Origin of the sequence: Streptomyces sp. NPDC127038 (assembly GCF_042725875.1) — a bacterium.
GTDB lineage: Bacteria > Actinomycetota > Actinomycetes > Streptomycetales > Streptomycetaceae > Streptomyces.
In genome coordinates, this window is sequence record NZ_JBHXDQ010000006.1 from 145549 (window position 1) to 200301 (window position 54753).

At 68.2% G+C, this 54753-nt stretch carries 57 protein-coding genes and 8 pseudogenes (1 of these 65 only partly in view); 32 read left to right on the forward strand and 33 right to left on the reverse strand.

Annotated features, from left to right (window positions below):
• On the forward strand, positions 1–83 hold the 3' end of the coding sequence (locus tag ACFWI4_RS06940) for an MBL fold metallo-hydrolase (protein WP_387191768.1). Its footprint begins 742 nt before the window's first position; the window shows 83 of its 825 coding nt (coding positions 743–825); its start codon lies off the left edge, out of view; it ends in the stop codon at positions 81–83.
• Between the two features lie 29 nt (positions 84–112).
• Here ACFWI4_RS06940 and ACFWI4_RS06945 read toward each other — a convergent pair whose 3' ends face one another.
• A complete protein-coding gene (locus tag ACFWI4_RS06945) occupies positions 113–955 on the reverse strand; it encodes an enoyl-CoA hydratase/isomerase family protein (RefSeq protein ID WP_387191770.1) in 843 nt (280 codons plus the stop codon).
• Between the two features lie 462 nt (positions 956–1417).
• Here ACFWI4_RS06945 and ACFWI4_RS06950 point away from each other — a divergent pair, with 462 nt between their 5' ends.
• Positions 1418–1564: a hypothetical protein gene (locus ACFWI4_RS06950; RefSeq protein WP_387191772.1), complete on the forward strand. Its 147-nt coding sequence runs from the start codon at positions 1418–1420 to the stop codon at positions 1562–1564.
• A gap of 332 nt (positions 1565–1896) precedes the next feature.
• On the opposite strand, the gene ACFWI4_RS06955 is transcribed toward ACFWI4_RS06950, so the two are convergent.
• The 3 genes from ACFWI4_RS06955 to ACFWI4_RS06965 all read right to left on the reverse strand — a co-directional run bounded on the left by ACFWI4_RS06955 (position 1897) and on the right by ACFWI4_RS06965 (position 5235).
• Positions 1897–2418, reverse strand: coding sequence for a DUF6192 family protein (locus tag ACFWI4_RS06955; protein ID WP_387191774.1), 522 nt, complete (start codon positions 2416–2418; stop codon positions 1897–1899).
• A gap of 618 nt (positions 2419–3036) precedes the next feature.
• Positions 3037–3726, reverse strand: coding sequence for a GAF and ANTAR domain-containing protein (locus tag ACFWI4_RS06960; RefSeq protein ID WP_387191776.1), 690 nt, complete (start codon positions 3724–3726; stop codon positions 3037–3039).
• Positions 3727–4785: 1059 nt separating this feature from the next.
• Positions 4786–5235 (reverse strand): ATP-binding protein, encoded by a 450-nt coding sequence (locus ACFWI4_RS06965; RefSeq protein ID WP_387191778.1) that lies wholly within the window; start codon positions 5233–5235, stop codon positions 4786–4788.
• A 173-nt stretch (positions 5236–5408) separates the two neighbouring features.
• On the opposite strand from ACFWI4_RS06965, the gene ACFWI4_RS06970 reads away from it, so the two are divergent.
• On the forward strand, positions 5409–5777 hold the full coding sequence (locus ACFWI4_RS06970; RefSeq protein WP_387191780.1) for an STAS domain-containing protein: 369 nt from the start codon (positions 5409–5411) through the stop codon (positions 5775–5777).
• Positions 5778–5896: 119 nt separating this feature from the next.
• A pseudogene (locus tag ACFWI4_RS06975) lies at positions 5897–6007 on the forward strand (ATP-binding protein); the annotation flags it as partial.
• Between the two features lie 399 nt (positions 6008–6406).
• On the opposite strand, the gene ACFWI4_RS06980 reads toward ACFWI4_RS06975, so the two are convergent.
• From ACFWI4_RS06980 to ACFWI4_RS06990, 3 genes are all read right to left on the reverse strand, one after another.
• The gene (locus ACFWI4_RS06980) at positions 6407–6880 is read right to left on the reverse strand and encodes a hemerythrin domain-containing protein (RefSeq protein ID WP_387191910.1); all 474 of its coding nucleotides are present in this window, start codon (positions 6878–6880) and stop codon (positions 6407–6409) included.
• Between the two features lie 208 nt (positions 6881–7088).
• On the reverse strand, positions 7089–7607 hold the full coding sequence (locus ACFWI4_RS06985; protein ID WP_387191782.1) for a hypothetical protein: 519 nt from the start codon (positions 7605–7607) through the stop codon (positions 7089–7091).
• 44 nt (positions 7608–7651) lie between these two features.
• The gene (locus ACFWI4_RS06990) at positions 7652–8524 is read right to left on the reverse strand and encodes an SDR family oxidoreductase (RefSeq protein WP_387191784.1); all 873 of its coding nucleotides are present in this window, start codon (positions 8522–8524) and stop codon (positions 7652–7654) included.
• 681 nt (positions 8525–9205) lie between these two features.
• Between ACFWI4_RS06990 and ACFWI4_RS06995 the strand changes: the two genes are divergently transcribed.
• From ACFWI4_RS06995 to tkt, 3 genes are all read left to right on the forward strand, one after another.
• Complete coding sequence (locus tag ACFWI4_RS06995; RefSeq protein WP_387191786.1) at positions 9206–9415, forward strand: hypothetical protein; 210 nt, start codon at positions 9206–9208, stop codon at positions 9413–9415.
• A 531-nt stretch (positions 9416–9946) separates the two neighbouring features.
• Entirely contained in the window at positions 9947–11602 is a 1656-nt protein-coding gene (gene tal, locus ACFWI4_RS07000; protein WP_387191787.1) for a transaldolase, read from the forward strand.
• 155 nt (positions 11603–11757) lie between these two features.
• Positions 11758–13974 (forward strand): transketolase, encoded by a 2217-nt coding sequence (gene tkt / locus ACFWI4_RS07005; protein WP_387191789.1) that lies wholly within the window; start codon positions 11758–11760, stop codon positions 13972–13974.
• 35 nt (positions 13975–14009) lie between these two features.
• Here tkt and ACFWI4_RS07010 read toward each other — a convergent pair.
• Positions 14010–14655 (reverse strand): annotated as a pseudogene (locus tag ACFWI4_RS07010) (DDE-type integrase/transposase/recombinase); the annotation flags it as partial.
• On the opposite strand from ACFWI4_RS07010, the gene ACFWI4_RS07015 reads away from it, so the two are divergent.
• Together ACFWI4_RS07015 and ACFWI4_RS07020 are read left to right on the forward strand one after the other, a co-directional pair.
• Positions 14655–15218: an IS30 family transposase gene (locus tag ACFWI4_RS07015; RefSeq protein ID WP_387191791.1), complete on the forward strand. Its 564-nt coding sequence runs from the start codon at positions 14655–14657 to the stop codon at positions 15216–15218. The pseudogene ACFWI4_RS07010 and the gene ACFWI4_RS07015 sit on opposite strands and share 1 nt — an antisense overlap.
• A pseudogene (locus tag ACFWI4_RS07020) lies at positions 15214–15349 on the forward strand (IS30 family transposase); the annotation flags it as partial. The gene ACFWI4_RS07015 and the pseudogene ACFWI4_RS07020, both read left to right, overlap by 5 nt.
• A 141-nt stretch (positions 15350–15490) precedes the next feature.
• On the opposite strand, the gene ACFWI4_RS07025 reads toward ACFWI4_RS07020, so the two are convergent.
• The gene (locus ACFWI4_RS07025; protein ID WP_387191793.1) at positions 15491–16069 is read right to left on the reverse strand and encodes a TetR/AcrR family transcriptional regulator; all 579 of its coding nucleotides are present in this window, start codon (positions 16067–16069) and stop codon (positions 15491–15493) included.
• Between the two features lie 91 nt (positions 16070–16160).
• On the opposite strand from ACFWI4_RS07025, the gene ACFWI4_RS07030 reads away from it, so the two are divergent.
• Together ACFWI4_RS07030 and ACFWI4_RS07035 are read left to right on the forward strand one after the other, a co-directional pair.
• Positions 16161–16991: an oxidoreductase gene (locus ACFWI4_RS07030; protein ID WP_387191795.1), complete on the forward strand. Its 831-nt coding sequence runs from the start codon at positions 16161–16163 to the stop codon at positions 16989–16991.
• A gap of 112 nt (positions 16992–17103) precedes the next feature.
• Positions 17104–17267 (forward strand): annotated as a pseudogene (locus tag ACFWI4_RS07035) (IS21 family transposase); the annotation flags it as partial.
• A 127-nt stretch (positions 17268–17394) separates the two neighbouring features.
• On the opposite strand, the gene ACFWI4_RS07040 reads toward ACFWI4_RS07035, so the two are convergent.
• A complete protein-coding gene (locus tag ACFWI4_RS07040) occupies positions 17395–18507 on the reverse strand; it encodes an alkane 1-monooxygenase (protein ID WP_387191797.1) in 1113 nt (370 codons plus the stop codon).
• Between the two features lie 389 nt (positions 18508–18896).
• Here ACFWI4_RS07040 and ACFWI4_RS07045 point away from each other — a divergent pair.
• Positions 18897–19652: pseudogene (locus ACFWI4_RS07045) on the forward strand (IS5 family transposase); the annotation flags it as partial.
• Positions 19653–19679: 27 nt separating this feature from the next.
• Here the strand turns inward: ACFWI4_RS07045 and ACFWI4_RS07050 are convergent.
• Positions 19680–20429, reverse strand: a complete 750-nt coding sequence (locus ACFWI4_RS07050; protein ID WP_339135017.1) for a DUF4142 domain-containing protein — start codon at positions 20427–20429, stop codon at positions 19680–19682.
• Between the two features lie 928 nt (positions 20430–21357).
• Between ACFWI4_RS07050 and ACFWI4_RS07055 the strand changes: the two genes are divergently transcribed.
• Together ACFWI4_RS07055 and ACFWI4_RS07060 are read left to right on the forward strand one after the other, a co-directional pair.
• Complete coding sequence (locus tag ACFWI4_RS07055) at positions 21358–21801, forward strand: DUF742 domain-containing protein (protein ID WP_387191799.1); 444 nt, start codon at positions 21358–21360, stop codon at positions 21799–21801.
• A 376-nt stretch (positions 21802–22177) separates the two neighbouring features.
• Entirely contained in the window at positions 22178–22723 is a 546-nt protein-coding gene (locus ACFWI4_RS07060) for a DUF6328 family protein (RefSeq protein ID WP_387191801.1), read from the forward strand.
• A gap of 97 nt (positions 22724–22820) precedes the next feature.
• Here ACFWI4_RS07060 and ACFWI4_RS07065 read toward each other — a convergent pair whose 3' ends face one another.
• Complete coding sequence (locus ACFWI4_RS07065) at positions 22821–23312, reverse strand: MSMEG_6728 family protein (protein ID WP_387191803.1); 492 nt, start codon at positions 23310–23312, stop codon at positions 22821–22823.
• Positions 23313–23690: 378 nt separating this feature from the next.
• Here ACFWI4_RS07065 and ACFWI4_RS07070 point away from each other — a divergent pair, with 378 nt between their 5' ends.
• Positions 23691–23936 (forward strand): DUF5133 domain-containing protein, encoded by a 246-nt coding sequence (locus tag ACFWI4_RS07070; RefSeq protein ID WP_339135023.1) that lies wholly within the window; start codon positions 23691–23693, stop codon positions 23934–23936.
• Between the two features lie 315 nt (positions 23937–24251).
• On the opposite strand, the gene ACFWI4_RS07075 is transcribed toward ACFWI4_RS07070, so the two are convergent.
• Both ACFWI4_RS07075 and ACFWI4_RS07080 read right to left on the reverse strand, forming a co-directional pair.
• Positions 24252–24617: an STAS domain-containing protein gene (locus ACFWI4_RS07075; RefSeq protein ID WP_339135025.1), complete on the reverse strand. Its 366-nt coding sequence runs from the start codon at positions 24615–24617 to the stop codon at positions 24252–24254.
• A complete protein-coding gene (locus tag ACFWI4_RS07080; protein ID WP_387191806.1) occupies positions 24614–25906 on the reverse strand; it encodes a PP2C family protein-serine/threonine phosphatase in 1293 nt (430 codons plus the stop codon). Before ACFWI4_RS07080 ends, ACFWI4_RS07075 begins: the two co-directional genes overlap by 4 nt.
• Before the next feature lie 1036 nt (positions 25907–26942).
• Here ACFWI4_RS07080 and ACFWI4_RS07085 point away from each other — a divergent pair.
• On the forward strand, positions 26943–27248 hold the full coding sequence (locus ACFWI4_RS07085) for an N-acetyltransferase (protein ID WP_387191808.1): 306 nt from the start codon (positions 26943–26945) through the stop codon (positions 27246–27248).
• A gap of 233 nt (positions 27249–27481) precedes the next feature.
• Here ACFWI4_RS07085 and ACFWI4_RS07090 read toward each other — a convergent pair whose 3' ends face one another.
• On the reverse strand, positions 27482–28009 hold the full coding sequence (locus ACFWI4_RS07090; RefSeq protein ID WP_387191810.1) for a phosphatase PAP2 family protein: 528 nt from the start codon (positions 28007–28009) through the stop codon (positions 27482–27484).
• A 201-nt stretch (positions 28010–28210) separates the two neighbouring features.
• Here ACFWI4_RS07090 and ACFWI4_RS07095 point away from each other — a divergent pair, with 201 nt between their 5' ends.
• Positions 28211–29482, forward strand: a complete 1272-nt coding sequence (locus ACFWI4_RS07095; protein WP_387191812.1) for an RNA-guided endonuclease InsQ/TnpB family protein — start codon at positions 28211–28213, stop codon at positions 29480–29482.
• Positions 29483–29495: 13 nt separating this feature from the next.
• Here the strand turns inward: ACFWI4_RS07095 and ACFWI4_RS07100 are convergent, their stop codons facing one another.
• Positions 29496–30551, reverse strand: a complete 1056-nt coding sequence (locus ACFWI4_RS07100; RefSeq protein WP_387191814.1) for a YihY/virulence factor BrkB family protein — start codon at positions 30549–30551, stop codon at positions 29496–29498.
• Positions 30552–31128: 577 nt separating this feature from the next.
• On the opposite strand from ACFWI4_RS07100, the gene ACFWI4_RS07105 reads away from it, so the two are divergent.
• The gene (locus ACFWI4_RS07105) at positions 31129–31383 is read left to right on the forward strand and encodes a hypothetical protein (protein WP_387191816.1); all 255 of its coding nucleotides are present in this window, start codon (positions 31129–31131) and stop codon (positions 31381–31383) included.
• Positions 31384–31895: 512 nt separating this feature from the next.
• Here ACFWI4_RS07105 and ACFWI4_RS07110 read toward each other — a convergent pair.
• The 3 genes from ACFWI4_RS07110 to ACFWI4_RS07120 are packed head-to-tail and all read right to left on the reverse strand — an operon-like array spanning position 31896 to position 34546.
• Positions 31896–33080, reverse strand: a complete 1185-nt coding sequence (locus ACFWI4_RS07110) for an alcohol dehydrogenase catalytic domain-containing protein (protein WP_339135035.1) — start codon at positions 33078–33080, stop codon at positions 31896–31898.
• Between the two features lie 39 nt (positions 33081–33119).
• Entirely contained in the window at positions 33120–34139 is a 1020-nt protein-coding gene (locus tag ACFWI4_RS07115; RefSeq protein ID WP_387191818.1) for an SDR family NAD(P)-dependent oxidoreductase, read from the reverse strand.
• Between the two features lie 44 nt (positions 34140–34183).
• A complete protein-coding gene (locus ACFWI4_RS07120) occupies positions 34184–34546 on the reverse strand; it encodes a DUF6479 family protein (RefSeq protein WP_339135039.1) in 363 nt (120 codons plus the stop codon).
• Between the two features lie 253 nt (positions 34547–34799).
• On the opposite strand from ACFWI4_RS07120, the gene ACFWI4_RS07125 reads away from it, so the two are divergent.
• Genes ACFWI4_RS07125 through ACFWI4_RS07135 form a run of 3 tightly spaced genes read left to right on the forward strand, consistent with a single transcriptional unit; the run spans position 34800 to position 36463 of the window.
• Entirely contained in the window at positions 34800–35456 is a 657-nt protein-coding gene (locus ACFWI4_RS07125; protein ID WP_387191821.1) for a diguanylate cyclase, read from the forward strand.
• Positions 35416–35880, forward strand: a complete 465-nt coding sequence (locus ACFWI4_RS07130) for a hypothetical protein (protein ID WP_387191823.1) — start codon at positions 35416–35418, stop codon at positions 35878–35880. Before ACFWI4_RS07125 ends, ACFWI4_RS07130 begins: the two co-directional genes overlap by 41 nt.
• Entirely contained in the window at positions 35828–36463 is a 636-nt protein-coding gene (locus ACFWI4_RS07135) for a carbonic anhydrase (protein ID WP_387191824.1), read from the forward strand. The genes ACFWI4_RS07130 and ACFWI4_RS07135 overlap by 53 nt, the downstream gene beginning before the upstream one ends.
• Before the next feature lie 19 nt (positions 36464–36482).
• On the opposite strand, the pseudogene ACFWI4_RS07140 reads toward ACFWI4_RS07135, so the two are convergent.
• Positions 36483–36970 (reverse strand): annotated as a pseudogene (locus ACFWI4_RS07140) (Sua5/YciO/YrdC/YwlC family protein); the annotation flags it as partial.
• 97 nt (positions 36971–37067) lie between these two features.
• Here ACFWI4_RS07140 and ACFWI4_RS07145 point away from each other — a divergent pair.
• The 3 genes from ACFWI4_RS07145 to ACFWI4_RS07155 all read left to right on the forward strand — a co-directional run bounded on the left by ACFWI4_RS07145 (position 37068) and on the right by ACFWI4_RS07155 (position 39527).
• Entirely contained in the window at positions 37068–37550 is a 483-nt protein-coding gene (locus ACFWI4_RS07145) for a hypothetical protein (protein ID WP_387191826.1), read from the forward strand.
• A gap of 158 nt (positions 37551–37708) precedes the next feature.
• Entirely contained in the window at positions 37709–38164 is a 456-nt protein-coding gene (gene mscL / locus ACFWI4_RS07150) for a large conductance mechanosensitive channel protein MscL (RefSeq protein WP_387191828.1), read from the forward strand.
• A 763-nt stretch (positions 38165–38927) separates the two neighbouring features.
• Positions 38928–39527, forward strand: coding sequence for a flavodoxin family protein (locus tag ACFWI4_RS07155; RefSeq protein ID WP_387191830.1), 600 nt, complete (start codon positions 38928–38930; stop codon positions 39525–39527).
• A 170-nt stretch (positions 39528–39697) separates the two neighbouring features.
• On the opposite strand, the gene ACFWI4_RS07160 is transcribed toward ACFWI4_RS07155, so the two are convergent.
• Positions 39698–40414 carry a hypothetical protein gene (locus ACFWI4_RS07160; protein ID WP_387191832.1) on the reverse strand — a complete coding sequence of 239 codons (717 nt, stop codon included), beginning with the start codon at positions 40412–40414 and terminating at the stop codon, positions 39698–39700.
• A 405-nt stretch (positions 40415–40819) separates the two neighbouring features.
• Between ACFWI4_RS07160 and ACFWI4_RS07165 the strand changes: the two are divergent.
• Positions 40820–40906: pseudogene (locus ACFWI4_RS07165) on the forward strand ((2Fe-2S) ferredoxin domain-containing protein); the annotation flags it as partial.
• Between the two features lie 253 nt (positions 40907–41159).
• Here the strand turns inward: ACFWI4_RS07165 and ACFWI4_RS07170 are convergent.
• Positions 41160–41342: a hypothetical protein gene (locus ACFWI4_RS07170; RefSeq protein ID WP_387191834.1), complete on the reverse strand. Its 183-nt coding sequence runs from the start codon at positions 41340–41342 to the stop codon at positions 41160–41162.
• 117 nt (positions 41343–41459) lie between these two features.
• Between ACFWI4_RS07170 and ACFWI4_RS07175 the strand changes: the two genes are divergently transcribed.
• The gene (locus ACFWI4_RS07175; RefSeq protein WP_387191836.1) at positions 41460–41723 is read left to right on the forward strand and encodes a hypothetical protein; all 264 of its coding nucleotides are present in this window, start codon (positions 41460–41462) and stop codon (positions 41721–41723) included.
• Positions 41724–43524: 1801 nt separating this feature from the next.
• Here ACFWI4_RS07175 and ACFWI4_RS07180 read toward each other — a convergent pair.
• Both ACFWI4_RS07180 and ACFWI4_RS07185 read right to left on the reverse strand, forming a co-directional pair.
• On the reverse strand, positions 43525–43713 hold the full coding sequence (locus ACFWI4_RS07180; RefSeq protein ID WP_387191838.1) for a DUF6098 family protein: 189 nt from the start codon (positions 43711–43713) through the stop codon (positions 43525–43527).
• Between the two features lie 38 nt (positions 43714–43751).
• Positions 43752–44171 (reverse strand): annotated as a pseudogene (locus tag ACFWI4_RS07185) (catalase); the annotation flags it as partial.
• A gap of 12 nt (positions 44172–44183) precedes the next feature.
• Here ACFWI4_RS07185 and ACFWI4_RS07190 point away from each other — a divergent pair.
• On the forward strand, positions 44184–44753 hold the full coding sequence (locus ACFWI4_RS07190) for an RNA-guided endonuclease InsQ/TnpB family protein (RefSeq protein ID WP_387191840.1): 570 nt from the start codon (positions 44184–44186) through the stop codon (positions 44751–44753).
• Positions 44754–44771: 18 nt separating this feature from the next.
• Here ACFWI4_RS07190 and ACFWI4_RS07195 read toward each other — a convergent pair whose 3' ends face one another.
• From ACFWI4_RS07195 to ACFWI4_RS07205, 3 genes are all read right to left on the reverse strand, one after another.
• A complete protein-coding gene (locus ACFWI4_RS07195; protein ID WP_387191842.1) occupies positions 44772–44897 on the reverse strand; it encodes a hypothetical protein in 126 nt (41 codons plus the stop codon).
• A gap of 475 nt (positions 44898–45372) precedes the next feature.
• Complete coding sequence (locus ACFWI4_RS07200; protein ID WP_387191844.1) at positions 45373–45726, reverse strand: hypothetical protein; 354 nt, start codon at positions 45724–45726, stop codon at positions 45373–45375.
• Between the two features lie 99 nt (positions 45727–45825).
• On the reverse strand, positions 45826–46029 hold the full coding sequence (locus ACFWI4_RS07205; protein WP_387191846.1) for a hypothetical protein: 204 nt from the start codon (positions 46027–46029) through the stop codon (positions 45826–45828).
• 170 nt (positions 46030–46199) lie between these two features.
• Here ACFWI4_RS07205 and ACFWI4_RS07210 point away from each other — a divergent pair, with 170 nt between their 5' ends.
• The gene (locus tag ACFWI4_RS07210) at positions 46200–46871 is read left to right on the forward strand and encodes a hypothetical protein (protein WP_387191848.1); all 672 of its coding nucleotides are present in this window, start codon (positions 46200–46202) and stop codon (positions 46869–46871) included.
• Between the two features lie 215 nt (positions 46872–47086).
• Here ACFWI4_RS07210 and ACFWI4_RS07215 read toward each other — a convergent pair whose 3' ends face one another.
• Both ACFWI4_RS07215 and ACFWI4_RS07220 read right to left on the reverse strand, forming a co-directional pair.
• Positions 47087–47395, reverse strand: coding sequence for a hypothetical protein (locus ACFWI4_RS07215; RefSeq protein ID WP_387191850.1), 309 nt, complete (start codon positions 47393–47395; stop codon positions 47087–47089).
• Positions 47396–47884: 489 nt separating this feature from the next.
• Positions 47885–48130, reverse strand: a complete 246-nt coding sequence (locus tag ACFWI4_RS07220; protein WP_387191852.1) for a DUF3761 domain-containing protein — start codon at positions 48128–48130, stop codon at positions 47885–47887.
• Between the two features lie 233 nt (positions 48131–48363).
• Between ACFWI4_RS07220 and ACFWI4_RS07225 the strand changes: the two genes are divergently transcribed.
• A complete protein-coding gene (locus tag ACFWI4_RS07225; protein ID WP_387191912.1) occupies positions 48364–48924 on the forward strand; it encodes a TetR/AcrR family transcriptional regulator in 561 nt (186 codons plus the stop codon).
• Positions 48925–49202: 278 nt separating this feature from the next.
• The gene (locus tag ACFWI4_RS07230) at positions 49203–49427 is read left to right on the forward strand and encodes a hypothetical protein (protein ID WP_387191854.1); all 225 of its coding nucleotides are present in this window, start codon (positions 49203–49205) and stop codon (positions 49425–49427) included.
• A 58-nt stretch (positions 49428–49485) separates the two neighbouring features.
• Here the strand turns inward: ACFWI4_RS07230 and ACFWI4_RS07235 are convergent, their stop codons facing one another.
• Positions 49486–49914, reverse strand: a complete 429-nt coding sequence (locus tag ACFWI4_RS07235) for an ATP-binding protein (protein WP_387191856.1) — start codon at positions 49912–49914, stop codon at positions 49486–49488.
• A gap of 76 nt (positions 49915–49990) precedes the next feature.
• Here ACFWI4_RS07235 and ACFWI4_RS07240 point away from each other — a divergent pair, with 76 nt between their 5' ends.
• Positions 49991–50374 carry a hypothetical protein gene (locus ACFWI4_RS07240; RefSeq protein ID WP_387191857.1) on the forward strand — a complete coding sequence of 128 codons (384 nt, stop codon included), beginning with the start codon at positions 49991–49993 and terminating at the stop codon, positions 50372–50374.
• Here ACFWI4_RS07240 and ACFWI4_RS07245 read toward each other — a convergent pair.
• Positions 50295–50891, reverse strand: coding sequence for a response regulator transcription factor (locus tag ACFWI4_RS07245; RefSeq protein WP_387191859.1), 597 nt, complete (start codon positions 50889–50891; stop codon positions 50295–50297). The two genes, ACFWI4_RS07240 and ACFWI4_RS07245, sit on opposite strands and share 80 nt — an antisense overlap.
• A complete protein-coding gene (locus ACFWI4_RS07250) occupies positions 50888–52081 on the reverse strand; it encodes a hypothetical protein (RefSeq protein ID WP_387191861.1) in 1194 nt (397 codons plus the stop codon). The genes ACFWI4_RS07245 and ACFWI4_RS07250 overlap by 4 nt, the downstream gene beginning before the upstream one ends.
• A gap of 954 nt (positions 52082–53035) precedes the next feature.
• Here ACFWI4_RS07250 and ACFWI4_RS07255 point away from each other — a divergent pair.
• The gene (locus ACFWI4_RS07255) at positions 53036–53434 is read left to right on the forward strand and encodes a hypothetical protein (RefSeq protein WP_387191863.1); all 399 of its coding nucleotides are present in this window, start codon (positions 53036–53038) and stop codon (positions 53432–53434) included.
• A 546-nt stretch (positions 53435–53980) separates the two neighbouring features.
• On the opposite strand, the gene ACFWI4_RS07260 is transcribed toward ACFWI4_RS07255, so the two are convergent.
• The gene (locus ACFWI4_RS07260; protein ID WP_387191865.1) at positions 53981–54469 is read right to left on the reverse strand and encodes a hypothetical protein; all 489 of its coding nucleotides are present in this window, start codon (positions 54467–54469) and stop codon (positions 53981–53983) included.
• Between the last annotated feature and the right edge of the window lie 284 nt (positions 54470–54753).

Sequence of the window (54753 nt, forward strand, 5' to 3'; positions counted from 1 at the left end):
GCGACCAAGAGCTCTATGACGCCATGACCGACCTGTATCCCGACTGGGTCAGCCACCAGGCATGGCTGATGTTCGGCTTCTAGCAGGCCAAGAGCTTTTGGCAGGCCCAGAGTCAGCTCTCAGCGGGGAAGTCCGCGACGGCCTTGCCGAGGTCGCGTTCGAGCTCACCAGGACTCTGCAAGCCCTGCCCGGCGAGGTACTCCAGGCGCTCACGGCTTTCGGGCCGGGCGATCAGGCTCTGGAATGTCACGGCGTCGGAGCGGACCTGGGCGGCCGATGCCAGCGTGAGGTCGTTGACGGCACGCTTGGCCGCTCGCACCCCTTCCGGCGGGAAGCCGGCGATCCGTGCCGCCAGCCGTTCGACGAAGCCGTCCAGCTCGGCGTCGGGCAGGGCGCGGTTGATCCAGCCGTAGCGCTCGGCTGTGTCGGCATCGAAGTCGTCGGCACCGACGATCGCCTCGATGGCCCGGGTCCGGCCGAGCCGACGGGCCAGGTGCTGGACCCCACCCGCGCCGGGCAGCGCACCGGTGCCGGCCTCGAACTGCCCGAAGACCGCCCTCTCACGCGAGGCGAAGATCATGTCGCACGCCAGGGCGAGTTCATTGCCGCTACCGCGGGCACGCCCGCGGACCTTGGCAATGGTGATCACCGGAACCCGCGCCAGCTTGTACAGGAACATGCCCAGTGAAGCATCGCCGGGGCCACCCGCCTTCGCGGCCTCCGCGGTGTACTGCGGGACGGCCGTGAGATCCACATGCGCGGAGAAATAGTCCGGCGAAGCGCTGTCGATGACGACGACGCGCACGTCACCCGGGTCGGTGTACAGCATGTCGACCAGGGAGACCAGGTCACGGACCAGGTCGACACCGACAAGGTTGAGGACGCCCGCGTCGAGGGTGGCGGACAGGACACCGTCCTTCAGCCGGGTCCGGATCGACGGATGGTCGACGCTCATGATGGAGCTCCTGGACGTGAGGGTGAAAGCGGAAGCGGACTACTGAGCCTCTGCCCCAGGATGCGTCTCAGCTCACCGCGGGCGCATGCTGGGAGGCGGGGAGGAGTGCCCTGCCCGTGGAGGCCGCGCGGGTACTGCGAGGCGGAGCCGCCATGAAAACCGTGCCTCCCAAAGCGAAGGAGCGGGCATGCCCGGCCTGCATTTCCATGTGGATTCCTCGATGAGCCCGCCCGAGGTCATGGGGGTGCTCACGGACTTCAGCCCCTCACGGCTCGAAGAGTGGCCCTCGATCGACGCGGAACACTTCCAGGTACACGAACGCGGGGACACCTGGGCCGAAGTCACTGAAGGAACGCCAAGTCGTGGGAGCGAGCACGCTAGGACTGGGACCCCGCGCAGAACAAGGTCACCGTCACCACCCGTGACTCGACCCCGTTCGGACCCGGCGGTTGGGTGTTCCAGATGACCCCCCACGGCGACGGCACCCGTGTCGACGTCAAACTCCAGCGGCATCCCACCTCGTTCACCGCCAAGATGAAGTCCTCGATACTCCCCTTCGCCGGCCCGGTGTTCCGCAAGTCCTTCAGGGAGCCCCTGAAGGCCAAGTAGTCGGCCGCGGCCCTTCCTTGACCCTCCACCGCGCACCAGAAGGACCCTCCGCCTTGGACTCGTAGCCCCCGCTTCCCGTGCACTCAGCACGATTTGATGGAAGGGACCCACGAGTCAGTGGCGTCGTCTGCGCTGGGCGCGCCGACGTCTGTCCAGCGGACGACGCCGTCACGGTCACCATCCTTTCGGCGACCGAGTTCCAGCCGCGCCGGCCCGGGCGAGAACATCGGCATCACGCACGTCTGCCCCTATGGCAAGAGCTCCGGACGGTCCACGTGCGAAGGCGACAGGTGGCGGTGACGCAGGGCGTTCCGGTGTGGGCCGGCCGATCCTCAGGCCGGCGGGCGCTCTGCGGACGTGGTCATCGGCTCGGTGGGCAGGGGTTCAGGACGGGGATGCGGAGCACGGTGACCGGAAGGATGGGCATTCGTCTGGGTTTCTACCCGGTGCCTGGCGTCGTCCAGTGTCCAGTGGGTTCTGCCGCTGGGGACACTATCGATCGCGGTGAACCGTTCCGTGGCGTCCTCGATACGGGCCAGTACCTGGTGGACCATGAACGACTCTGTCTTCCGACGTTTGTCGGCTGGCCAGCGTGATGCCGTCCATCGGGCCTGTTCGACCGTGGTCACTGGCAGGCCGATGTCCCTGGCCATCCGGATCAGGGACTGTTTCACCGCCCACGCGGGGGACTGGACCGGGGTGCTGCCCGGACCCATCGGCTCGATCTCCAGAGCCCGGTCCCCGATCGTGAACTGGGCTGGTGGTGGTCGGCCGGCCGCACTGCGCAGCTCGGCAACGATCTGCTCGTAGCGGGGCTGGCTGACGGCTCCGACATTCCCCAACTCCTCGGACATGGTCCCCCTGGGACGAGGCACTCCCGCCGCGGATGGAGCGAGCTTTGCATCCATAACCGAGAGTCACATCAGAACCCTTGGATTGCAAGGGGCGACTGCAATTGCCCAGCACTTGTGCGGAGTTGGCATCTCGATGCATTCGACGACGCTCCCTGTGATCAGTCCGTGCACGGTCCCTTCTGCCGTCTCCAGCACCACCTGCCGATGCAGGCAGAGACCGAGATCGCTTCAGAACAGCGGGCAGGGCCGGCGCCGGGGTCCCGGCCGCCGGCTATGCGGCCGGAGTCAGGGCGGGATTGGCGGTGATGCGTTTGCCGACTGGTGTCTGTTCCACGGTCAGGCTGCGGGCGAGGGCGGCGACGATCTTCAGCCCGTGCTGGCCGATGCGAGGGCACGGAGGGGCAACGTGAACACGCGGAGACCGTGAGTCAGAGGTCCCTCCTGCCTGTGTGGAGGGGGCGTGGACCCATCAGGGCACGCCGGAGTCCAGGTCCCAGCAAACTGCCTGGCGCTCAGCCCGCGATCGCGTGACCGCATCGCCCGGGGCCCCACCCCAACCCGGTGCCGGATGTGTGTGTCCGTCCGGTAGGCCAACGGCAATGCTTGGCCAAGCGGAGGTCACGGGATGGCGCCTTTTTCGCAGACCAGGCGGGCGACCTCGCGAAGCTTGATATTGGTCTCCTGCGAGTAGCGGCGCAGCACGTCGAAGGCTTGGTCTTCGGTGAGGTTGTGGCGGCCCATGAGGATGCCCATGGCCTCACCGATGACGTGCCGGGTGGCTACGGCGTGCTCCATCTGGGCGTGGGTACGGGCGCTTGAGAAGGCGATAGCGGCGTGGGAGGCAAGCAGCAAGCCGGCCTGTTCACTGTCCGTGGTGAATGAGCCGGTTTTTCGGGAGTAGAAGTTCAGTGCCCCGAACTCCTCGTCGTCGGTGAACAGCAGGAATCCCATCATGCTTCCCACGCCCAGCTCGAAGGCCTGTGGAGCAAAGAGCGGCCAGCGTTGCTTCTCTTCGGTGAGGTCGGCGATGCGGAAGACCCGTTCTCCCTGCGCACTGTGTGCTGTGTCGAAGCACGGCCCCTGCCCTAGCTCCGCCTGTAGCCGATCGCTGTCGATGACCAGGCGGTCAGTGGGGGCGACGGTTTCCACCTGGTGGTCGTGCAGCACGAGGATGCCCGCAGCGTCGCAGCCCGAGACCAGCTCCGTAGCCGAGGCGGTGATCCGGTGCAGGGTGGCATCGAGCGAATCCTGAGCCAGTAGGTCCCGCGCCATCGCCGCTAGTTTCTGCCCGAACTGTCCCCAGTCCACTTCGTCCTCCGCTTCGCACCTGGTCAGGCCAACCTGGTACCCGCGTTCGACACGCTCACAGCAGGACGGACGCCAAGCGTGGGGGCAGCACTGGCACAAGGGGACCCGCGCGACTTCCGTCCCGCTTGGACTGGAGCGTTTGTTCGAGGGGCTGACCTGCTTCTCGCTCCATGCAAGCACCCCGAGCCATCTCTCGCAGGGCGGCATTCCTATGGTTCGCCTTTGGATCCGCCTTGGGGTCGAAGGCTGACAAGATCTAACTGGAGTCGGTGGCTGGTGCGGTGTGACTGAGCGGGGGAGTCAGCTTGCTGGATCTTGGGATCCCTCGCTTTCGGGTGGCAGGTTGCCTCTTATGGCACGCCGTAGGCACCGTCGGCCAGGCAGGCAGACTGCGTCCATGCAGCTCCCCGTACAAGCCGTTGCAGCCACCGCGCTGGTCGAAGTTGTCGGGATCTCCGCCCTCCCGACCAAGCGGGGCGCCCCATTCCCTGGCGAGGTGGTCGCCCACTAGGCCGGGAGTGAGGCTACCGACGCCGTGACTTTGATCTCGGCCCTGCCCGGCAGCGAACAGCACCGCTGCGGTTTCTCGCCAGGCTGGAGCATCCGGGCATACGAGGACACCCTCGACCTGGCGTTGTTCGAGGCGGCATTCTGCTTCAGTTGCCATGAGGTCCGGATGCAGGGAACGGCTGTGCCACCCACGCTGGCCACGCAGTTCTTCGACGCGGCCGCCCCATCGACCCGGACCCTCCTGGCCCTCTTGGCGAGGCGGCCCTGTAGTCAGCAGGCTTCCGGTCGGTGCTCAGGTTGGTGAGACGGGTCGACCTGAGCGCTCAGCCACCTGCTCACCCTGCCAGGGACCTTCACCTGCGGGCGACTTGACGAAGGGGAGCGCTCGGGGGAGGGAAATGGTGCCGTGGTGCCAGCGGCCGGTGCCGCTATCTCTCACGTCGTTCAGGTGGGAGGGGCCATGTCCTCGTTTCGTCGGTGAACTTACAACGACGGAGGAAGAAGCGGATGAGTGAGGGGGCGTTTCCGTGTCGGCCCGAGGCCGGGCTGTCATCTCGCGTTGAGCATGACAGTGGCGATAATGCGTTTGCCGGGCGGCGTCGCCTCGATGCTGACGCTTTGGGCGAGAGCGGTGACGATCTCCAGTCCGTGCTGTCCGATCCGCCCGGGGTCGTGGGCTTTCACTGCGGGCGGCAGAGGGTTGCTGTCCCACAGTTCTATGCGTAGCGCGTTGCCGGTGACTTGCATCTGCAGGAGGGCCGGGCCAGGCGCGTACTTGCGGGCGTTGGTGACCAGTTCGCTCACGATCAGCTGGACGATCTCCACTGCCGAGGTCGCCACCGGGATGCTGTGCGTGTCGCGCACCGTGGAGAGGAATGACGCGGCGAGATGGCGGGCCTGCGCAATACGGGAGCCGTTCACATCCACGGACAGGGAGGCTTCCATCGACAACGCCACCTCCGCGCGTCCGTCGCCGGTGTCCTCGGATGAACGATCCATCTCCGCCCGCTTCCTGCGTTTTCGTCAGATACCCCGCCCGGCGCCACCTACGCACTGTCTGGGACGTTACCTGTGGCACAGCCACAGAGACGCCTGGTCCGTAGGATGCGGTTCTTGACAGGCCTTTACTTCGAAGGCGATGACTAGGTGCAACGAGACTTGGTGAAGGGTACGTGGCAGACAATCACCATCCAGCAGGGCAGCCTACGCGCCTGTCGATCACGCCGGTCACCATTGACGGGATCCATGTCCTGGTCGTGGCCGGCGAACTCGATGCCGACAACACCGGCACGCTGCGACAGGCGCTGAGCGCTGAGGGGGACGGCGCGTCGGCGCTGACGGTACTGGACCTGGGTGCGGTCACCTTCATGGACTCCAGTGCCATCAACGTCCTGATCGCAGCGAACCGTGACGCCATGGCGGCGGGTGGTCAGCTCCGGATGGCAGCCCTGAGTGAACCAGTCCAGCGGATCGTCGCAATCGTCGGCCTCGATACGATCCTCGCCTGCTATCCCACCGTCGCCCAGGCTCTCAAGATCTGATCGGGGGCTTCGACTTCGGCCACCAGCGGTCGATCAGGCGGGAGACTCTCTCCCGCCTGGGAACCCTCGAGTTCGTCGCCAGGAGGAGAACATGATCTTCCTGGGTTCCGCCCGGGACCGGGAAGACCCATCTGGCCACCGGCCTGGGGATCCGGGCCTGCCAGCCCGGCCACCGGGTCGCGTTCGTCACCGCCGCCCAGGGGGTCACCCGTCTCGCCGAGGCCCACCAGGCCGGGTTCACCGGTGCTCATCGAGCCGAATACGGGCTCCGGGCAGACCGCGGGGGCCGGTCTCACACAGAGTCATCAGTCGCATGTGCGGGGATCCCTCAATACCCGATGCGTTCGGGACGGGATGCAGCCGGGCAATGCCGCCCCCGACACAACGCGGCAGCCCAATCCCGAGGCGCCCCGAGGACTACTGGGCTGACGAGTGAGAGCCTGCGAACCGGCGTGATGACGGGGTCCCCCACTGCCAACGCATGTGCAGGGAAGGCACCGCGTCATGCCTGTGGGCAGCGACGATCGCTGCCCATAGGCACGCGCTGCGGCAGCTTGGACGCGAGAGGGCCACCCTTGGACCCTCCTTCTGCGTGCGCTGGCCGATTCGGCAGAGCGGACGCGGCACGGCTACTGGTCGGCGCTGGGTACGGCCAGCGGGTCATCCGGGGACTTCTGCTTCGCCGTCTCCATCTGTTCGCCGAGTTCGGTGAGGCGGTTGCGGCCCATGGCCTTGCGGACTTCGGGGAACCACTCCTTCTCCTCTTCCTCGACGTGGTGGCGCACGTTTTCGATGAGGACGGTCATCTTGGCGTCGAACCGTTCGTCGGCCGGATCGATGTCCTTGAGCTCGGAGAGCATCCACAGCACGACGTGATGCTCCTCGACGCTTTCCAGGACGTGGTCCTTGGTGTCCGGCGCGGCTTCCCGGGCAGCCGGGTAGAAGATCTTCTCCTCGATCCAGGTGTGGGCGGTGAGCTCCTCGATCACCCGGTCGGCGATCTTCCGCTTCTCGGCGTGGGCATTGTCTCCGGCCTTCTCGAACTGCTTGAACAGCTTCTCGACCGTTTTATGGTCTTCCTTGAGCAGCACGATCCCGTCCATCTTGATCTCCCTCACGTCTGTCATCGGGCGGAGCGGGCCCTCCGCCCTGACGCCGTGTACCCGATACACGCTTGGAGAGTCCGTTGGCCGCAGGGTTGTGGCCCTGACAGGCGACCCTCCTAGCCCGAACGCGCGAACGTGCGCTGCCCTCAGACGTCGGTGGAAGCCGCCCCGTGGTGGGCGGCACATCTGTCCCGTCGGTGGTGTCTCATGCGGATTGCCTTGATGGCGCGGGGCCTGGGCCTTTGGCCGGCGTTCTGGCTTGTCCCGCGGATGTGGTGAGTCCGCTGTGTTCCGAGGTGTCCCCGAGCTGTGCTGCGGTCCGAGCGTGGGAGGCGAGGCACTGGTAGGCCAGGTCCGCTGTCGAGGTGGATCGCACGGGCAGCAACTGGCTGCCGTCGAGCGTGTCCCGCAGGGCGGCGTGAGTGTGGCCGTAGGCGGCCTTGTGCTGGGGAGTCGCTCTTGGAGGCAGCCAGGAAATCAGAAGGATCTTGTTCTGGCGCGTGCCGTCCTCGGTTGCGAAGGGCAGGTCGTAGATGACGATTCGGGGTTCGTTCGCGGGTAGTGCGAGCAGGAGTTCGTCGTGTGTCAGATTTCCTTCGTGTTCGACGACACAGCTGTTCAGGAGATCGTTGAGCCGGTAGATCACGGTGTTGATGTCCCGCTTCGACTTCAGCTCCCAGAACGCGCCGATGCACCTGTCGTCCACGGCTATGTCTGTGCTCATGTGCTCTCCAGTGCCCATGTCTCGGATGCGGGTCGGAAGATCGGTTACGGCAGGGGTGTGCCCCCGGTGGCATTGACGATTTCCGCAGTGATGAAGCTGGCTCGTGGAGAGGCGAGGAAGACGTAGGCGGGTGCCATCTCCGCGGGCTGAGCCGGCCGGCCGAGGGGAGCCTGCTTGCCGAACTCTGTGGTGTCCGGCATCGTCGCGGGGATCAGCGGCGTCCACACCGGGCCGGGCGCCACCGCGTTGACGCGTATGCCGTCGCCCGCCACCATCTGTGCCAGGCCCTGGGTGAAGGTCACGATCGCGCCCTTGGTGGTGGCGTAGTCCAGCAGGTGCGGGCTCGGCTTGTAGGCCTGTACGGACGTGGTGTTGATGATCGAGCCGCCCGCCGGTATGTGGGGGAGGGCCATTTTGCAGAGCCAGAACATGCCATACAGGTTCGTGCGCACGACCCGGTCGAACTGCTCGGTCGAGATCGCGGCGATGCCGTCCGGCTGAGACATCTGGTAAGCGGCGTTGTTGACGAGAATATCGATGCGCCCGAACTCTTCGACCATTCGTTCCACCAGACGACGGCACTGATCCTCATCGCGTATGTCGCACTCGACAGCGACCGCCCTGCGTCCTGCCCCTTCGACGAGCTTGCTGGTTTCGGCTGCCTCTTCCGTCTCCTGGGAAAGGTGGGTGAACATGACGTCTGCGCCCTCGCGGGCATAGGCCAGCGCCACGGCACGGCCAATGCCGGAGTCGCCACCCGTGATCAAGGCCTTCCGGTCCGTGAGTAGTCCGCAGCCCTCGTAGGAGTCTTCACCGTGGTCGGGCGGGGGATCCATGGGGCCCGTCCATCCAGGATGCTCCTGGTCCTGCTGCGGAAGGTCGGGGCGGGGATGCTTGTCTACAGGATTGTCAGGCATGGATCGCCTCCGGAGGCTGTCGGGGTGAAGAGATCGGCCACCTCTTGGCCGCAGTCGGCGACACGTTGCCGTCTGTGGGGCGGCCAGAGGGCTGAGCCTGTTCGGATAGTGCTGTCGATCGAAATAACGAGTACCCCTGGCACTCGCGTCATGCGCAGCGTGCGGTTTCGGGCCTCAATGCGTCATTGCGACCGTCCTAAGCCATCGCCCGGGAGTGGCCTGTTCCGTCCTGGATGGTCGGCCAGCCCGTCGCAAGGGCCTGATCCCGCACGCCGCGTCCTTGTACCAGCGCCCGACCCTCGCCACAGCTGGTGAGGTGGTGGCAACCGGGGCATGTGTCGTCACTCGCGAGCGGAGCCGTCCTGAAGACTCGCTGCCTCTGGCCTCCTTACAGCTTCAATCCGACTGACAAAGGAGAGACCGACCTCGTGGACGTCTGGGTGGCGTGTGTGACGTGGAGCGAGCGAATCCTCCGGGCAGTCGACCGCATCCCCGGGGAGCGCAGCGACCGCCTCGAGCGGTACCGGACCTGGTCGATGGGCCCCGCCACAGCCGAGACACTGCTCAAAACGCTGCTCACCTTGAGCATCCACGCCCTCGTCCTGGACGCGTGTCGCGCAGGGAGAAGCCGACACCGGGGTTCTGGTGCAACGGTTTCGGCTTGCGGACATCGAAGCCGCCGTGACCGCACGGCCCCCGCACGAGCTGCTCGCCGGCTTGCCGCGCCTGGGCGATGAGGACCAGCTCCACGTGGATGCTCTCAGGGTGCTCGTCTACGACGACGCATCTGCCCTGCATCTGGCCCGCTTGAGCCAGATGGTCCGCATCTCCCTGATGAACGTCGCCGCTGCGCTGCCTTCCAGCGATCCGATCTGCGCCGACATCGGCTGAGGCGAGGGCTGTCCTGGATGGGGGCGGGGGCGTTGCCGGTTGTTGATCCATCCGTTGAGCACGTGCGACTGTCCCTTCCCGCTCGTCGGCTTTTGCGACTCCGGACCGAGCTATGGGCCGGGCCCTCGTGCTTGCCAGGACTGGGGCGGTTCACCACGGTGTGCAGCCGGCCGGGATGACGTCTGGCGGTGCCGACTCCTGGTGGATCACATCGGCCGACAGCACGCGGGCAGTGAACTGCTGACGATGTGACGTGACCCAGAACCCGATGTTCGCCGGCACGTCCAGAGAGACGCCTGTGCCCGGGTCCCACCGGGTGACAGCGGTGGTTGAGGTGCCGGGGCCGCGGTGGTCGACGCGCGCCAGGCCCTTCAACCGGCGATCGCTGGGCCTTCGGTGCTTGAAGCGGGCGTAATCGGAGACACGGAAGGCAGCGGGTGCCGCTGCCGCAGTCCGTTCCCTGGGCAGGCAGCGTCTTCAGTACGTACAGCCGTACGGCTGGGCGGCGCCGCTCCACCATGGAGGTTTCGCGTGTCTGTTTCTGCTTCGTCCGATCCGCTCGCTGAGCTGTCCGCCGCGGGGGTGTCGGTGTGGCTGGACGACCTGTCCCGCGAGCTTCTGGCCGGCGGGGAGCTGAAGGAGCTGATCGCCGACAAGCACGTGGTCGGGGTCACCACGAACCCCACGATCTTTGCCTCGGCGCTGTCCAGGGGCGACCGCTATAACGACCAGCTGGCGCGCCTTGGTGCTCAGGGGGCGCAGGTCGATGACGCGGTCTTCGCGCTGACCACCGACGACGTGCGCGAGGGCTGCCGGGCGTTCCGGGAGGTCTACCGGAGCAGCGGCGGGGTGGACGGGCGGGTCTCGATCGAGGTCGACCCGCGGCTGGCCCGGGATGCCGAGGCCACGGTCACGCAGGCTGTGAGGCTGTGGGAGACGGTGGGTGAGCCGAACCTGTTCGTGAAGATTCCGGCGACCCGTGAGGGGCTGGCCGCGATCACCGCTGCCATCGCCCGGGGCATCAGCGTCAACGTCACGCTGATCTTCTCCCTGGACCGGTATCGAAAGGTGATGGACGCCTACCAGGCCGGTCTGGAGCAGGCCCTGGAGGCGGGGCTCGACCTGTCGGGTATCCACTCGGTCGCCTCCTTCTTCGTCTCGCGCGTCGACACCGAGGTCGACCGCCGCCTCGACGCCCTGGACAGCCCGCAGGCCCACGAGCTCAAGGGCAAGTCCGCAGTCGCTAACGCCAGGCTGGCGTACCAGGCGTACGAGCAGGTGGTGGCCGAGGCACGCTGGCAGCGCCTGGCTGCGGCCGGGGCCAACGTCCAGCGACCGCTGTGGGCGTCCACCGGGGTGAAGAATCCGCACTACCCGGACACGATGTACGTCAGTGACCTGGTCATCGCGGGTACGGTCAACACCATGCCCGGCACCACGCTGACCGCGTTTGCCGACCACGGCACCGTGCCCGGCCACGCGCTGACCGGCGAGGACTACGCCGCCGCCGCAGCCCACCTGGCGTCGCTGCAAGATGCCGGTGTCGACTTCGCGGACGTGACCGCCACCCTGGAACGTGAGGGGCTGGAGAAGTTCGAGGCCAGCTGGGCGGAGCTCGGGGACTCGGTGGACAACGCGATGCGCTCCGGCGCCAGGTCGGGGGCCGGGTCCGCGGACGGTGGTTCGAACAGCGCCGGCCTCCTGGCGATCTACCTCAACGACCACTACACCGGGGCGACCGGTGGCCTGGAGCTCTTCCAGCGCGCCGCCGGGGCGAGGAAGGGCGAGGGCGAGGAAGCAGTCCTGACGGACCTGGCCCGGCAGGTGGAGGAGGACCGCGACGCGCTGGCGCAGATCATGGCTGACCTGGGAGTGTCCGTTGACCGCACCAAGGCCGTCCTGGGCTGGGTCGCGGAGAAGGCCGGCCGCCTGAAGACCAACGGCCACCTCTTCTCCCGCTCCCCGCTCAGCGACGTCCTGGAAGCAGAGGCGATGTTCCTGGGTGTCCAGGGCAAGGCAGCGTGCTGGCGGAGCCTGCGCGCACTGTCCGAGACCGACCGGCGCCTGGACGCAGCGCATCTGGACATCCTGCTGCAACGCGCTGAGCGCCAGAGCACGGCCCTGGAGGAGCTGAGGGTCGCGGCCGCCACCCGCGCGCTCGATCCGCAGACCGCGCCCGCCAGTTGATCGCTCCCGTGAGCGATTGCTCGCCCGCTCCATGGCAGGTGAGCAATCGTCGCGGCCCACGGGATGAGGCACCCCACGCGGAAGGCAGCAGAGCGGACTCCCTGTACGGGCGTTCTGCTGCCGTCCGCCCACCGGCTTGATGAAGGAGCAACGGCATGGCGAGTGAACAGTCCGGCGGCACCGTACGACGCGACAGGTCTTTGGCGCTCCCGCTGGCGAAGCAGGCCGGCTGGGACGAGGTCGATGTGCGGGCGGTGGACACCGTGCGGCTGCTGGCGGCCGACGCGGTGCAGAAGGTCGGCAACGGGCACCCGGGCACGGCGATGAGCCTGGCCCCGCTGGCCTACCTGCTGTTCCAGAACGTGATGCGGCACGACCCGGCCGATGACCAGTGGCTGGGACGGGACCGGTTCGTGCTGTCCTGCGGGCACTCCAGCCTGACCCTGTACATCCAGCTGTACCTGGCCGGCTTCGGCCTGGAGCTGTCGGACCTGGAGGCATACCGGACCTGGGACTCGGCCACCCCCGGGCACCCCGAGCACCGCCACACCCGCGGCGTGGAGATCACCACCGGGCCGCTGGGCCAGGGCCTGGCCGGCGCGGTCGGCATGGCCATGTCGGCACGGCGCGAACGCGGCCTGCTCGACCCCGACGCCGAGCCGGGCAGCAGCCCCTTCGACCACCACGTCTACGTCGTCGCCTCCGACGGCGACCTGATGGAGGGCATCACCGCCGAGGCCGCATCGCTGGCCGGCCACCAGGAACTGGGCGGCCTCACCGTGTTCTACGACTCCAACCACATCTCCATCGAGGACGACACCAACGTCTCCTTCAGCGAAGACGTCCCCGCCCGCTTCGCCGCCTACGGCTGGCACGTACAGACTGTCGACTGGACGCGCACCGGAACGTACGTCGAGGACGTCGATGCGCTCCTGGAGGCCATCCGGGCGGCCCGCGAGGAGACAGGCCGGCCCTCCCTGATCATGCTGCGTACCTTGATCGGCTGGCCCGCCCCCACCAAGCAGAACACGGGCGAGGCGCACGGCTCCGCGCTGGGCGAGGACGAGATCGCCGCCACCAAGACGCTGCTGGGCTTCGACCCCCAGGCGCACTTCATCGTCGAGGACGAGGTCTTGGCCCGCACCCGCGCCGCGTCCGACCGCGGCCGGGAGGCCCACGAGCAGTGGGACGAGGCCTTCGCGGCTTGGCGCTCGGCCAACCCTGAGCGCGCCGCGCTGCTGGAGCGCTTGCAGGAGCAGCGACTGCCCGACGGCTGGAGCGACGCCCTGCCCGACTTTCCCGCCGACCCCGAGGGCATGGCCACCCGCGCCGCCTCCGGCAAGATCCTCACCGCGCTCGCCCCCGTCCTGCCGGAACTGTGGGGCGGCTCGGCCGACCTGGCGGGCAGCAACAACACCACCATGGACGGGGAGCCCTCCTTCGTGCCGGCCGACCGCCAGACCAAGGACTGGAAGGGCGGCCCGTACGGGCGCACCCTGCACTTCGGGATCCGCGAACACGCCATGGGCGCAGTCCTCAACGGCATCGCCCTGCAGAGCCTGACCCGCCCCTACGGCGGCACCTTCCTGACCTTCTCCGACTACATGCGCCCCGCCGTACGCCTGGCCGCCCTGATGCAACTGCCCGCCACCTACATCTGGACCCACGACTCCATCGGCCTGGGCGAGGACGGCCCCACCCACCAACCCGTCGAACACCTGGCCGCACTGCGCGCCATCCCCGGCCTCGACGTCGTCCGGCCCGCCGACGCCAACGAGACCACCACCTGCTGGCAGACCATCCTCGAACACGGCGACCGGCCCGCCGGACTGATCCTGTCCCGGCAGAACCTGCCGGTCCTGGACCGCAGCAACGGCGAATACGCATCTGCTCGGGGAGCGGGCCGCGGCGGATACGTCCTCGCGGACACGGCCGACGGCGCGGCGCCCGACGTGATCCTGGTCGCCACCGGCTCAGAGGTCCAGATCGCCCTGGACGCCCGCAACCTGCTGACCGCCGAGGGACTGGCGGTGCGGGTGGTGTCGATGCCGTGCCGGGAATGGTTCGCCGCCCAGCCCCAGGACTACCAGGACGAGGTCCTGCCGCCGACCGTACGCGCACGGGTCAGCGTCGAGGCCGCCATCGGGCAGGGCTGGCGCGAGGTCGTCGGGGATGCCGGGCGGATTGTCAGCCTCGAACACTACGGAGCCTCCGCCGCCTACCAGCGCCTGTTCACCGAGTTCGGCATCACCCCCGAAGCGGTTGCCGAGGCCGCCCGCGACAGCATCCACGACACCCAGCGGGCCGCGCGCCCCGGCGGCCACCAGCAGACTTCCACCCCCATTGGCGGCGGCACCGGCGACCGTCCCTAGTTGTAGACCCGAGAGGCTGGGGACACGGCTGGCAGGCGGTTGAAGCGTTCGGCCTTCCCGTTGGTCTGTGGGCGGTAGGGGAGGTGCGTTTGTGGGTGATTCCTGCGTCGGCCAGGGTGCTGGACCACACGCGCGAGCGATGGCAGGAGCCGTTGTCGGTCAGGCCGCGCTGGACGGAGATCCCGGCCTGGCCGAAGAAGTTCTGCGCGCGGGCCCAGAATCCGGAGGCGGTCTCCTTCTTCTCGTCGGTGAGGATCTCGCTGTAGGCCGGGCGGGAGTGGTCGTCGACGGCGAGGTGGATGTAGCTGTAGCCGCCGCCGATCGGGTTCTTGCGACCGGCCTGACCGCCCAGGACCTGATGGCCGCCGCCGTCCGGTATGTTGCCGAGCTTCTTGATGCCGACATGTACCAAGTCGCCTGGTGCGGCGTGCTCGTATCGTCGGACTACGCGGCCTGTGGCGCGGTCCAGATGCCATGGCCGGGCGATTCGGCATCGGCTGAGTACTCGTGCACGGTGGAGGGGCTGAGGCCGAGCAGGTAGGTGATGCGGGCTGAGCCCCAGCGGCGCGGGACGCGGATTCTGGAGCGATCCGTGTCCCAGATGGTCCCTGCTCGCGGTATCGGTCAGCCCACCGTTTTCGCTGTGGTGGGTGAGACTTGGAAGCGAGGGCGACCTCGTCGTGGGCGCACGCAGCCAATCCGCCGTTGCCACGCTCGTCGACCGACGCACCCGCTATCTCCGCCTGGTCCCGCTGCCCGAGGGACACTCGCCCGGCCAGGTGCGTGACGCCCTCATCGCCACCCTCAGCACGCTGCCGGAACAGGCACGTCGGAGTCTCACCTGGGACGAGGGCTCCGAGATGGCCCGCCATCACGAACTCGCGCCCTACTTCACCGACGGGATCTTCTTCGCACGCCCAGGCGGTCCCTGGGAACGAGGCACGAATGAGAACACCTATTGGTGCAGTCTTGGCGGGCCGGGCCTCTTCGACAGGAGAGGCCCGGCGGGACCGAGGCGGCAACCGGCGGCTCAACAGCGTGCTCTACACGACGTCCATCGTCCAGCAGCGATTCCACCCGGGCGCACGAGCACTGCTGGCCCGCCACGAGCCGGCCAAAGGAGCCCGCGGAGCCCGGCGCATCCTCAAACGTCACCTGATCGACGTCATCCACCGCGCCATGACCCAAGACCGAGCTACCTGGCAGCACCACATCACCCAACACCAGCTCGCTGCTTGACATAGAAGCGTCAACGGACTCCTGCGTCAGTACCTGCCCCAAGCGCACGAACCTGTCCCTGCACACCGCTGACGACCTTCGCGTCGTCGAACACCGGCTGAACAACCGACCCCGCAAGACACTGAGTTGGCAGACCCTGCTCAAGCATTCGCCGCGGCTCTGGCACTCTGAGCCTGCAACGTTGCGACGATCATGCGAATCCACCGGTTCTGAAAGTTGACCCCTGCTCGCCAGAAGTGACCGCACTGTCTGGCGTGGCATCTGAGCACGCCGGGTGTCAGCTCTGTGCTTGCCGGGCATGTGTGGTCAGCCCGGGGGTGACGAGGGCGAGCCAGCGGGCGCGGGCGGCCGGCGGCTGGTCGGTGGGGGCGCTGGAGAACAGCAGGTAGATGTCGTTGACGGTGACGTCCGCGTTGACGTCACCGTCGGCCTGCCCGGCACGGATGAGGCCGGCGACGGCCGAGCCCGCACGGTCCTCGTCGGCACGGTTGCCCGGCTCCGCGCCGAGAGTCTGCGCGGCGGCCTTCACCGCGCGGTCGGTCACGGACTGCTCGACGACACGGCCGAGGAACGCGGTGAGCTCGTCCAGGGCGCGGCCGCTGCCGTCGGCGACGCGGGCGAACGCGGCCTCGGCGTCATCGGCGACCCGGGCGACGTACTCGGCGACGACGGCGGCGACCAGGTCGGTCTTGGTGGGGAAATGCCGGTACAGAGTGCCGACGGCTACGCCCGCGGCGGCGGCTATCTCGTCCATCCCCACCTCGGGGCCGTGGGCAGTGATCTGCCCGCCGGCGGCGGTGAGGATCTTCTTGCGGTTGCGGACCGCGTCGGCGCGCGGCGCCCTGGCCTGGGTCACGGAGGTGCCTGCCCTTCCCCTTGCATCAATGTGAACCATGGTTCAGGATAGATGGTGAACCTGAGTTCATCTTAACCGTGAGGATCCCGCCATGCCCACCAAGACCGCCCTCGTCACCGGTGCCTCCTCCGGCATCGGCGAAGCCACCGCTCTCAAACTGGAGGAACTTGGCTACACCGTCTACGGCGCCGCCCGCCGCACCGACCGCCTCGCCAAGCTCGCCGAGCACGGCATCCGCCCGCTGGCGATGGACGTCACCGACGAGGACTCCATGCGGGCCGGCATCGAAAAGATCGTCGTCGAGACCGGCCGCATCGACGTGCTCGCCAACATCGCCGGATACGGCTCCTACGGAGCCCTGGAAGACGTCCCCCTGGACGAGGCCCGCTACCAGTTCGAGGTCAACGTCTTCGGAGCGATCCGGCTGACCCAGCTCGTCCTGCCCCACATGCGCACCCAGCGCGCCGGCACCGTCGTCAACGTCACCTCCATGGGCGGAAAAATCTATACCCCGCTCGGCGGCTGGTACCACGCCACCAAGTTCGCCCTCGAAGCCCTCAGCGACTGCCTGCGCCTGGAGGCCAAGCCTTTCGGCATCGACGTCGTCGTGATCGAACCCGGCGGCATCGCCACCGAATGGGGCGCCATCGCCGCCGACAAGCTGGAGAAGTCCTCCACCAGCGGCGCCTACACCGCGCAAGCCGCAGCCGTCGCCTCCTCCCTGCGCTCCGAGGCCAACACCAAGCGCAACTCCCCGCCCTCCGTCATCGCCGACGCCATCGGCAAGGCCGTCACCGCACGCCGCCCCAGGACCCGCTACGCCACCGGCTTCGCAGCCCACCCCCTCATCGCCCTGCGCCGGATCCTGCCCGACCGCGCCTTCGACGCCGTCATCACCCGCGCCGTCGGCATGCCCCGCTGAACCACCCGGCAGACACAGGGTGCTGCCGGACCTCCTGGGCTGTCGATCCGCCAGGCGCCTCCCGAACTCGCCCGCACGTGCTGTCCCAACCCGTGAATCAAGCCAGAAAGTACTGAAAGCGGAGAACTGGGCGGAGATACGTAGGCTGCACCGAGTCGAGGGCGTGCCCATCAAGGAGATCTCGCGGCGGCTGGAAGCGGCCCGGACCACGGTGAGGGCCGCGCGTTGAACTTGGACCGGCCGCCGCAGAACGAACGAACCGAGCGTGGGCGGGTCCCCTGCTTGACCTGACGCCCGGTCAAGGGCGCTGCAACTGAGCGATCAACGCCCCCGGCATCTCGACGCCGCTGCTCACCGACCGGCTCAGTGCAGGCGGGATCTCCAGCCCGCAGGCCAGGGGGCGTCAACCGAGAGTGATGGTGGGGTCGGTCCGAGCGGGCTCCGATCGCTGCCCGCGCGCCTTCTTGTGGTTGGTCTGGCTCCTGTCGCCACCGTAGTGGGCGAGCAGCCGCGGGTTCATGACTCGGCGCCACAGAGGGGGGAGCCAGGCGAGGATGATCATCGCCGCGTAGCCGGCGGGAAGCTGCGGGGCCTCGTCGAAGTGTCGCAGGGTCTGGTAGCGGCGCAGAGGGTTGGCGTGGTGGTCGGAATGCCGCTGGAGCTGGAAGAGGAAGAGGTTGCTGACCGCGTTGTTGCTGTTCCAGCTGTGCCGGGGGGCGACCCGCTCGTAGCGACCGTCCGGGCGTCGCCGGCGCAGCAGACCGTAGTGCTCGAGGTAGTTGACCGATTCCAGCAGGCAGATACCGAGCGCCGCCTGCAGCAGCAGATAGGGCAGCACCACGAGGCCGAACGCTGTGCTGAGGGCCGCGAAAACAGCCACGGACAGGGCCCAGGCGGACAGGACGTCATTGTGCCTGCTCCACGTACGTCGCCCCCGGCGCTGAAGGCGGCGCCGCTCCAGCGACCAGGCGGACCCCAGACTGCCGACAACTGTCCGGGGCAGAAAGGCCCAGAAGCTTTCGCCCATCTGGGAGCTGGCGGGATCCTCCGGTGTCGCGACGCGCACGTGGTGACCGTGGTTGTGCTCGACGTAGAAGTGCCCATAGCAGCTTTGGGCCAGTGCCAGGCGGCTGAGCCGGCGCTCCACCTGCTCCCTCCTGTGACCGAGTTCGTGGGCCGTGTTGATGGCCACGCCCGCCACCACCCCGGTGGTTGCAGCAAGTCCGAACGAGCCGAAGGCGCCGAGGCCACCGCCGGACCACTGCGCACACGCCCAGACCAAGGACGCGAACTGCAGCGGCAGATACAGATACGTGCACCAGCGGTAGTAGCGGTCCCCTTCTAGGCGCTCCACAACCGCCTCGGGCGGGTTCTTCCCGTCCGCACCGGTCACCAGATCGAACAACGGCACCAGCACGAAGGCGAAGAGAGGTCCCCACCACCAGAACACCGTCGCCCCGGTGAGGTGCACCAGGGCTCCTGCCTGCCAGGGCAGGGTCGGAACGGCGAGTGCCAAAGGCCACCACAGACGTTTGGGATCCCGCCAGGGAACGCCATCGGCAACGTGGCTCATCGCACCCACTCCTTCATCTGAAATCCGCGTGCTTCCGTCTCCCCCCGGGGGGGGTCGGAAGCACGCGGTGGGGGGACCTCAGACTGGCAGGCGACCGAACGGCTGACAAAGTCGGCACAGTGTAAATATTCTGACTATCTGTCAGAGATATGGGAAGGGCGGAGCGGATGCAACACACAACCGGGTGGCAAGCTCTGTCGACCGCCCCTTGCCGCGGAGAACGGATGAGACCGAGTGCGGGTGGCCGGCCTCACCCAACGCGCCGAGGTCTCCCCCCATCCACCATCAGCCGGGCCGGTGAGGAACCGGTCGGGCTCCCGGTGCACCAGGGCTTGTCCTATTCCAGGGGTGGCGGAGGGCCGGCGCGCCGAGGTCGCCGACCTCCTGATGCGCCTCAGCGAAGCCGGTCGAGGGCAGACCTCGGGTGCCGGACAGGCAGGCACTGTGCGGGATCCTCTACGTCCTGCACACCGGCATCCAAGGGGAGTACTTGCCTCAGAAGCTGGGCTTCGGGTCGGTCATGACGTGCTGGCGGCGTCTGGCCGCCTGGAACGATGCCGGCGTCCGGGACCAACTGCACGTGCTGCTGCTGGAGAAGCTACGGTCGAAGGACCACCAGCTGGACTGGGCGGTGATCGACTCCTCCCACGTCAGGGCCGCTCGCCGGGACCCAAAAGCGGGCCCAGCCTGGTCGACCGAGCGCGGCCGGCAGCAAGCACCACCTCATCGTCGACGGGCAGGACATCCCGCTCGCGGTGTCACTGACCGGCGGGAACCGCAACGACGTCACCCAGCCCCTGCCACTGCTCGACAAGATCCCGCCCGTCGCGGGCCGCGTCGGCAGGCCACCCAGGCGCCCCGACGCGTTGCTGGCCGACCGCGGCTACGACCACGACGAGTACCGGCGCCTGCTTTGGGCCCGCGGGATCCGACCGGTGATCGCGAAGCGCGGCGAGCCCCACGGCACCGGCCTGGGCATCTTCCGCGACGTCATGGAGCGCACGATCGCCTGGCTGCACGGCTTTCGCCGTCTGCGTATCCGCTGGGAACGACGCGACGACGTCCACGAAGCATTCCTCGGACTCGCCGTCTCACCCATCGCCACGTCCAACGGCTCAGTTAGGAACAGCGTTGAGGGCGGCGCTCAGGTCGACGGGTGTGGAGGTGGGGTTGGGCGGTGGATTGAGGACAACCTGGGGCTGACCAGGCACCGGCGCCGGTGGGGTCAAGTCGCTCTTGGGCAGCTTGGGCGGGGTGGTCTGGTTGAAGACGGTGGTGTCGAAGTCGACGAGGCCGGTCTTCTCCATCACGGTGATGTGGTCGAGCACCGTGTTGTTCGCCTGGTCAGCCAGGGCGCGGACCAGCGTGTTCTTGGTGGTTGAGCGGATCTTGGCGATCGCGTTGAAGATGGAGCCGTGGGTCATCCGCAGGATGTTGGCAAAGTCGGTGTCGAACTGCCGCCCCGACTCGGCCTGTAGCTGGGTGACGAAGCCCTGCTGCTGAGGGCTGGCCACGTTGGGCAGCGTGATGTTCAGCATCGGCGCGATCTTGCGGCAGCTGGCGTCGAGGGCGGCATGCCCGTCGACGAGGTGCTGGCTGGCGGTCTTGACGGCCGGGCTCTGTCCCTTTTGCAGGCCGATCAAACCGAGCGGGTGCTCCCACAGGCCGGCTGCGCGTACCTTGACCACGAAGTCGCGTTCGCCCTCTGTCAGCGGCCCCCATTGCGTGTTGGCGATGATGCGGTCGTTCGACGTCGAGGCGTTGTCCAGGCCCAGCATCGCCGGGTAGACGAGGGCGGCGAGTGTCAGGGTCAGAGCACCACCCACGAAGAGTGTTCCCATCACATTTCGCGAAGACTGCACCATTCCTCCTGCCTGTGGTTTGTCCGTCGGCGCCGCCCGGAGGCAGACGAACGGAAGTACGCGCAAGAGGCCGTTCGGACTCAACGAACGGCGCGGCCGGCAAGGCAACGCCGGTCACGTGGATGCTCGCGGTCAGTGCAGGCCGGCGGCTACGGCCCGGCCCCGGCCACCGCGACCACAGAGCAGGGCCGCGCGGCAAGCCACCCTGTCAGGGCCCGGGGAGCGCCCACGGCCCGGGTTGCTCAGGTGGCCGCGCGGTCCGGCTGTAGACAGGACGGCATACAGGATGGACGCGCAGGCATGGACTCGCTTGGTGCTCACAGGGAATCGACACCCACATGATCACCAGTGGCCATGCCTGTTCTGCATCCACAACCGCGTGAGCCAGACCGAAGGCGGCAAAAAGCACTGCGGGCCGCGCCGACCGGCGCCCTGGACCCTACGGCGGCAGACCGTCTCCCGCTCTCCTTCGTCACGGCCGGCCGTGCCCTCAGCACCACTACCCCAGCACCCCGCCCCGGCCACCCGCAACTGCTCCGCCACCAGTAGCTTTACCCAAAAAAGCCGAGTTCAGCAGTATGTTCGACTTGCTCTGCTTCGAGGCGCATTGGGCCCGCTGCCGTGGATGCGGGGCGGATGGTCTGTCGCACGGGCAGATCGCGGTGCGGCATATGCCGATTTCCGAACTGAGCTACGAAGTACGCCGTGATCTGCCCTGAGGACGCTACGGCAGCGAGTAGTGTCATTCCTTGTGAATCGACTCGTAATCGATTACGGCGAGGGCTACGCTTCGGCGCCGTGCCCTGTGTGGCGCACGCTGCGCAGGATCGGACCGTGCGATTCGTGAACGCGTATCTTCTGCCGACACCGGTAGTTGGCCGTTTCCGGTACCCGACGTCCTCGGGTACGCCAGCCGAATGGAGCAGTAGCCGTGACGACGCCCCCTGGAGGCGATCCGTACAGGACATACCGTCCTCCGCCGTCCACGGCTCAAGATCCTCGATTCCAAGCAGCAACGGGCGGCCGAGCCAAGCCCTCCGCCCTCGTTCGGCCCTACTCCATGACTGGAGGCCGCACCCGCCCGAGCCACCACCTCGCCATCGAGGCGTTGGTCAGCACCAGAACAGACCTCTGGGAGCCTCATGGCCAAACGCCGGAGGCGTATCGGATCTGCGTTCTCTGCCAAGAGGTCAAGTCGGTCGCGGAAATCTCCGCACACCTTGGCGTCCCGCTGGGAGTCGCCCGAATCCTCGTGGCGGATCTCGCGGAGGCGAGGCTCGTGACGGTGCAACAACCCCGCGGGGACGACTCCCATGGGGGAAGGCCCGACGTGACGCTCCTCGAAAAGGTGCTCAGCGGCCTTCGGAAACTCTAGGACGACCCGCGATACCGGCCGGCTGACGGCTGCGTCCTGCTCCGCCATCGGTGCGGCGACTGTGTCCGGGATCCCAGACGCTCGTCGGCGAGCACTTGCTTGGCGTACTTCACGGTGCCCATGACGTCCCGGTCGAACTGCTCCAGGACACCTTGCCACCCTTGTACGAATGTTCTTCTTCGCCGTGCCGGTGCTACGCGGTCGGAGTGGACGGGCGGATTCGCCACGCGTCCAGCATCGGGCGCACGCCGCGAACGCGCAGTCCCATGCACAGCGTCGTTCAACGCGAGGTCAAGGGACAGCCAATTCGGGATGCACGCCAGCGACGAACGGGGGTATCCGCTCGCCTATAGGAACGAGCACACAGGGAGGGGTCGTGGCGGACGGTGGGGTCGCGGAAGCGAGACCGACGGCAACGCATACGAAGGGCGCCGAACAGGCGCAGCGGGAAGAGTCCGGGGCCGAGCGGGCCGACCGGCAGTGGAACGAACTGATGCAGGAGATCCGGGTCGCGCAGACCGGCGTACAGATTCTCTTCGGCTTCCTGCTGAGCGTGGCGTTCACCCCGGCTTTCGGGCACCTGTCGCACGCGGACCGGTTCATCTACATCACCACGGTCGTCCTCGGCGCGACGGCGACCGGCGCCCTCATCGCGCCCGTCCCCTTCCACCGGATAATCTCCGGCCGCAGCATCAAGGCGCAGGCGGTGCGCTGGGCGGCACGGCTCATCTTCCTCGGCCTGGCGCTGCTGGTCGCCACGCTCACCTCCGCCCTGTTCCTGATCCTCCGGGTGGCCACGCACGACGGCTTCGTGCCCTGGCTGGTGGGCACGGTGGTGGCCTGGTACCTCGCGTGCTGGGTCGCGCTGCCGCTGTGGGCACGGCACCGGTACACCACGGTGTTGAAGGAGCCCGCCGGCTGACGGGACCCGGCCGCCGACGACGGCTTACCGGGACTCTTGCAGAGCCCTGGCGTTCACGCTGGGGTTGACATCCTCGCCCTTTAGAGCGGGGAGGATGTCAATGACTCGTCCCACCATCCGGCGAAGCGATCCGGTCGGACGTCGGCCAGACGTAGGGCAGATTGTCAGGAACATCCGAGAAGAACGGGCTGTAGATCTCAGGTGCTTTGCGCATCAGCGCCGACTGGTGGCTGCGATGGAAAGCGGGGTCTCCCAGCCACGGGGGCAGCTCCCCGGCGTCTGCAAGCTGTTCCTGGGCCCGCACCACGGTGTCGGGATGATGCTGGCTGAAGTCGGTGACGAGGGTCGCAGCGCATGTGTCGGCATGCCCATCCGCCACCCACACGGCGCACACGTCCAGGCCGTAACGGACCAGGGCCTCCTCATAGCCGGTCCACATCTGGACGGCGGGATGGTGCCGCCATCCGTAGCCGGGTACTGTCAGGCCGCGCAGCACCTGCAGAGCCTCGACCCGCTGTTTGCCCAGACGCGCCTGATCCAAGACTGCGGCGGATTGCGTGAAATCGGGATAGGGGAGAAAGGTCTGCACCCATGCACACCTACCATGGCTGACCTGCTTTCACACGGGTCAGTGGTGGTGCAACGGTCTACGTTTCGAGAGTTGGCCGCTGAGCGAGGACCTACGCTTCTGTCGGGGCTCTTGCAAGTTCTACCGCGGGCAAGGCCGCCTGCCGCATCATCGTCCTCGAACGCCGGCTCGATGAGGAGCAGCGCATCACCGCCGAAGACCGCCGTGCCGCGGCCCGGCACGCAAGTGCGCTGGAATAGACCTCTTTAGACGGGGCACCCGAAGACCTGCCTGACGATGCTCGGTGCTGAGCGGGCGTCAGACGTCATACGTAGGGTGCGTTCGCCGCATGGCGGACTCAGCCGTCACGCGTCACCCGCGTTTGGGGAGAGGGCTACCATGATCCTTCCGGCGGAAAGAGAACTGCGCGCGGTGCTGACCCGCTTTGCGGAGACACGGATTGAACATGATGTCCGTCCCACCGGTCGTACCAGCCGTGCACTGGACGACGCCACGTACACGCTGTGCGTGATGACCGGGGCCCGGACCATCGAGCAGGCCCTGCCTGCGGCAGACGCCCTGTTGGAGCAATACAGCACTGACCGTTATGGTGCCACGCGGCCGCAGGACAGGGCGGCCGCCTGACCTTTCTTGACGTCCCCGAGGCCCGGTAGAAGGGTTCGTGCTGTCCAACGACGGCACGAACCCGACGTCACGCGTGGCTGCCCACTCAAGCCCGAGTGCGGCGAGCTTGTCCCTGTGAACTTGGCGCGCCTGCTCATGCTGTTGGAGAGGAAGACACCCAGCTTCACCGCATACTCCCGGCCGCCGGCCACGATCCGCTCTTCGCGGCCTCCTGGAAACGGTGACGAAGCCTGTGCGCGTCCCCCAGAGGCGTCGTGGACGGCTTTGCGAGTGCTTCCGGCTCGGGAGCCACGGGGACGACGTCGGCACATGGGGTCAGGTGGTGGGCGGAGTGCCGGGAGCGGCCTGCCAGGCTTCGGTCAGGCTGCCGTGGATGGGGAACACGCTGTGGGCGCCGGTGATGGTGAGCAGGCGCATCATCTGCTGGGTCGGTGCGGCCAGGATGAGCTCGCCGCCGGAGTGCTGAGCGCGGCGGCGTAGGCGGATGAGGGTGTTGAGGCCGGAGGAGTCGCAGAAGGTGACGCCGGTCAGATTCAGGATCACGGTGGGGTGGTGGTTGAGGGCCTCGTCCACGGTGTGCTCCAGGATGGAGGCGGTGTTCAGGTCGAGAGGCCCTGCCACGGTGAGGGCAGTGGCTTGGCTGTGGGTGCCGGCTGTGTCGATGCGCAGGAGGGAGTTCATGGCCGACTGCTCCCGTCCGTGGTTGAGGTGAGCGGTCGATCGCGGTCCAGCAGTCCGGTCAGGGCCGCCGCTGGTTCGGTGTTCTCGGTGGTGGGGCCCAGCCATTCACACATCAGCACGGTGGCGTCGTCCTGGAGGTGGCCGTCGTGGTAGTCGAGGACGGCCTTGATGAGGCGGCGCAGGGTCTCGGGGACGGGCAGACCGTCGGCGTGGTGGCGGACGAGGAGATCGGTGAAGCGTTCCAGGCCGAATTCGCTGTCGTCGGCACTGCGGGCTTCGGTGATGCCGTCGGTGTAGAGGACGATGCGGTCACCCGGTTGCAACTGTTCGTGGCACACGATGCTGGGAAGTCCCAGGTCAGTGCCCATGGGATGAGCCGGGGGGCACGTGAGGTGGCTGCTCCAGCGGTTGCCGCGGATGATGATCGGCGGGTGGTGGCCGCGGTTGACCCAGCTCAGGACCCCGGTGCGGGTGTCGAGGGTGGCGAGGATGCCGGTGACGTAGCGGCGCTGGTGATACTGGTCGATCAGGGCGGTTTCCACGGCTTCCCCCTTGGCGGCGAGGCCGGCGCCCTGGCGGCGGGCCTGGCGGCATGCACCGAGCGCGAGGGCTCCGCACAGTCCCGCTGCGTTGTCGTGACCCATGGCGTCGAAGATCGTCAGGTGCACCAAAGGACCGTCGAGGGCGTACTCGTACACATCACCGCTGACCCGGTAGGCCGGCTCCAGCGACGCCGAGATCACGATGCGCCCGTCGGCGTAGGTGCTCGGCGGCATCAGGTTCCACGCCATCTCCGCCCCGATGTTCAGCGGCTCCGTCCGCGTCAGCTTCGCGAGCGTGTCACTGGAAGTCCGCTTCGAAACGATCAGCAACGCCAGGAGCGCGGCGAGACGGTCGGCGTCCTCACGGGCACGAGCATCGTCGTACACGGAGCGCACGCGCAGCACTCCAATGCGCTCGGTGCCGTCCACGATGGGCAGCCACCAGTCGATGCCGACCGCCTCGTTCAGGGAAGAAGAGGTCAGCCAGCCGTACTGGTAGGCCCGCCCCGGGGTGGTGCCCTCGATGCGGATGTCCTGTGCGGTGTCCGGCGGGGCCCCGTTCGGGCCGGCCAGCAGGTGCAGCTCCCGGTGCTCCAGATCGGTCACGTAGATGAGCAGGTCGGTGAAGCCCGCGGCCCGGGCATGCTCGCCAGCCTTTTCCGGCAGCGCGTCCAGCGGCATCAGATGGCTGGCGTCCAGCAGGCTGGCGAGCATCGCCCGCCCGCCTGCCTCACGGTCCATGTCCATGGTCTTCCCTCCTCTGCTGCAAAATGTCCGAGTGCCCGTCCGTGCCGGTTATCCACTTCGGCCGCAGCACAGCAAGACCGGACACCAGCACAGTCCAGGCCCCCGCTGTCGCTCAAGCGCGGCGTTTTGCAGTAGGCCGGGTGTTGGCGTACTGCGCTCGTGGCCGCCTCTGGACGAGCTGCCGACCTGCCGGTTCACCAAGGCCGTCGGCCTCGGACACCGAGGATTGGCCCGACTTCACGGAAGGCGGAAGGCGTGCCAGAACCCCAGAACGGACAGCAGACACTCACCGCTTCGGGAGCGCCTGGGAGGCTGCTGTTCGAATTCCGCGGTGGGGCGAGCCTGAGCGTGAGATCTTCCCGGGCGGGGTGCAGATCGCGCTGTCGCCCTGCCCGAGACTGGTTCTCCTAGTTGGCCAGGCTGAAGTCGCCGCCGACCGGGATCGGCGATCCTATTCGATCGTGCTCGTACTGCTCTGACTGTGGTTTCCGCCGGTTCGAAGCTATTTGCTCCGGGACCCGTTTCGATCTTCCGAGCCCAGCGGAAGAAGGCGCAGAGCATGGGTTCCCATCGCGCGACCCGCGAGGGGTCCGCTATCCCCGGCAGGCCCACGGTCAGGGTGCCGCCGCCTCGGTCGGTGTCAGTCGTGCTGGCGCCTCGGTCACCGTCATGTCAGGCCCCTCCCAGGATCCAGGCCCCGTACCGCTGGCTGCTGGAGGCCGACAACAGTGCGGCCACCCGCATGGGTCCATTCGCAACGGGTGCCGGACTCCTCTCGCCCCCCCAGACGCCTCGCGGCGGGGCACCGCGCGAGGGTCGTGCAGCTGTGAAGCGATGTTTTATGGCGGGCGGGACATGTGTCCGTGGTGAAAGGGCACTCGTGGTGGGTATGGAGGCCATTCAGGCGTACGCCACCGTTCGAAGCAGGCTTTGGGCAAGCCCCGCACCACGGCTGGCCGAGGGAAGGCACCGACGTAGCGGACGGCGCCGGGGCCGGTGGCATCGCAGGCTGCTGGCCTACCGCGGGGTCGACCTCATGCTGTCTCCCTCTCCGGAAGACGCGGGCGAGGAGTGTCTCCTGCTGGTGCACATCCGCAGGGTGATCGGGCGCGTGACCTATCGAGCGTGCAGCAGGTGCGCAGAGGGCGTGATCACCGACGTCGTCCTGGAGGAACCGTTCCGCGACTGCGGGCTGGGCACCAGGGCCCTGTCACATCTGCGTTCCCTCTATCCCGACATCACCTGGCGCACCACGCTGGACACTCGCCTCACACGCACTCTGCTGCGCCGAATGCGCGTTCCCAAGGCGACTGCGGGCGGGAGTTGTTCCCACATCCGGTGAAGTGTTACGGCGCGTGCGGTGGTTGGTGAAGCCGGCGGCATCACGGCAGTCGTGCCCGGACGGGAGGACAGCCCGCCTGCATGCCGCTTGTTGGCGAAGCGTATTCGGCGGCGTTCAATCCTCCCTCAGCGGCTGCCATTCCGGTGACTGCGCGAGTACTCCGAACCGTGGAGTTCAAGAGAAAAGCGATCTGGGCTCGAACAGGGGTGCACTGCGGGGTCGGGGCAGGGCCGCTACAGGCAATGAGGCAGCAGACGCGGGACATGCAACGTGAGCCAGGCGCTGCCGAGGCCGATCAGGGCACCGGCGGCGACATCGGTGGGGTAATGGGCGCCCGACTGCACTCGCTCGACGGCCAGCAGGGTGGCGGGCACCGCGCAGAGGGCGCCCGCCGACGGCCACATGGGCGCGATAGTGGCTGTGAAGGCCACGGCGGCCGCGGTGTGACCCGAGGGGAAGGAGGAGGAGTCGGGCCGGTCCTCGACTTCATCGTGCTCGATCCACTCTTTGGGCGGGCGGGGCCGGTCGACGAGCGGCTTGCACACCCCGTTGGACACCAGTTGCGCGACGGCGAGCGCGGCAAGCCCCGAGACGGCGGACCTGCGCCCGCGGGGTCCGCCGACCGCCGTCATGACCGCCGCGGCGCCGCACCACAGCTTGCTGCTCTCCGCCGTCTCCTCCACCGCCGACAGCAGCCGGCCGATGGCCGGTGGAATGCGGGCGGCAGCCCGCTGCGTCAGACACCGGTCTGCATCACTCAACGCCGCTATCAATCTCATGAGCTGCGGATTTCCCGGATAATCCAATACATACCCATCCGGCCCCCGGCAGTCATCAGGTTTCCTTCGTGGATACCCCGGCCTTCAGGCCGGGGAGGAAACCCTGCTGCGGAGCAGGGCAGGGAAAGCCGGTTCGCCCTTGGGCGGACCGGCGTTGTCGGTGGTGGCCGTTAGGTTGGTCGCGTGTATCTGCGGTATTCCTTCCGGCTCGAGCCGACGCCGGGCCAGTGCATCGCGCTGGCGCGTACGTTCGGTTGTGCCCGGGTGGTCTACAACGATGCGCTGGCCGCGAGGAAGGCCGCCTACCGGGCGGACAGGTCGCGGATCGCGACGGGTGTGCTGGCGAAGCGGGTGATCACCGATGCGAAGAAGACGCCCGAGCGGGCGTGGCTGGCGGAGGTGTCGGTGGACGCCTTGCAGTCCTCTCTTCGTGATCTCGATACGGCGTACGCGAATTTTTTCGCGTCGGTGTCGGGGAAGCGGCCAGGGCGCCGTATGGGGCTTCCGGTGTTCAAGTCGAAGAAGGACAGCCGGCAGGCCGTGCGTTTCTCCAGGAACGGGTTCCGGCTGCGGGACAACGGGCGGCTGAACCTCGCGAAGATCGGGGACGTCCGGGTCCGCTGGTCCCGGGAGCTGCCTTCCGCTCCCTCCTCGGTGACCGTGATCAAGGATCCGTCGGGCCGGTACTTCGCGAGCTTCGTCGTTCAGGTCGAGCCCGAGCCGCTCGCGCCCGTCACGTCCGAGGTCGGCATCGACCTGGGGCTGACCCTCCCCCAGACTCCGTCCGGGGGGACCCCCATCGCCGTTCTCTCCGACGGCGAGGTGATCGACAATCCGCGCTTCCTGCGGCGTGCCGAGCGTCGGCTGAACAAGGCGCAGCGGGCGTTGAGCCGCAAGGCGAAGGGGTCGAGGAACCGGGCCAAGGCCCGGTTGAAGGTCGCCCGTGCGCATGCCCGGGTGGCCGATGCGCGCAGGAACTGGTGTCACCAGAGTGCTTCGAGGCTGGTCCGCGACAACCAAGCGGTCTACCTCGAAGACCTGGCGGTGTCCGGTCTGGCCCGCACGCGCCTCGCCAAGTCCGTGCACGACGCCGCGTGGGGCATGTTCCGCCGCGTGCTGGAGGAGAAGGCGGCCCGCTACGGCCGGCACGTGGGCATCGTTTCCCGCTGGCTGCCCTCCTCCCGGACATGCTCGGTCTGCTGGGTCGTGGACGGGAAGAAGCCGCTGCACGTGCGTATCTGGCGGTGCGAAGGCTGCGGTACTGAGCATGATCGTGACCTCAATGCGTCGCAAGTGATCCTCGCCGCCGGGCAGGCGGAGAGGCTAAACGCCCCTGGAGGGCCGGTCAGTCCAGGAGTGGAAATCCCACGCCAGGCACGGCCCGTTGAACGGGGAACCCACCCGAAGGCCCAGCCGGTCACCACCGGCAGCCAGGCGGGAATCCCCGCCCTTTAGGGCGGGGAGGATGTCAATCTTCGCCTTCGTCCAGGCGGCGCAGGTCTTCCTCGTCCCATTTCCGGGTGTCGCGGGGCTGCGTGTAGGGCTCTGTCCCGGGCGCCATGCCGCCGGCGAGGGCTCGCTGGCGTACGGCTTCGGCGTCGAACTCCAGGCCGAGGAGGATGGCCAGGTTGCTGATCCACAGCCACACCAGGAAGACAATGACGCCTGCCATAGTGCCGTAGGTCTTGTTGTAGGAGGCGAAGTTGGCGACGTAGAAGGCGAACCCGGCGGAGGCGATCAGCCAGATGACCAGTGCGAGGAAGCTGCCTGGGGTGATCCACCTGAAGCCCTTCACCTTCGCGTTCGGGCAGGCCCAGTACAGGATCGCGATCATGATGGTGACGAGGACGATCAGGACGGGCCATTTGGCGATCGACCACACCGTCAGCGCGCTGTCTCCGATGCCCAGCGCGGTGCCGGCCTGGCGGGCGATGCCGCCGGTGAAGACCACGATCAGTGCGCTGACGCCGGCCAGGACCATCAGGACGATGGTCACGCCGACACGTACTGGCAGGATCTTCCAGGCCGGGCGGCCCTCGGGCATGTCGTAGACGGCGTTCGCGGCGCGTATGAACGCCGCGACGTAACCGGACGCGGACCATATGGCCACGACGAGGCCGACGATGGCGACGATGGAGCCGAGGCCTGCGTTGCCCTGCAGTTGTGCCACGGCGCGGGTGAGGATGTCGCGAGCCGGACCGGGGGCGAGCTGCTTGAGGTTGACCAGGACTCTGTCCGTGGTCGATTTGCCGGTGATGCCCAGCAGGGAGACCAGGGCCAGCAGGGCGGGAAACAGCGCGAGTACCCCGTAGTAGGTCAGGGCGGCGGCCCGGTCGGTCAGCTCGTCCTTCTTGAACTCCCGCAGACTCCCGGAAAGGACCTTGCCCCACGCCTGCTTGGGCAGCTCGGTCGGACTGTCCGGGGCCCGCTCTTCCACCTCGGGCCCGGGCCCGGCCTCCTCGGGAGGCGGCACGTCGTCGACGCCGTTTTGTTCTTTCCGACCTGGAAGACTGAATTTCGCCATGCGCACCGGGTACCCCGGTTCGCGTCGGTGAGCAGTGGCCCGCGGGGGTGGGTCCAAACCATGCCCGAGGTTGCCTCAGGCCTGGGCCTGCCCGCCCCCGAGCCGACGGTTATACAGACCGCCCCTGCCCAGCCCAGTCCCCACTCGTACCGCAGGGCTCCACCGCGACGCCATCGGTTTTTCTTCCGCTGGCGCAGCAGCGGCCAGCGAGCGAGGTCTCCCAGTGTCGCTAGTTCAGAGAATCGGAATCGCTCATCACCTGGGCCGCAATCACCTTGATGACCAGGCGCATCACCCGCCGAAGCTCTCGCAGGAGCGGACAGCCGGCCTCCCTCGAGGCCCACCACGACCGATCCGATCGGCACTGACGGTCAGCAGTGCCACCGAGAAGTCACCGGGCCCTCAAGTCAGCCCCATTCTCGCACCACCACGACGACTTCATCAGCGCAACCGGCAACATCGAGACCGGTGTCCTGTTGCCCAGAAACCCCAGGTCGCGTTGCCGGACGGCATAGCCAGAGCCCCCTGCGGCCACCAGGCCGGCACGCTCTGTTCGACGGGTCTGTAGTGTGCGGCAATGACAAGAAGCGAGCGGGTCGCGGAGCAGTTGGAATGGTACTGGCACAAGAACCTGCGGCCGCGGCTGGACGGTCTTACCGACCAGGAGTACTTCTGGGAGCCGGTGCGCGGCTGCTGGAGCATCCACGCAAGATCAGGGATGGAAAACAGGGTCCTGCACGTCAACAGGGAGCTGATCCATCACGGCGCCGAAATTTCCCTGCTGCGCGACCTCTACCGCTGGCGGGACGGAGCCGCACCGCACCGAATATGAGCCGGGTGCGGTGCCAAGCAGCAGTCGACCAGCCGCCCCCGTCACCCAGACCTCGCTTCGAACTCTGAGCTGGGAAAACCCCCAGGCGCCGCAGGTGGTTATGTCATGCCCAGCTCAGAAATAGGCACTCAGCGAAACACTCCTAGGCGGAACCCGCACCTCATACCTCGTCCGACTCCAACTCGCCGCGTGACGACAAGATCACACCCGCCGGTTCACTCATGAATGCCCGGGCTTTCTGCATGAGTCCAGGTAAGCGCGCCGGACTCCGGCCCCTTCATCGTCCACCAGCCCTGCCTGGTCCGGCAGTTCAAGCACTCGGGCGCAGTGCTCGCACAGCCTGGTGTCGCCCTCGGACGGGACGGCCGGCCTGCTCCCGCACGCCTTGCACACGCCTGAGCGTCGGTTCTGGGCGGGTGGCTGTCGTTCCTCCATCAGTCAACTCCCGTTCGATCCAAGCGGTTACCTACGTAGGAACAGGGGGAATCCGGATCGAGGCCCGGGTTCCGGGGTCAAGGGTGAAGAAGCGTCTTGACCATGGCGTCCTCCTTGGCCTGGAACATCGCGTACGCCTTGGGGCCGTCCTCGAGTGGCATGTCGTGGGTCTTGAAGGAGTCCACGCCGAGCGGATCGGCGTCGGTGAGCAGTGGCAGGATGTCCTCGACCCAGCGCCACACGTTGGCCTGGCCCATCCGTAGCTGGATCTGCTTGTCGAACATGGTCAGCAGCGGCATGGGGCTGGCCGCTCCGCCGTACACGCCGGAGACGGAGACCGTGCCCCCGCGCCGTACGAGCTGTATGGCTGCGTGCAGGGCGGTCAGCCGGTCCACTCCGGCCCGCTCCATGAGCGGCTGCGCGACGCTGTCCGGCAGCAGGGTGGTGACCCACTGGGCGGCCTTGGCGAACGGTGCTCCGTGAGCCTCCATGCCGACGGCGTCGATGACCGCGTCGGTTCCTCGCCCCTCGGTCAACTCTTTTACAAAGTCGGTCAGTTCAGTGCCTCCGCGCCGGGCGTCGAAGCACGTGACGCCGTGTGCGGAGGCGCGGGTGAGCCGGTCGGCGACCGGGTCGATCCCGATGACCAGGCCGGCCCCGCGGTGCTGTGCGATCCGGGCCGCCATGTCACCGATCGGGCCGAGCCCCAGGACGGTCACCGTGCCGCCTTCGGGGATGTCGGCGTATTCGACCGCCTGCCAGGCTGTCGGCAGGACGTCGGACAGATAGACGAAGCGGTCGTCCGGCGGTCCGTCCGGGACCTTGATGGGCAGCTTGTTGCCGAAGGGGACCCGCAGCAGTTCGGCCTGGCCGCCCGGGACCTGGCCGTAGAGCTTGGTGTACCCGAAGAGCGAGGCACCGGTGCCGCGTTCACGGACCTGCGTGGTCTCGCACTGCGAGTGCAGCCCGCGGTCGCACATGTAGCAGTCGCGGCACGACACATTGAAGGGGATCACGACGCGGTCGCCCGCTGTGAGGGCGTGGACCTCGGGCCCGACATCCTCGACCACGCCCATGGGCTCGTGTCCCAGGATGTCGCCGGGGTCCAGATAGGGACCGAACAACTCGTAGAGATGAAGGTCGGATCCGCAGATTCCGCTCGATGTGATCCGTACGATCACGTCGTCGGGCTTCTCGATCTGCGGGTCGGGCACGGTCTCCACCCGGACGTCCCTCTTGCCGTGCCAGGTCAGTGCGCGCATGAGTGCTCCTTCTGTCGCAGGGTTCGGCCCCGGTCAGGGTCAGGCGCTGGTCGGCGGGCCCGGGATCTGCTGGTTGTAGCGGCGTGCGGCCCGGTCGTTGAGGCCGCTGCCCAGCTTGCGTATCTTTTCCGTCCAGGTGGAGGCGGACCTGTCGATGTCGTGGCCCTGCTGGATGCCGTGCCCGATCGCGTCGGCATCGCCGGGGGTGGCCGGGGGAGCGGGCAGGAGCCGGGCGGCGAGCCCGCTGAGCCGGGTGACCATGGCCGGTGCCACCCCGTGTGCCACCGCCGCGGCATGCGCGGCGGGAGTCAGCACTACGCGGGTCCTGCGCCTCTCCAGGGCCCGTACGATGCGCTCCGCCGCACGGTCGGCGTCCATCGAGACGATGGGCGCCCCGGAGAGGGCCGAGAACCAGGCGAACTCCCGGGACGAGCGTCCGCCGAACTCGGCCTGAAGATGCGAGCCGGTGCGCATCAGACCTGGATGTACGGTCGTGACGCTGAGGTTCTCTCCGGCCGTCTCGGCCCGCAGGCCCTCGCCCAGCGTTCCCACGGCGGCCTTGGCGCACGAGTACGGCAGCAGATGGGGTACGGCGAGCAGCCCGCCGACCGAGCCGATGAGACACAGCCGGCCTCCGGCCTCGCTCGCGCGCAGTGACGGGAGTGCCGCCATGGCCGTGTTCACGGCGCCGCCGAAGATGGTGTCCATGGCGTCCTCGAAGGCTCCGCTGTCGAGCGACGCCACGGGGGCCACCTGGATGACACCGGCGTTGGCGACGACGATGTCCAGCCTGCCGTGCCGGGCCTCCGTCTGCCGGACCACTGAGTCCACGGCCTGCCGGTCACGGACGTCGCACACCGCGGTGGAGAACGTCTTGCTGGTCCTTTCCTCTGCCCATGCGGCTCCGCGGCGCAGTTCGGCCTCGTCGCGGGCCGCCATCGTGACCAGGCAGCCGCGCTGGGCCAGCCGTGCGGACAGCAGCAGCCCCAGGCCCCTGGATCCGCCCGTGACCAGGGCCGAGAGGCCCATCAGTTCCGACCGGCGTGGAGTCGATGTCACTTTCGTCACCTCGCTGTTGGGGAGGCTGCCAGGGAGATCCGGCATCAGCCGGAGCCGCCGCTGCCGAACGACCCGCTCGACCCGGACCCCCAGCGCGGCCGCTCCTGTCGGTCGCTGCGCCTGCTGCCGGAACCGCCGAGCTGGTGCGGGGTGAGGCGCTCGCCCTCGTTCGCGGCGCGGGGCACCTCGTTCGGCTCCCTGATCTCCGAGGTCTCGTGCGCGGGCCCCGATTGCGGAAGCCTGGGCTGCTCGTGCGCCTTGGGCGGGCCCGGCTCGCGACGGCGTGCCCGGATGCCGAGCCCCACGGCCCACACCAGGGCTCCCGCGATGACGAGGCCGCCCAGCAGGGCGCCCAGCGTCCCGACCACGGCGTTCGAGAGCGCAACGCTCCAGTGTTCGTGGTTCATGCCGGCCGAGTACCCACACTCGTGAGGCGCAGACTCCGGATCCTCGGGCAGTGCTCCTGCGGATCGCCGGACTCGACCAGATCTTCTCCGTCGTCCAAGGAGAGGGCGCGGTACGGGCGGCGGCGGGACCCCGGCCCCGTCTTCGGGCGGAGACGCTGAACACCCAGCCGGATTCCTGGCCCGGCCCCGTTCGGCACGCTCGCACCCGGGTACCCGCCCGCAAGCGTGCCCCCATCCGCCGCGAAAGGACCCCATGAGCATCCACCGTGCTTCGGCACTCACCCGCTGGCGGCACTGGCGTTCGCATCCCGTGCTGCGCATTCCGGGCCGTGCCGACGACGTGGAGAACGCCAACCGCAGGTTCCTGCTGTACGGCGTTCTTCCCTTGTGGTTCGTTCCCGCCGTCGCCGACTGGGTGATGCACCGCCGCTCGGACATCGAGCACACCAGTGGGGTACGTGAGTCCGCGGTGCACGCGTTGATGATGACCGAGGCCGGCATCCCGGTCGTCGCGGGACTGACCGCCAAGATCAATCCGCTGGTCCTGTCGCTGATGGGCGGAGCGGCCGCGGCGCATGGAGCCACCGCGCTGTGGGATGTGTCGCTGGCCACCGGCAAACGCGAGGTGCGGCCTGTAGAGCAGCACATTCACAGCTTCCTCGAAGTATTGCCGGTGACAGCCGCCGCGTTCACCGCATGCCTGCACTGGGACCAGGTCCGCGCAACCTTCAGCGGAGGCGGCCAGGCGGACGACTGGAAGCTCGTCCCCAAGGAACGCCCGCTGTCGGCCGGTTACCTCACGGCGCTCGCCGCCGGCGTAGGCCTGTGCGTCGCCCTTCCGTACGCGGAGGAGATGATCCGCTGCCTGCATGCCCGCCGACAGCACGACGGAGCACGAAGCCGCGCTTAATCGACAGACCGGCGTCGTCACCCCGGGCACCGCACAGGAGCTGGACGGACGCGCGCCCGAGCACCTCGCGCCGTGGTGGGACTGCGAGGACAACGGCTGGCACACCCCGCGGTGGTGGCGGCGACTGTGGGAGTCCTCGGGGAAGGCGGACGTCGACCGTGCGGACCTCCTCCCGGACGGCGCGGCGAACGCGCTCGCCTGGGAGGAGGTGGTCCTCGCGGCCGACCCCGAGCGAGGCTCGCCCCGCGTCGCCGCGATGCTGCGGGCGGATGCGGTCCGGACGCTGGGATTCGCCCGGACCCTCGAAAGCCGGAAACGGCAGCAGCAGGGGAGTGGCTGCGACGGCGGGTGCCGCCTCGTAGGCTGCGGCTATGCCCCAGACCCCGACGCCCCACGACGCCTTCGACCTGCTCATGGCCGGTAACCAGCGCTTCGTCTCAGGCAGCCCCGAGCATCCGAACCAGGACGCCACCCGCCGCACCGAGATCGCACCGTCCCAGCAGCCCTTCGCCGTGCTGTTCGGGTGCTCCGACTCCCGGCTGGCTGCCGAGATCATCTTCGACCGCGGCCTGGGCGACCTGTTCGTGGTCCGCACCGCCGGGCACGTCGCCGGTACCGAAGTCCTCGGGTCCGTAGAGTTCGGCGTGAGCGTCCTCAATGCGCCGCTGGTCGTGGTCCTCGGCCATGACTCGTGCGGCGCGGTTGCCGCGGCCTGCTCCGCCCTGGAGAACGGGCGGACGCCGGGCGGCTTCGTCCGGGACGTTGTCGAACGGGTGACCCCGAGCGTGCTGGCAGCCCGCGCCGCCGGACGCGACACGGCCGAAGAAATCCTGGCCGAGCACATCGAGCACACCGTGGACCTGCTGCTGGAACGCTCCCGTGTCCTGGCCGACGCGGTGGCTGCCGGCCGCCTCGCCGTGGTGGGGCTGTCCTACCGGCTGTCCGACGGCAGCGCCCAGCTGGTCGCCACCCGCGGCCTCGACGCGCCGGTTCCCACCGCGTCCTGACAGCCCGGGCCGTGGCCACTCACGCGGAGGGCCGGGGCCCCGCAGCCCGGCGAAGCCGGTTGGCAACCGCCAGCCCCAGCCCCTCTTCCACCGGCAGGGACGCGACGATGAGGTCGCACCCGGCACCCGGACACCGCTTGCAGACGAGACCGCGACCGGGTGCCCCAGCACCGCTTCGAGGTCCTCACGCGTCACCCCGCCCGGTCGCAGGATGCCCGGCATCCCGCCCATGACGTCGACGATGGTCGACTCGACGCCGACCTGGCAGGAGCCGCCCTCCAGGACGAAATCGACGGCGTCTCCGAGCTCCGCCCGGAGATCGTCCGCGGTCGTGGGGCTGACCGAGCCGAAGCGGTCGGCGGACGGGGCCGTGACCCCGCCGCCGAAGACCGACACCAGCGCGAGAGCCACAGGATGGTCGGGCACCCGCACGGCGACCGTCTCCAGACCGCCAGTGGCTTCGAGCGGCACGCGACGGCCGCGTCGCAGGACCAGGGTCAACGGCCCGCGCGCAGGCGGTGGCATCGCTTGCCTGACCCGACCCGGGTAGGCCCGGTGCCCGACGGACCGGGTATCTGTTGGCCGTCCGGGCACAAGAGAGGTCATGCACGGACAACATGCGCGTCCCGCCAGCAGCAGCGTGTTCGGCCTGGCCACCGAAGCCCAGACATCGCCCTCCTGCCGCAGCGGCACCAACCACTCACACCGCAGTCGGATCTCGGGCCGCGTGCGCCGGCGTCTCCTCGCCTACCGGGCGATCGACTTCCTGTCCACGCACATCCCCGACAGTGCCGGACCCGGAGAGGAATGTCTCCTCCTCGTCCACATCCGACAGGTCGTGGGCCAGGTCCACTACCGGCTCTGCCTCGACTGTGCCCAGGGCGTCATCACCGCCGTCGTCATCGACCAGCGCTTCTACAGCACCGGTCTGAGCACCCGGGCGCTGTCCCACTTGCGCTCTCGCCACCCGGGACTTGCCTGGCGCAGCACGCTACGCAAGCGCGCCACCCGTGCTCTCCTGCGCCGGATGCGGATTCCCACCTCTGCCGTGCCCTGTCCGCACTTTCCGGACGCCCCTCTGGCTTGAGCCCGATGCGAACCAGCGAGCAACCCGCGCGGCAGTCACAGCGGCCCGGTGAGACGTCTACCGGGCATGGGTGGGACATGGCAGGGCAGCAGGGGTGAGGAGCGTCGGACCGGCTGTGCCCTTGGTGGCGCCCATCTACGTCAGGGGCCTTTGAAGGGGTGAGTGAGAAGGTGAAGGGTTTCCGCAGCTTCATTCTGCGCGGCAACGTGGTCGACTTGGCCGTCGGCATCGTCATCGGAGCGGCGTTCACCGCCGTCGTCAACGGCTTCGTCGGCGCCTTTTTGACACCGCTCGTGGGGCTGGCCACCGGGGCCACCGGCGACATGAGCCACAAGACCTTCACCGCAGGCGCCACCAAGTTCCCCTACGGAGCCTTCATCAACGCGACGATCAGTTTCCTCCTCCTCGCCAGCGCCCTGTACTTCCTCGTCGTACTCCCGATCAACAAGCTGCACGAACGCCTCGCCCCCCACAACGACGTCCAGGCCCCCAAGCGGGACTGCCCCGAATGCCTCAGCCCCGTACCCGCCCAAGCCCGCCGCTGCGCCTCTTGCACCGTGGCCCTGCCCGCGATACCCGCCCAGGCCGGGGAGACGACCCAGCGCGCCGGATAACCGGCCTCCCAACGCTTCCCGTGGCGCACTCTCACCGCCTGCCTGTTGAGCAGCCCGTTGCACCATGCGGCGGCTAACGCCCGCCAGGAGATATCCACCCGGGCACCCAGACGGGCCGCTTCCACCGCGATCGCACCGCTGCCGGTACAGAGATCCAGGACCTCGGTGCGACCGTTGACCCGCCTCGGTGCAACGCCTTCCTCAGCCCGGTGTCTGCTTGCGGGCGGTAGACCCCTGGCAGGATCCAACAGCGGAGCCCGCCAGGGGCGGGCGCGGGGGCGAACGCGGCGGTCATCACGATGTCTGTCGCCGGCCCGATGCCTTCCACGGCCGTTCGGTGAGTGGCTGACGGGTTCGTGGGCTGCCGGCCGCCGTGGCGACCATGCCGTGAGTCTTGAGGTGCGGTTGCTGAGGGTTCGGCTCCGAACGTGCTTCAGGGATGGCGGTCAGGCCGACCTGGAGCCAGCGATGCCGCACGAGTACCCCTGACCCCCGGTCTTGACGAAGGTGATCTGCTGACGAGAGGCAGGCGTCGGCCTCGACGGACTCGCGCCGTCAGTGGTGCCTGCCCGTCGGCTGCTGCGTTTCCACCTACGGACGCCTGCCTCGGTACTCGTCCGCCCGTCCACGGGAGGGCGGAGGCCAAGTCCCCGGACAGCGCGACGGTCCGGGATGAACACTCGCACTCTGGGAACCCGGCCTCGGCCAGCCGTCTACGAGAGAACGGGACCGTGGCCCGTTCCGACCGAGGAGCCCACCTGTCATGCGCGCACTCTCACTCGTCTGTTCACTCAACGCGTCACCCGCGTCCTCCAGCAGCCAGCTGCTCGCCGAGCAGATCATGACGGAACTTCGTGATCTCGGAGTCGAGGGGGACGTGGCGCGGGTGGCGGACTTCGATGTCCGACCGGGAGTGGAGGTGGATACAGGTGACGGCGATCAGTGGCCCCAGCTGCGCGAACGAGTACTGCGGGCGGACATTCTCGTCCTCGCCACACCGATCTGGCTGGGGCATCCGTCGAGCATCTGCCAGCGCGTACTGGAGCGCCTGGACGCTGAACTCTCCGAGACGGACGACCAGGGGCGCATGCTCACCTACGACAAGGTCGCCGCCGTCGCGGTTGTCGGCAACGAGGACGGCGCCCACAAGGTGAGCGCGGACGTCTTCCAGGGCCTTAACGACATCGGCTTCTCCCTGGCGCCCGGAGCGGTCACCTACTGGGTCGGCGAGGCCCAGCAGGGGACCGATTACCAGGACCTCAAAGAGACTCCCGAGGCGGTGAAGAAGACGACGCGCACGCTGGCGGTCAACGCGGTTCACCTCGCGCGCCGGTTGAAGGACCACCCGTATCCGCCCAGCTGAATCACCGCGACCACAGCCCGATCGTGGATGCTTCTTCTGTCCTCAGCAGCCCTTCTGCGTGAAGGTCCAGTGACCGCCAGGCGCAGACGATGTACCCATGGGTGCACGGAATGCGGTGACGGAGGCATCACTCGACGTGGCCCCCGGCCGAGCCCCGGCCGGGGAGCCGCTCAGTGCAGGATGCTGACGGCCCGGGCGATGACCAGGAGTGACGTCAGGAGAGCCGCCACGCTTTGGACGCTCATCAACAGCTTCGCGCGAGTGGAGAGCGGCATCGTGTCCGTCGGGCTGAAGGCCGTCGAGTTGGTCACCGAGATGTACAGGTAGTCGACAAGGGTCGGGACCCAGTCGGAGACTTTGCTGGACCCGTCGGCGACTTCCTCCACCGCGTCGTCGTTCTCGTCCTGCGAGAACCGGAAGTCGGCCAGGGGCAGGTCACCGCGCGGGGTCTGGGTGCGGGCGACGGGGCCGCCGCGGTCGAGTTCCCAGTACGCGAGCCCGAACGCGATGATGTTGGTCAGCCACACCTGCAGGGCCGCGACCAGCAAGGAGGGTCCGTCCTTCACCCCGGCATGGACCAGCTGGTGGATCAGGATGCCGAGCGCGGTGAGATTGCCGATGGCGATGAGCAGGACGAGAGCCAGCGACAGGAACCGAAAGGCTTTTGTCTGCCGGGTGAGTCTTTTGGGGTTGATGGCGATGAGCGGCACCAGCAACAGGAGTTCCAGAACCGGCAGCACGTAGCGGGGGGCGACGAGGAGCCGCTGGGGCAGTGCCACATACAGCGCGATGGCGATGAGCGTGGCAGCAGCGGCCGGCAGCCGCGCTTCACCGCGGCGCTCGTGCCTCGGATGTCTGATCCGGGCGGCGGCGCGGCTTTTCACCATGGGCTCCTTCTGGTGGCGACGGGGCCGTCAAAGGGTGCTCCCGTCAGTCAGGGGCAGGCCCGCGAGCGAAGCTCCACCCAGGGGTGATCGACTACCCCGCACGGAGCAGTGCAAGCAGGAGCCCGCGTTTGCCCAAGTCTCCGGTGCGGTTCGCCGGCGTTCACGACGGTGGTCTGCCATACGCCCACAGCGCGGGCCTTCCAGGGCCACTACGTGTTGACTACCTTGAATCGCAGGAATGCGGCCGGTGCTCCGCGGGCATGAAGCTGCCCTTCCCCCGCCGGAATGATCAGTGTGCCGACGACGAGGCGCCACGGCATGATCGCGCGCCTGTGCGCCACCGGAGGAAGTCTGCCCTGGACCCGAGGCGCAGCGGCGCGCGCCGGACGCACTGACCGACCTCCCGGCCCCGGCCTCGCCGTAGCCCCCGACATCCTCGACCTCTACACGTTCACCCCGTCCCGACGCGTCCGCCACGAACTCGAAGACTGACCAGCTGCACCGGCTGCGCACCGCACTTGGGCGTGGGAGGTCCGCTCGGCGCAGGCCCGTGCGGAGCGGCCCGTAACGGCCGGAGGCCGCATTACTGCTCCGATCCGAGAGGTGGTGGAACGGACAACGACCTGCACCGTCACCGTCGCTGTCCCTGCGCCGCCGTGTCCGGTGGTCAGGATGAACGGGCAGCCGTACACGCTGCCCGTGGCTGTGCCTGCCTGACAGCGCCCGGCCGCGGACTGGTTGGCGGTCAGGGCGGGGAGCCGGCCGGGACATCCGCCGCCCCGCCCTGCGGGATGAGGTTGTCCTGGTATGCAGGCGCTCCTTTCGAATCCTGCGTGATGCGCAACATGGCGAGCGCGGTCTTGGGATCGTTGTCCGCCAGGTCGCACACCTTGGTCTCGATGCGGATCGCGGAGCGGGCCCGCATCACCGATGAGATGCAGCTGGGAAAGAGGCTGTGGGAACTGGCGGGGCGTCTCTGCCCGCCCCCGGATCAGCCGCCGATGGCCGGCCACCCGCCTGCGGAGTGCACAGCAACCATGTCGACTTGAACCAAAATTCGAACACGTGCACTAATAGGGGGATGGAGTCCGCGCCCTTCCCCGACGACCTGGTCCAGCTACAGACTGCCTGGAACCGCACCTACACGGCCCTCGCCGTGCCCCGTCCGGCCGGGCAGACGGCGCTGCGGCGGCGTCTGCTGGCATTGTCGGTGCGGTTGTGGTGGCATCCGTTCTGGTCGCAGCCGGGGCGCGGGGCGGGGGCGCGGGTGGAGTTGCGCAATCGGGTCCAGGCCTGGGGTGGACAGTGAACCGGCGCCCTGCGCGCCTGACCGAGCGGGAGGAGCAGATCCTGCGCACCATCCGCCTGTCCGCCGAGGAGTGCGGGGCCTGGCCGTCACGGAGGTCCCGTGATGCAGCGACTCTTCCGAGGATCGCAGCAAGGCATCCACCCCGGCGTCGACGGTCCAGCAGGCTCGCCGTGACTTCTTCTGGAGCGCGGCACGCAGGCGCGCCTGTCGCTTGCGGTGCCCGCTTAAGCCCCGCCGACTGCGAGGTAGCCGGTGGAGACGAGAGCAAGTAGCAGCCTGCTGCGCCCATTGCCTGCGCTGTCCGCACTTTGTCTCAAGTGCCACCGGCTCTGGCTACCGGTGGGGGTGCCCTTGGTCGGGGTCTTCCTCGGGAGTGCTCCAGCCTTCTCCACGGCGCGGAGGGTCTTCGAGCACCTGGCGCGCCTGCTTCTCCTGCTCGCGCGAGGGTACGGAAGCGGATTGTCGGCGCCGGGCGGAGTTCCGGTGCCCTACGAGGAACGCCGCCAACAGCATGGCGATGAGGACAACGCCTACCGTCAACAACCAGACCCCGCCGGAGGAGGACGCCAACAGAGTGTGCGGTTCAGTAGCCATGCCCGACGAGTGTCCATATTGCGGTCCTCTACCCGGGGCCAGGCCGGTGGAGCCATGGTCTCCCGTGGAGGCTCTGCGTCCCAGGACGCCGCAGGAAACCGCCCCGTCCCTGAGCGCGATGGTCCATCCGGCCTGTCCCGCGTCGCGTCCGAAGGACGAGCGGTCGCCCCGGGAGAGTGCGGACCGGCTTGCCACGGATCAATCGACTGCTCCGTCCTCGCGCCCTTGACCACGCATCAGGTCGAGCGGATACAGATGGCTCCACAGGTGCCGGAGGTTGGCCTGCGCGGCGGCGCGTGACGCCGGGACGGCAGTGTGCCGAACGGCGACGCGCATCCGTCCGGGCCGGCCCTGTTCTTCTGGCGGACAGAAAGCGGCCACGGAACGAGGAGTTCGCCTGAGCGGGCCAAGGCGTCCGCGCCACCCTCGGCGTCGTTGCCATCGTCCTGCGACGACTGTTCCTGCGAGCGCCGCGGCGCATACGGCCGCAGCACCGCGAAGCGATGCGCTCTGCATGGTTCGCCCCGTCCTTTCACGTCACTTCCGCCTGTCCGAACGGGTCTCCGCACGGCTCGGGACATGCCTGCCCAGCGACAGCGCCGGGACCACGCGCGACTGCTTTACCTGCGCGTCCCCGTCCCCTGAGGGCAGCTGGGGAACCCGCCCCAACCTGCCGCCCGACCAGCTGGATGCGGTCGGGATTCCCGGCCTTCAGGCGCGGGAGGGTGCCGAACCCGCAAACGTCACGCTGTTCCGGTCCCATCAGCACAGACAGCGGCAGGAGCGACCGCTGGTTGTCGTCGGCCAGACGAGCAGAAGCATTCCGGAAAAAAGTGTTTGAAGTGCCGATAAGGGTCAACTCAGTGGATGTGCCGCAGCCCCATCACGGGCAGGGAAACCGAGGTCAGTCGAGTGCCTGCTGCGGCACACCACTCATGCGAGCAGGGCCGCCGTGGCCGCAGCCGCACTCCTCGCCGTGTGGCGGCGCCTCGTCGTCTCCCACCCTTATCCGGGCCCGGCCCTTCGCGGCCACCTTGGCTAGCGCCGTCCGCCTGGTGCGCCGTTGGTGCACAGCCCGAGCAATCGCGTCCAGACCTCGCGCCAGTGGCCACCGGCCGCGGTAGGACTGCGCACATCCCGCCCCTGCGTGGCCGGTCCGCGGGGCCCGGGCGGAACGCGACTTCTCCCACCGCGCGGCGGCCTCTTGTCACCAGCGGTGGTGCTGCGGGTATGAGCCACGCTCCACTGGACCCCAGGGACCAGGCTGGTCGGCGACCTCGGCTACGGCTTCCCGATGATCTCCCGGTGCGATCCAGGCCAGCGGTACGACGTGATCCACCAGTGGTTCGTTGTCGGGCCGCGTCCGCTCTCCCAGCCGCAGCAGCCAGGACCGCACGCCGTGGCCCCGGTTACGCGGCAGATGGCAGAAGGCAAGGAGGCTGCCGCGTCCCGCACCTTGGTCGCCGCCGGCAGTGGCTCGGGGACCTCGATGTAGGCGCCGTTGTCCGCGCCAGTGAGGAAGGGGCAGCCGCCGTCGAGGGAGTTGGGCCGGTAGGGGGCCACCCCGCGGTGGACGGCGGTCTGGTGCATGCCGTCACGGAGCATGTCGTTGACGGGGGAGTGGGGTCGGTTGATGGGCAGTTGGCCGAAGTTGGGGCCGCCGAGCCGGCTGATCTGGGTGTCGAGGTAGGAGAAGAGGCGGCCTTGGAGCAGGGGGTCGTTGGTGACGTCGATGCCCGGTACGAGGTGGCCGACATGGAAGGCGACCTGTTCGGTCTCGGCGAAGTAGTTCGAGGGGTTGGCGTTCAACGTGAGCAGACCGATCGGTTGGACCGGGGCCAGTTCCTCCGGCAGGCGCAGCGGGCGTTGAGCCGCAAGGCGAAGGGGTCGAGGAACCGGGCCAAGGCCCGCATCCGCGTCGCCCGTGCCCACGCCCGGGTGGCCGACGCGCGCAGAAACTGGTGCCATCAGAGTGCTTCGAGGCTGGTCCGCGACAACCAAGCGGTCTACCTCGAAGACCTGGCGGTCTGCGGCCTGGCCCGCACTCGCCTCGCCAAGTCTGTGCACGACGCCGCCTGGGGCATGTTCCGCCGGGTGCTGGAGGACAAGGCGGCCCGCTGTGGCCGGCACATCGGCATCGTTTCCCGCTGGCTCCCCTCCTCCCGAACATGCTCGCTCTGCTGGGTCGTGGACGGCAAGAAGCCACTGCACGTGCGTATCTGGCGGTGCGAGGGCTGCGGTACCGAACATGATCGTGACCTCAACGCGTCGCGAGTGATCCTCGCCGCCGGGCAGGCGGAGAGGCTAAACGCCCCTGGAGGGCCGGTCAGTCCCGGAGTGGAAATCCCACGCCGGGCACGGCCCGTTGAACGGGGAACCCACCCGAAGGCCCAGCCGGTCACCACCGGCAGCCAGGCGGGAATCCCCGCCCGTTAGGACGGGGAGGATGTCAACTCACGCAAGGGCGCCCCCAACATCAACGGCCTGGGCAAACTCCGCTACGTCGTCGAACAGACCTTCGCCCTGCTCCACCAGTTCAAGTGCCTCGCCGTCTGCTGGGAACGCCGAACCGAACTCCACGACGCCTTCGTCTCCCTGGCCTGCAGCCTCATCTGCTGGAGACGCCTCAAGAAGGTCCGCAGCAGTTCAGAAGGGCAGCGGATCGGAGCTGAGTGACTCGGTGTACCCCAGGGACCACCGCCCAGGAACGGCGGCGCAGATCGCATCCAAATCGGCGCGGGTCCGGCCCCGGACGTGAAGCCAGCTGTGGGCGCCCAGGCCATCTTGGCGCAGCAGCCTGCCCGGGGCAGAGAACCAACGTACAGGGAATTCCTCCGGACCCGTCCACATTGGATAGTCCGGCAGTTGGACCCGCTGAAAGTGTTCGGGCACCGCACCAAGTAGGTCCGCGGGCAGCTCGCACGCGTTGTACAGCCGTCCTCCGCTGCCGAACAGCGCCTCGCTCAGTACGAGTTCGACACAGGCCAAGGACACCCGGTCCAAGAACGGCACCCAGCCGTGCCGCGCCTGAACGAGCACCGGAGGATCGTCCCGGTCAAGGTCGGTAAGGCGCACCCCCCCAGAAGGCACAGCCCTGGTTCTCACTGCGGAAGACAAGGACGCCGCCACACTCGTCATGCACGAACACCTCGTGAGGCGGCAGCAGCGGATCCTGGTTGGCGACCAGGTGGGGCCGGCTACCCACGAGCGTATAGAACTCGTGCAGCGCAGTCGGCAGGGAGCAGCCGAGCATCGCCTCCGCCTGCGCCAGCTCCGCCCTGGGCGTGCCGTCATCCTCGGCCAGCGCATCGCCCCAAGCGGCAGCAAAGCCGCGGATAAATGTCCAGGCCCGCTCCCGATCGCAAATGCCGCCGTCCAGGGCGTGGGCCACGTCGAAGCTGCCACTCATGCCACGAAACGTATCGGAAGCCCGAGCCGCATCGCCAAGAAACCATCAGGCCGCCAGAGAGAGCCGTCCTCCAGGACCAGTCCGTAGCTTGGCAGCTCGCTAGAGCGTCCCAGCATGGATCCGACGAACGCCATGCCCCGACGACACCACCAAGATCGTGTTACGAGATCTTCGGGACTGGCGGGCCTTGGCCACGGACTCCTTGAGCGCGGCCATCAGGTCGACGACTTGTGCTGGCGCCTCGGGCTCCTCGGCCGTGGGCGGTTCGCGGTTCTCCCGTTTGCCGTCGATGAGCTGCTCCACCGCTTCCGTGTACCGGTCGGTGAACTCCTCGCCCTGAAGGTCGTCGCGGGTCAGCCGGTCGATGAGCTGTTCCGCCCGATCTCGTCATCGGTGAGGTCCACCTCGTCCGGTTGCTGATGCACTGGCCGGGCAGTATGTGCCCAGCCATTTCCTGCTCGTGAGGGGTCGTCATGCGCTCCACCTACCGCGCCGCGTCATCCGTGCTGTTCGCCACCGTGTTCCTGGCGGGCTGCTCTCCGGTCGCAGCGGGCGGATCGCCCGCGTCACCGACCGGGACTTGGCCCACGAAGTCTTTGGGCACGGGCACAGGTGGCGGCGCGGACCGGGCTATCGCGGTCGGAGCCGGCCCGCAGACCACCTACACCGTCCAGAAACAGCCTCCAGCCGGAAGCTGCCACTTCCGGTACGAGCAGGGGGAGCCGCTGGAGGACCCGGCGTGCACGCCAGGGGCGATCTCGCCGGCGGTCACGCAGACGAACCTGAAGTCCACGATCTGCCGCAAGGGCGGCTACACCTCCGGCATCCGGCCCTCCACATCCGTCACGGGCAAGGAGAAGGCGCTGAACGCGGCCTCCTACGGCTATCGGGGCTCCATGCGCGATGCCGAATACGACCACCTCATCAGCCTGCAGCTCGGCGGCGACCCCAACGATCCGCGAAACCTCTGGGTCGAGCCGCCGGACCCCAGCCACAAGGCGGGCAGCGGCGTCAACAACCGCAAAGACCCGGTGGAGACGAGACTGCACACCGCGGTCTGCGCCAACAAGATCACCCTCGTGGCCGCTCAGCGCGCGATCGTCACCGACTGGACTACTGCACTCAGCGCGCTTGGCCTTGGCTGAGGCACCCGAGCAGACAGCCGCTCCGGCTGGGGCGCCACCGACGAACAGCGCGCCGGTGGCGCCGGCTTGACCGAAACCGGACTCGTTGCAGACGCCCTCAACAGCCTCCCGCTACCGGTGTCGCCCGAGAACGAGACCACCCTCTCCAGCGCCGTGGTCGGTCATGCCCGGCTCCTTCTGCCGTGCCCTTTGTAGGGCTTCGCGCGCCGCCGCTGTCAGCCGATTCCGGTGACCGAGAGTGCGGTCGTCCAGTTGTTGCGGATGGCGGAGCGGGGGGCGGAGAGAGTGATGGTGCCCTTGCACACGGCGTTCTTCAGCTTCGTCTCCACGCCGTCCTTGGTGGTCGCGGTCTTGGCTCCCGCGTACGGCTCGGGCCACAGGTTTCCCGGGTCGCGGGGAGCGCCGCCGAGTTCGAGAGGGACGAGGTGGTCCTCCTCGTAGTCGGCCATCGCGGTGTCCGCGTAGCCGTAGTCGATGATGCCCTGCGCCTTGAGCGGGTTGGTGTAGGAGGTGGGCGGCCGCACGGTGGCGGTCCAGCCGGAGACGCAGATCGTGGAGCCGATCGTCGACTGGGTGACGTCCGGGTTGTAGGGCCGGGGGTGCAGGACGCGTCGGGGAGCGGAAGGCGCGACTGGGAGCAGGTTGAGGCGAAGGCGGGCGTGGAGCCGGTGGTGATGATGAGGCCGGCGGCGGCGAGGGTGAGAGCGGAGGTGCTGGCGGCGATGCGTGTGAGGGGGCGCATGGGGTCTCCCGACGGGTCGCCCCGGCGGGGTGTCCCGGGGATGCGGACATGACAGCGCACGCGGGGGCTACGCGGGTAGAGTCCGAGAGGTGAAATCTGTGTATGCGGATAGTTGACGTCTGATCAAATGCCGTTGGTTCGCGACCGGCCGCTGAGCCACGGAAGCCGCTCGCGCCAACAACGGCACCTGGCCTCCCGGGCAACGGTATGGCCCGGCTGGACGGAGCTCCCCGGCCTGGGGACGTGGTCGGGAGCTCCGTCCAGTTGGTGGTCAGCGGTACCAGTACTTGACGCCGCGATGGTGTGAGCAGGTGCCGCGGAAGTGGACGTTGTAGGAGTAGGTGCCGTCCTTGCACTTCGCCGTTGCGCCGCGCGGGTGCGGCGAGTTGGCCGTGCAGGCACCGGTGGTGTGCCGGGCGCACGTTGCCGCTGCTGCGTCGGTCGCCACCGCAACCGGGGCGACGAGTACGCCTGCGAGCAGGGCTCCCGCGATAGCGCTGCGGAATGTGGTCAGCATCAGAGCTTCCCCCTCCAGGTTTGATCTCGGAGAGGCGATCATGGATCCGCCGGCCGGCAGTAAGCGCCCGGCGGGAGCAGCGGTCACCAGGTTGTGACGGTCGTGGCCCGCATGTAGCCGCACGTTCGATTCGGGCGAACGCACTCGCGAACATGATCAGGCCGCGTATTGCTCGGGCCTCGGCGTGAGGGACATGAGGGCTGCGCCCGGATGCACAACCTCGCCCTCGCCGGATAGATCAGTGGGCCGAGGAAGGCCTTGAGGCCTCGACCAACGCGGTCGCGCGCCGCGCGGGCGTCGGGATCGCCACCGTGTTCCGGCGCTTCCCGAGCAGGGACGACCTGATCGGCGCGGTGTTCGAGGACAAGATGGCCTCCTACACTGCGGCCGTCGAGGCCGCGCTCGCCGATCCCGATCCGTGGCTGGGCTTCTGTGGGTACGTCGAGCAGGGTGTGCCAGATGCAGGCCGACGACTGCGGGTTCGCGGGCGTGCTGACCCTGACGTTCCCGAACGCGAGTCACTGGAGAAGGAGCGCAACCGCGTCCTCGCCGCACTCAAGGAGCTGATCAAGAAGGCGAAGGCCACAGGCCGCCTGCGCCAGGACTTCGTCCACCAGGGCATCGCGATGATCCTCATGGCCGACGCCGGAGTCGTCACGGCCACGGAACAGGACGCGCCGGGCACATGGTGCCGCCGGGTCGGCTTCCTGCTCCAGTCCTTCACCGCCGAAGTGGCCAGGCCGCTCGCCGCGCACCCGGACGAGGCGATGTGCCGCGCGATGCGGCGGCCTTGAGCCCGACCGCGTCGGGGACCGCGCAGTTCCCTGGTGCGGCAGCGCGGCGGGCATACCGAGACGCTTCGGTGACTGATGAGGTCGTCGAGACGCCCGTGGCTGCTCCGCCCCCGTTTCCGGTGAGCGAGTCCGTTCTCCGACCGCGGATTGCGCGGCCGAGCAGTCCGCGCTTGTGCCGGTCGGAGCGGTCCGCGTCTCACCCCGCCATCTCACCAGTCGTGGGCCCACCCCCGCGGGGCTGGTTCGCCTCATGGATTGATGGGGAGCAGGCTGGAGGGGTGAGCGGAGCGCCGATCGTCGTGCATCGGGCGTCAGGTACGGGCGGCCGGAGGGTCATCGTGCACAGCCACGGCCGGGACCAGATCCTCGGTATCGCCTACAGCGACCACGACCTCGTCGTTTTCCTCGAAAGCGCCGGCATCGTAGAGCCCGAGGTCGTCCTGGACGATCCGGGATGGGTGGAATGGCGCGACGGCCCCCCTCACAACTTCGACGCCGCCTGAACCGGCAAGGCAAGCATGGGCCGGGGCCCCGAGGCGCACAGCGCACCGTGTATCAGTATCAGTGCCTGTTCCTGGCCCCTGAAACCGCAGGCCTTTCCAGGGGGAGGGCGGCCCAGACGGTTTTGCCGCCCGGGGCTGGGGTGATGCCCCAGGTGGTGGCGAGGTGGTCGATGATGTGCAGGCCGTGGCCGTGCGGGGTGTCCGGGCGCCAGGGCTGAGGTACTGGTCGGGCGGTGGTCTGGTCGGTGACGGCTATGGTGAGCCGGTCGCCGTCGATATCGATGCCCAGGTGGGTGACGCCGGGTGTGTGCAGGTGGGCGTTGGTCAGCAGCTCGCATGCCACCAGGAGCACGTCGTCGCGCCAGCTATCGCGCCTGTCGCCGCCGGGTATCGCGTCGAGGACCTGGTGGACGCGGGACATGCCGATCTCCGCCGCCTTGCCGTTGGCAGCGGCAAGGTCGAAGTCCCAGTGATCTATGACGTGCACACCCCTTACTTCCCCCGCGTGTGCGCCCGCGGATGCCTGACGCCGGATCTACGGTTTCGCTGCCCTGGCCGCTCGTGTGGCTGAACAGATGCGGGACGGGCTGTGGGAACTGACCGCAGAGGAGGCGGCTCTGGCCCGCGCGGCAGCCGGCCGTCTCGCCGACGCGGTTGGTCCGGCCGCGGTGCAGGGGCAGCTGGCGGGTATCGAGCGGCTGCGTACGGCCATCGCGGTGATCGCGATCTCCCTGGCTCACACTCACGGTCGGCTGGCCTGGTTCCTTGCCCAGGCGGCCACCGCGCTGACTCCCGTGCTGGACTGGCGGGCCCTGGTCGCCGACGAACGGCAGGCGTTCGGCACGCGGGTTCCCGAACCCGGCGAGCTCACCGACGACGTCGTGCGCCACCTGCACACCACCCTCGCTGCCGCCCCGGACAGGGCGCTGGACAGGCATCGTCCCTAAGCTGCCACAGGCGTCCGAGAAGTCCCGGCTCCCCGAGCCCCCCGTGTGGCCAGTCCCTCGGCCACGGCATCCGCGCCCCGGTCCTGGTCCGGCACGGTGTGCCCGCCGCTACGTCTCGGGCGGCAGCCGCTTCGCCCAGGCGGCGGCACAGCGAGGCCACGGAGACCTTGAGGGTTTTGGTGGTTCCGAACCAGTTCTCGTCTCGTACCTGCGCCATCAGGGCTTCGCGAACGACGGCCACGCCCGCGTGCCCGGTGAGGACGGCGAGCAGTTCGTATTCCTTGGGCCGCAGCGCGACCTCGGCGGCGGCGAGAAGGCAGCGCCGTGCGGAGGTGCCGACGGTCAGGTCACCGACACGGATCGGCCCTTCCTCCGGATTCGAGCTGGGTGGGCGGCGGCGCTGGTGGGCACGGAGGGTGAACGACCTGACCAGGTAGCCGTCGGCTCCGGCGTCGAGGCCGGAGGTCACGGTGCCGCAGCCTGAGCTGCTTGATCGGGCGGGTGGTCCTCCCGTCACAGGGCTCGACGGGAGACGGTGAGCAGGTAGGTCCCGTAGAAGAGGGAGACGCCGGCCAGGGCGGTGAGCAGGGTGACAAGGGTGCGTAGGCGGCTCCGCGCCAGATGCAGGGCAAGCGGGAGCAGCAGAGGGAAGGCGGGCAGCAGGAACCTCGGCTTGCTCGTGAAGAAGTGGGCGCCACCGACGGCCATCACGATGAGGACCGCGCAGTACGCGAGCAGGGGCAAGGGCATCCTGTTCAGGACGCAGAAGACGAACAGCAGCAGGGAGCCGAGGACGATCGCTGCGGTCACATAGACGACGAGGGTGTCGTGCCCGACGATCAGGTGCTTGAACATGTGGGCCGTGTGGCGGCCGAAGTCGAAGCGTGAGCCCCACAGACTCTGAATGTGGAAGTAGCCGACGGGGTTGTGTGTCCTGAGCCCCACCCAGCCGATGTAGCCCAGCCAACCGAGGGGAGCCGCGACGGCGGCCGCCCAGGCGCGCGGAGCGGTGGGCGCACCGGCGTGGTGCAGCTTCCAGAGATGAGCGACGGCGCCGGTGACGATGGCGGCCGCCACGGCGAGGCCGTTGGGGCGGCACAGGCCGGCCAGTAGCGACAGTGTCCCCGCGGTCAGCCAGCGGTGGGTCAGCACTGCGTAGAGCGACCAGGCGGCGAAGGCGGTCATGAGGGGTTCGGTGTACGCCATCGTCAGGATGATCGCGTGCGGCAGCAGCGCCCACAGCGCCACGAGAATGATCCCGGCGCGTCGACCGTGCAGCAGCTCGCCGACTCCGTACACGCCCCAGGCCGCCATCAGGGCGGCACTCCATGCGATGAGCAGGGCCACGTTGACCGGGCCGAGCGGCAGCACCGTGTTCACTGCGCGGATCAGGCCTGGGAAGAGAGGGAAGAACGCCAGGTCGCTGTAGACCCAGTGGCCTCCTTGCGGGTGGATGATCAGGCCGTAACCGTACTGGGAGACGTGCCAGTACCAGTGGCCGTCCCATGCCAGGCCGAGCACGGTTCTCGGGTGCCTGCCGAGGTGCAGCGACCACAGGGCCGCCATGATCACCCCGGTCAGCCGCACGGAGACGAACAACATCAGTGCCGGCAGCGCCTTCCTCAGCTCGAAACGCCAGCGCCGCCGCTGAAGCCGTGGATCGAGTCTCAGCGACAACCGCCGCTTGAGCGCGTTGCTCGTCCTCATGAGGCTGTCGCCCATTTCGACCTTTCGCTGTGCCGTCCATCAGATCGCGATTCGCTCAACGAGAAGGCGATGCGTGTCGGGCTGCGAGTACGGTCACGGCGGACGGTACGAGGATGGTGGTGACGGTGTGCCGGTGGGCGCGTCAGCCCGCGGGCACGTGAACCTGGGGGAGTGTTCATGCGGCGCGATCTTGTCGTGCGGTGGGGGCGATGTAGGCGTACACGCCACCGTCCAGTCGGGTCAGTCTCCAGCCGCGGGCGTAGGACGGCGGGCGGGCCGCGCCGCGGGCGTAGGACGGCGACCGCATCCGCTGAGCCGCACGGGTGATGCGCGTACGGGTATCCGGCCACCACGTCGGCCTCCACCCGGGCAGTGAAGCGCCGCGCCTTCTCCCCGGGTGTGAACCGGCCCCCGATGTGCGGAGTGCTGAACTGGTGGAGCGTGTCGACGATCAAGATCGTGTGCTGGGGATGGTGGTCAGCCGGCGGCAGGCCATCCAGGAGGACGAACTTGTCGGGATCAGAGGGATGTCAGTGGGGTGGGATCTCCAGACCGGGTAGATCACCGGGCACAGCGTGGCAAGCAGATACACGCCGCCATCCGCCAGCAGCATGGAGGGCAGGCCGACCGAATCCACGTGGAACCCGCAGCCAGTCCGCCCAGCGGAGTGACCAACTGCACCGCCGGGGCGGGGACCATCGAACTCGAGAACCTGCGGGGCGCACATGCACCCAGGCAGGCGCGGTCGGCCAATGTTTCAACCGAGCTTGAAATCATTGCACGCGATCCGCGAGGTAAGCCAGCATGCCGTTGACCAGGGCTCAGTCGCACCAGGGCTTGGACGATTATGCACGGCTCAGGCGCGTGAGCGGGACCTGAGAGTACACAGGGTCAGGGACCATTGCTTCGGTGTGAGGCTGACCCCCGACTTCCACTGAGAGAGTAAGAGGACCCATGCGCATCTTCAGAAAGACCGTGGCTGTCGGCGGCACGATGTTGAGTGCCGCGGCACTTGTCATTCTCCCCACGGCGCACGCCAACGCCGCCTCGAACTGCTGGTCTGCCCAGGAGTACAAGCGGGCCCCGTATTTCGGAAAAATCTACCCGGTCTTCTACTGCAACAACCTCGCTGGCGAACCGATCCATGAATTCCCCGATCGTGGCACTGTTGTGGGGTACATGAACAGCACGACCAGCTGGTTCTTGTGTCGGGACGACTATGGCGACTTAAACGGCGAATGGAATCCCAGCCACGCCAGTCGCTGGATCTACACCTTGGCCGACAACGGCCAGTGGGGTTTCATGAACGACAAGAACATCTCCAGCGAGACTGACCCGCTCACGGAATGCTGACCAGGCCCGGGCGTGCTTAGCTACCGCCAGTATGGTCGCTTGTAATGCAATCTCTAGCCCCCGTCGGTGTCCGGCGGGGGTTTTCGTGTGCGGATACGTCCTTCGCGTTCCTCCGACACAGCCCCGACCCGCCCCGACCCACGCATCCTGATGAGAGGTCGTTTTCTCCCGTTGAGCTTCCCCCGGGATACGCCGCACTCGCGATACGGCTCGTTTGAAGTCAGCGAAAGGCAGTGGGATCCAGCCGGATCGGCGGCTGCTGCGTCCGGATGCGTATGCCCGTGACCGATTGTCTCAGCCTGCTCCGGGTCCAGTCACCGCCGAGAACACCGCCGTAGCAGACGCCACGGCGTCTGCTACGGCGGTGTAGCGGATGTGGGTGTTTAGGCGGAGCTGGTGGACGGCGACGTTTTTCTTGTTGCGATGGACTTCGACGCGCTGTGTGAACGGCTTCGGCGGACTGTGGCCGGGGACGGCCAAGGGGGCCTGCCCGGGCACCGTGAGCAGTGGTCGCTGTCCCGAGCGGCCCCGTGGGGTATGAGGTGGTCAGCAGTTGCGGACCGAGTACACCCGGTCCCAGTTGTAATCGTGTTGCGTGAGGTCCGGCGTGAACGAGAGCAGTACGTTGCCGCTCTGGCCGTAGAAGTACGACCGTACGCCGCCGGTCTGGTTGTCGAAGTAGCTGCCGTTGCCCTGCCAGTAGAACACGTTGTACAGGTTGCACGCCGACAGGTTGAACTGGCGCCACTTGCTGTTGACGGGGTTCCACACGGCCGCGCAGAGGACACCTCGCGAACAGGGGGCGACCTGGCCCGGGCTGTACTCCACGTACCCGGCGGCCGGGGCGGTCGACGGGGCGGTGGCCCGTAAGGCGGACACCTGCGAGGCGGCGGGCGCGGCAGGGAGCCGGTGCCACTGGACCGCCGCGGTGTCCTTCGCCAGGGGCGTCGCCCGGGCGGTGCCCGTGGCGAGGACGCCTCCGGCGATCAGCGCCGGCACCGCAATCACGGACAGCAGCAGTCGTTTGATACGCATCGGACGAATCTCCTCGGATCTCCGTGAGAGAACGGACTGTGCGCCGCAACTCTGCCGAGACGCCCGCCCGGGACGCACCCCTTTCAACTCCGTCTGAAACACCATCCTCTCGGTTCGCGGGCGGAGCGGTATTCCCTCGTGGGTGCAGAGCGAGAGCGGAACCCGTCTGCGGGCAAAGCGGTGCGCGAACCAAGGTGATGAATCTCGCGCGGCGGGGAAGGAAGCCTGGCAAGGCCCCCTGCTCCGACTGACCATCGGGGCGCCGGGGGAGGGCTTCAGGGGGA

Bases quoted from the DNA above. Each gene is read 5' to 3' on its own strand.
- ACFWI4_RS07255 (WP_387191863.1), top strand. From the start codon at position 53,036: ATGCGCATCTTCAGAAAGACCGTGGCTGTCGGCGGCACGATGTTGAGT.
- ACFWI4_RS07260 (WP_387191865.1), bottom strand. From the start codon at position 54,469: ATGCGTATCAAACGACTGCTGCTGTCCGTGATTGCGGTGCCGGCGCTG.
- ACFWI4_RS07200 (WP_387191844.1), bottom strand. From the start codon at position 45,726: ATGAGTGGCAGCTTCGACGTGGCCCACGCCCTGGACGGCGGCATTTGC.
- ACFWI4_RS07030 (WP_387191795.1), top strand. From the start codon at position 16,161: ATGCCCACCAAGACCGCCCTCGTCACCGGTGCCTCCTCCGGCATCGGC.
- ACFWI4_RS07085 (WP_387191808.1), top strand. From the start codon at position 26,943: ATGCTGTCTCCCTCTCCGGAAGACGCGGGCGAGGAGTGTCTCCTGCTG.
- ACFWI4_RS07250 (WP_387191861.1), bottom strand. From the start codon at position 52,081: ATGAGGACGAGCAACGCGCTCAAGCGGCGGTTGTCGCTGAGACTCGAT.
- ACFWI4_RS07220 (WP_387191852.1), bottom strand. From the start codon at position 48,130: ATGCTGACCACATTCCGCAGCGCTATCGCGGGAGCCCTGCTCGCAGGC.
- ACFWI4_RS07155 (WP_387191830.1), top strand. From the start codon at position 38,928: ATGCGCGCACTCTCACTCGTCTGTTCACTCAACGCGTCACCCGCGTCC.
- ACFWI4_RS07075 (WP_339135025.1), bottom strand. From the start codon at position 24,617: ATGAACTCCCTCCTGCGCATCGACACAGCCGGCACCCACAGCCAAGCC.
- ACFWI4_RS07105 (WP_387191816.1), top strand. From the start codon at position 31,129: ATGACAAGAAGCGAGCGGGTCGCGGAGCAGTTGGAATGGTACTGGCAC.
- ACFWI4_RS07080 (WP_387191806.1), bottom strand. From the start codon at position 25,906: ATGGACATGGACCGTGAGGCAGGCGGGCGGGCGATGCTCGCCAGCCTG.
- ACFWI4_RS07125 (WP_387191821.1), top strand. From the start codon at position 34,800: ATGAGCATCCACCGTGCTTCGGCACTCACCCGCTGGCGGCACTGGCGT.
- ACFWI4_RS06990 (WP_387191784.1), bottom strand. From the start codon at position 8,524: ATGCCTGACAATCCTGTAGACAAGCATCCCCGCCCCGACCTTCCGCAG.
- ACFWI4_RS07070 (WP_339135023.1), top strand. From the start codon at position 23,691: ATGATCCTTCCGGCGGAAAGAGAACTGCGCGCGGTGCTGACCCGCTTT.
- ACFWI4_RS06950 (WP_387191772.1), top strand. From the start codon at position 1,418: ATGACCCCCCACGGCGACGGCACCCGTGTCGACGTCAAACTCCAGCGG.
- ACFWI4_RS07210 (WP_387191848.1), top strand. From the start codon at position 46,200: ATGCGCTCCACCTACCGCGCCGCGTCATCCGTGCTGTTCGCCACCGTG.
- ACFWI4_RS07130 (WP_387191823.1), top strand. From the start codon at position 35,416: ATGCCCGCCGACAGCACGACGGAGCACGAAGCCGCGCTTAATCGACAG.
- ACFWI4_RS07145 (WP_387191826.1), top strand. From the start codon at position 37,068: ATGCACGGACAACATGCGCGTCCCGCCAGCAGCAGCGTGTTCGGCCTG.
- ACFWI4_RS06955 (WP_387191774.1), bottom strand. From the start codon at position 2,418: ATGTCCGAGGAGTTGGGGAATGTCGGAGCCGTCAGCCAGCCCCGCTAC.
- ACFWI4_RS07050 (WP_339135017.1), bottom strand. From the start codon at position 20,429: ATGGTGCAGTCTTCGCGAAATGTGATGGGAACACTCTTCGTGGGTGGT.
- ACFWI4_RS06945 (WP_387191770.1), bottom strand. From the start codon at position 955: ATGAGCGTCGACCATCCGTCGATCCGGACCCGGCTGAAGGACGGTGTC.
- ACFWI4_RS07120 (WP_339135039.1), bottom strand. From the start codon at position 34,546: ATGAACCACGAACACTGGAGCGTTGCGCTCTCGAACGCCGTGGTCGGG.
- ACFWI4_RS06985 (WP_387191782.1), bottom strand. From the start codon at position 7,607: ATGAGCACAGACATAGCCGTGGACGACAGGTGCATCGGCGCGTTCTGG.
- ACFWI4_RS07100 (WP_387191814.1), bottom strand. From the start codon at position 30,551: ATGGCGAAATTCAGTCTTCCAGGTCGGAAAGAACAAAACGGCGTCGAC.
- ACFWI4_RS06965 (WP_387191778.1), bottom strand. From the start codon at position 5,235: ATGGATCGTTCATCCGAGGACACCGGCGACGGACGCGCGGAGGTGGCG.
- tkt (WP_387191789.1), top strand. From the start codon at position 11,758: ATGGCGAGTGAACAGTCCGGCGGCACCGTACGACGCGACAGGTCTTTG.
- ACFWI4_RS07110 (WP_339135035.1), bottom strand. From the start codon at position 33,080: ATGCGCGCACTGACCTGGCACGGCAAGAGGGACGTCCGGGTGGAGACC.
- ACFWI4_RS06980 (WP_387191910.1), bottom strand. From the start codon at position 6,880: ATGGACGGGATCGTGCTGCTCAAGGAAGACCATAAAACGGTCGAGAAG.
- ACFWI4_RS07135 (WP_387191824.1), top strand. From the start codon at position 35,828: ATGCCCCAGACCCCGACGCCCCACGACGCCTTCGACCTGCTCATGGCC.
- ACFWI4_RS07160 (WP_387191832.1), bottom strand. From the start codon at position 40,414: ATGGTGAAAAGCCGCGCCGCCGCCCGGATCAGACATCCGAGGCACGAG.